Annotated in this window: 54 protein-coding genes, 1 tRNA gene and 3 pseudogenes (1 of these 58 running past the window's edge); 35 read left to right on the top strand and 23 right to left on the bottom strand. The window is 64.2% G+C overall.

Translation table 11 applies throughout. The features are described from left to right. Positions 1-66: 66 nt before the first annotated feature. From ACQUSY_RS06895 to ACQUSY_RS06905, 3 genes are all read right to left on the bottom strand, one after another. Positions 67-1,332, bottom strand: coding sequence for an MFS transporter (locus ACQUSY_RS06895; RefSeq protein ID WP_428903773.1), 1,266 nt, complete (start codon positions 1,330-1,332; stop codon positions 67-69). 230 nt (positions 1,333-1,562) lie between these two features. Then, a complete protein-coding gene (locus ACQUSY_RS06900) occupies positions 1,563-3,011 on the bottom strand; it encodes an SCO6880 family protein (RefSeq protein ID WP_158053073.1) in 1,449 nt (482 codons plus the stop codon). A gap of 13 nt (positions 3,012-3,024) precedes the next feature. Beyond that, the gene (locus ACQUSY_RS06905; RefSeq protein WP_428903774.1) at positions 3,025-3,954 is read right to left on the bottom strand and encodes a TrbL/VirB6 family protein; all 930 of its coding nucleotides are present in this window, start codon (positions 3,952-3,954) and stop codon (positions 3,025-3,027) included. A 358-nt stretch (positions 3,955-4,312) separates the two neighbouring features. Here ACQUSY_RS06905 and ACQUSY_RS06910 point away from each other — a divergent pair, with 358 nt between their 5' ends. The 22 genes and pseudogenes from ACQUSY_RS06910 to ACQUSY_RS07015 all read left to right on the top strand — a co-directional run bounded on the left by ACQUSY_RS06910 (position 4,313) and on the right by ACQUSY_RS07015 (position 21,983). Further along, positions 4,313-4,522 carry a heavy-metal-associated domain-containing protein gene (locus tag ACQUSY_RS06910; RefSeq protein ID WP_158053144.1) on the top strand — a complete coding sequence of 70 codons (210 nt, stop codon included), beginning with the start codon at positions 4,313-4,315 and terminating at the stop codon, positions 4,520-4,522. A gap of 125 nt (positions 4,523-4,647) precedes the next feature. Further along, on the top strand, positions 4,648-5,457 hold the full coding sequence (locus ACQUSY_RS06915; RefSeq protein WP_428903775.1) for a DUF8832 domain-containing protein: 810 nt from the start codon (positions 4,648-4,650) through the stop codon (positions 5,455-5,457). Between the two features lie 50 nt (positions 5,458-5,507). After that, a complete protein-coding gene (locus ACQUSY_RS06920; protein ID WP_158053146.1) occupies positions 5,508-7,778 on the top strand; it encodes a heavy metal translocating P-type ATPase in 2,271 nt (756 codons plus the stop codon). A gap of 52 nt (positions 7,779-7,830) precedes the next feature. Continuing rightward, entirely contained in the window at positions 7,831-8,082 is a 252-nt protein-coding gene (locus tag ACQUSY_RS06925) for a YHS domain-containing protein (RefSeq protein WP_158053147.1), read from the top strand. Positions 8,083-8,150: 68 nt separating this feature from the next. Further along, positions 8,151-8,490 (top strand): annotated as a pseudogene (locus ACQUSY_RS06930) (metal-sensitive transcriptional regulator). 39 nt (positions 8,491-8,529) lie between these two features. Continuing rightward, the gene (locus tag ACQUSY_RS06935; protein ID WP_158053149.1) at positions 8,530-9,681 is read left to right on the top strand and encodes an FAD-dependent oxidoreductase; all 1,152 of its coding nucleotides are present in this window, start codon (positions 8,530-8,532) and stop codon (positions 9,679-9,681) included. Positions 9,682-9,684: 3 nt separating this feature from the next. Next, positions 9,685-10,881, top strand: a complete 1,197-nt coding sequence (locus tag ACQUSY_RS06940; protein WP_158053150.1) for an MFS transporter — start codon at positions 9,685-9,687, stop codon at positions 10,879-10,881. 203 nt (positions 10,882-11,084) lie between these two features. Beyond that, a pseudogene (locus tag ACQUSY_RS06945) lies at positions 11,085-11,522 on the top strand (YdhK family protein); the annotation flags it as partial. 64 nt (positions 11,523-11,586) lie between these two features. Continuing rightward, complete coding sequence (locus ACQUSY_RS06950) at positions 11,587-13,869, top strand: heavy metal translocating P-type ATPase (RefSeq protein WP_225735908.1); 2,283 nt, start codon at positions 11,587-11,589, stop codon at positions 13,867-13,869. 10 nt (positions 13,870-13,879) lie between these two features. Further along, complete coding sequence (locus ACQUSY_RS06955; RefSeq protein ID WP_428903776.1) at positions 13,880-14,191, top strand: metal-sensitive transcriptional regulator; 312 nt, start codon at positions 13,880-13,882, stop codon at positions 14,189-14,191. A 97-nt stretch (positions 14,192-14,288) separates the two neighbouring features. Continuing rightward, a complete protein-coding gene (locus ACQUSY_RS06960) occupies positions 14,289-14,633 on the top strand; it encodes an ArsR/SmtB family transcription factor (RefSeq protein ID WP_225735909.1) in 345 nt (114 codons plus the stop codon). Between the two features lie 16 nt (positions 14,634-14,649). Next, positions 14,650-15,168, top strand: a complete 519-nt coding sequence (locus ACQUSY_RS06965) for a carboxymuconolactone decarboxylase family protein (protein WP_158053152.1) — start codon at positions 14,650-14,652, stop codon at positions 15,166-15,168. 9 nt (positions 15,169-15,177) lie between these two features. Next, a tRNA-Cys gene (locus ACQUSY_RS06970) sits at positions 15,178-15,248 on the top strand. Between the two features lie 628 nt (positions 15,249-15,876). Continuing rightward, entirely contained in the window at positions 15,877-16,260 is a 384-nt protein-coding gene (locus ACQUSY_RS06975; RefSeq protein WP_158053178.1) for an ArsR/SmtB family transcription factor, read from the top strand. Positions 16,261-16,262: 2 nt separating this feature from the next. After that, positions 16,263-17,204 carry a cation diffusion facilitator family transporter gene (locus ACQUSY_RS06980; RefSeq protein WP_158053153.1) on the top strand — a complete coding sequence of 314 codons (942 nt, stop codon included), beginning with the start codon at positions 16,263-16,265 and terminating at the stop codon, positions 17,202-17,204. A gap of 54 nt (positions 17,205-17,258) precedes the next feature. Then, positions 17,259-17,714: a DUF6153 family protein gene (locus ACQUSY_RS06985; RefSeq protein ID WP_158053154.1), complete on the top strand. Its 456-nt coding sequence runs from the start codon at positions 17,259-17,261 to the stop codon at positions 17,712-17,714. A 92-nt stretch (positions 17,715-17,806) separates the two neighbouring features. After that, positions 17,807-18,403, top strand: coding sequence for a DUF305 domain-containing protein (locus ACQUSY_RS06990; RefSeq protein ID WP_158053155.1), 597 nt, complete (start codon positions 17,807-17,809; stop codon positions 18,401-18,403). A 111-nt stretch (positions 18,404-18,514) separates the two neighbouring features. Next, positions 18,515-19,135 (top strand): CueP family metal-binding protein, encoded by a 621-nt coding sequence (locus ACQUSY_RS06995; protein ID WP_158053156.1) that lies wholly within the window; start codon positions 18,515-18,517, stop codon positions 19,133-19,135. 123 nt (positions 19,136-19,258) lie between these two features. Then, positions 19,259-19,582, top strand: a complete 324-nt coding sequence (gene trxA / locus ACQUSY_RS07000; RefSeq protein ID WP_158053157.1) for a thioredoxin — start codon at positions 19,259-19,261, stop codon at positions 19,580-19,582. 119 nt (positions 19,583-19,701) lie between these two features. Beyond that, positions 19,702-20,076 carry a metal-sulfur cluster assembly factor gene (locus tag ACQUSY_RS07005; RefSeq protein ID WP_158053158.1) on the top strand — a complete coding sequence of 125 codons (375 nt, stop codon included), beginning with the start codon at positions 19,702-19,704 and terminating at the stop codon, positions 20,074-20,076. Between the two features lie 79 nt (positions 20,077-20,155). Continuing rightward, positions 20,156-21,244, top strand: a complete 1,089-nt coding sequence (locus ACQUSY_RS07010; protein ID WP_158053159.1) for a 3-dehydroquinate synthase family protein — start codon at positions 20,156-20,158, stop codon at positions 21,242-21,244. A gap of 16 nt (positions 21,245-21,260) precedes the next feature. Further along, positions 21,261-21,983, top strand: a complete 723-nt coding sequence (locus tag ACQUSY_RS07015; RefSeq protein WP_225735910.1) for a DUF8185 domain-containing protein — start codon at positions 21,261-21,263, stop codon at positions 21,981-21,983. Between the two features lie 765 nt (positions 21,984-22,748). Here the strand turns inward: ACQUSY_RS07015 and ACQUSY_RS07020 are convergent. After that, entirely contained in the window at positions 22,749-25,799 is a 3,051-nt protein-coding gene (locus tag ACQUSY_RS07020; protein ID WP_428903777.1) for an RHS repeat domain-containing protein, read from the bottom strand. A 140-nt stretch (positions 25,800-25,939) separates the two neighbouring features. Between ACQUSY_RS07020 and mobF the strand changes: the two genes are divergently transcribed. Further along, a complete protein-coding gene (gene mobF / locus ACQUSY_RS07025; RefSeq protein WP_158053179.1) occupies positions 25,940-29,467 on the top strand; it encodes a MobF family relaxase in 3,528 nt (1,175 codons plus the stop codon). Between the two features lie 294 nt (positions 29,468-29,761). On the opposite strand, the gene ACQUSY_RS07030 is transcribed toward mobF, so the two are convergent. Together ACQUSY_RS07030 and ACQUSY_RS07035 are read right to left on the bottom strand one after the other, a co-directional pair. Then, positions 29,762-29,935, bottom strand: a complete 174-nt coding sequence (locus tag ACQUSY_RS07030; protein ID WP_428903778.1) for a hypothetical protein — start codon at positions 29,933-29,935, stop codon at positions 29,762-29,764. A gap of 468 nt (positions 29,936-30,403) precedes the next feature. Then, positions 30,404-30,640 (bottom strand): hypothetical protein, encoded by a 237-nt coding sequence (locus ACQUSY_RS07035; RefSeq protein WP_428903779.1) that lies wholly within the window; start codon positions 30,638-30,640, stop codon positions 30,404-30,406. A 157-nt stretch (positions 30,641-30,797) separates the two neighbouring features. Here ACQUSY_RS07035 and ACQUSY_RS07040 point away from each other — a divergent pair, with 157 nt between their 5' ends. The 3 genes from ACQUSY_RS07040 to ACQUSY_RS07050 are packed head-to-tail and all read left to right on the top strand — an operon-like array spanning position 30,798 to position 32,617. Then, positions 30,798-31,049, top strand: a complete 252-nt coding sequence (locus ACQUSY_RS07040; RefSeq protein ID WP_428903780.1) for a hypothetical protein — start codon at positions 30,798-30,800, stop codon at positions 31,047-31,049. Further along, entirely contained in the window at positions 31,042-31,482 is a 441-nt protein-coding gene (locus ACQUSY_RS07045) for a BLUF domain-containing protein (protein WP_428903781.1), read from the top strand. The genes ACQUSY_RS07040 and ACQUSY_RS07045 overlap by 8 nt, the downstream gene beginning before the upstream one ends. A gap of 4 nt (positions 31,483-31,486) precedes the next feature. After that, the gene (locus ACQUSY_RS07050; RefSeq protein WP_428903782.1) at positions 31,487-32,617 is read left to right on the top strand and encodes a cytochrome P450; all 1,131 of its coding nucleotides are present in this window, start codon (positions 31,487-31,489) and stop codon (positions 32,615-32,617) included. Here the strand turns inward: ACQUSY_RS07050 and ACQUSY_RS07055 are convergent. From ACQUSY_RS07055 to idi, 7 genes are read right to left on the bottom strand one after another with little or no spacing between them, the layout of a single operon-like run. Then, positions 32,589-34,136, bottom strand: coding sequence for an FAD-dependent oxidoreductase (locus tag ACQUSY_RS07055; RefSeq protein ID WP_428903783.1), 1,548 nt, complete (start codon positions 34,134-34,136; stop codon positions 32,589-32,591). The two genes, ACQUSY_RS07050 and ACQUSY_RS07055, sit on opposite strands and share 29 nt — an antisense overlap. Then, the gene (locus ACQUSY_RS07060) at positions 34,133-34,465 is read right to left on the bottom strand and encodes a lycopene cyclase domain-containing protein (RefSeq protein ID WP_428903784.1); all 333 of its coding nucleotides are present in this window, start codon (positions 34,463-34,465) and stop codon (positions 34,133-34,135) included. The genes ACQUSY_RS07055 and ACQUSY_RS07060 overlap by 4 nt, the downstream gene beginning before the upstream one ends. Continuing rightward, positions 34,462-34,830, bottom strand: a complete 369-nt coding sequence (locus tag ACQUSY_RS07065) for a lycopene cyclase domain-containing protein (protein ID WP_428903785.1) — start codon at positions 34,828-34,830, stop codon at positions 34,462-34,464. Before ACQUSY_RS07065 ends, ACQUSY_RS07060 begins: the two co-directional genes overlap by 4 nt. Further along, positions 34,817-36,415: a phytoene desaturase family protein gene (gene crtI / locus ACQUSY_RS07070; protein WP_428903786.1), complete on the bottom strand. Its 1,599-nt coding sequence runs from the start codon at positions 36,413-36,415 to the stop codon at positions 34,817-34,819. The genes ACQUSY_RS07065 and crtI overlap by 14 nt, the downstream gene beginning before the upstream one ends. After that, positions 36,412-37,383, bottom strand: a complete 972-nt coding sequence (locus ACQUSY_RS07075) for a phytoene/squalene synthase family protein (protein WP_428903787.1) — start codon at positions 37,381-37,383, stop codon at positions 36,412-36,414. Before ACQUSY_RS07075 ends, crtI begins: the two co-directional genes overlap by 4 nt. Beyond that, positions 37,380-38,501 carry a polyprenyl synthetase family protein gene (locus ACQUSY_RS07080; protein WP_428903840.1) on the bottom strand — a complete coding sequence of 374 codons (1,122 nt, stop codon included), beginning with the start codon at positions 38,499-38,501 and terminating at the stop codon, positions 37,380-37,382. The genes ACQUSY_RS07075 and ACQUSY_RS07080 overlap by 4 nt, the downstream gene beginning before the upstream one ends. A 5-nt stretch (positions 38,502-38,506) precedes the next feature. Continuing rightward, on the bottom strand, positions 38,507-39,058 hold the full coding sequence (gene idi / locus ACQUSY_RS07085; protein ID WP_428903788.1) for an isopentenyl-diphosphate Delta-isomerase: 552 nt from the start codon (positions 39,056-39,058) through the stop codon (positions 38,507-38,509). A 106-nt stretch (positions 39,059-39,164) separates the two neighbouring features. On the opposite strand from idi, the gene ACQUSY_RS07090 reads away from it, so the two are divergent. Both ACQUSY_RS07090 and ACQUSY_RS07095 read left to right on the top strand, forming a co-directional pair. Continuing rightward, positions 39,165-39,770, top strand: coding sequence for a MarR family winged helix-turn-helix transcriptional regulator (locus ACQUSY_RS07090; RefSeq protein ID WP_428903789.1), 606 nt, complete (start codon positions 39,165-39,167; stop codon positions 39,768-39,770). Between the two features lies 1 nt (position 39,771). Beyond that, a complete protein-coding gene (locus ACQUSY_RS07095) occupies positions 39,772-41,337 on the top strand; it encodes an SDR family oxidoreductase (protein ID WP_428903790.1) in 1,566 nt (521 codons plus the stop codon). 3 nt (positions 41,338-41,340) lie between these two features. Here the strand turns inward: ACQUSY_RS07095 and ACQUSY_RS07100 are convergent, their stop codons facing one another. Both ACQUSY_RS07100 and ACQUSY_RS07105 read right to left on the bottom strand, forming a co-directional pair. Next, entirely contained in the window at positions 41,341-42,498 is a 1,158-nt protein-coding gene (locus ACQUSY_RS07100) for an AI-2E family transporter (RefSeq protein ID WP_428903791.1), read from the bottom strand. A gap of 48 nt (positions 42,499-42,546) precedes the next feature. Further along, positions 42,547-43,254, bottom strand: a complete 708-nt coding sequence (locus tag ACQUSY_RS07105; RefSeq protein ID WP_428903792.1) for an EI24 domain-containing protein — start codon at positions 43,252-43,254, stop codon at positions 42,547-42,549. Positions 43,255-43,368: 114 nt separating this feature from the next. On the opposite strand from ACQUSY_RS07105, the gene ACQUSY_RS07110 reads away from it, so the two are divergent. Together ACQUSY_RS07110 and ACQUSY_RS07115 are read left to right on the top strand one after the other, a co-directional pair. After that, positions 43,369-43,833, top strand: coding sequence for a DUF3817 domain-containing protein (locus tag ACQUSY_RS07110; RefSeq protein ID WP_428903793.1), 465 nt, complete (start codon positions 43,369-43,371; stop codon positions 43,831-43,833). A 57-nt stretch (positions 43,834-43,890) separates the two neighbouring features. Continuing rightward, the gene (locus ACQUSY_RS07115; protein WP_428903794.1) at positions 43,891-44,625 is read left to right on the top strand and encodes a DUF1684 domain-containing protein; all 735 of its coding nucleotides are present in this window, start codon (positions 43,891-43,893) and stop codon (positions 44,623-44,625) included. 53 nt (positions 44,626-44,678) lie between these two features. Here ACQUSY_RS07115 and ACQUSY_RS07120 read toward each other — a convergent pair whose 3' ends face one another. The 5 genes from ACQUSY_RS07120 to ACQUSY_RS07140 all read right to left on the bottom strand — a co-directional run bounded on the left by ACQUSY_RS07120 (position 44,679) and on the right by ACQUSY_RS07140 (position 49,812). Further along, positions 44,679-45,791, bottom strand: a complete 1,113-nt coding sequence (locus tag ACQUSY_RS07120) for a PLP-dependent cysteine synthase family protein (RefSeq protein ID WP_428903795.1) — start codon at positions 45,789-45,791, stop codon at positions 44,679-44,681. Between the two features lie 41 nt (positions 45,792-45,832). Further along, on the bottom strand, positions 45,833-46,636 hold the full coding sequence (locus ACQUSY_RS07125; protein ID WP_428903796.1) for an ABC transporter permease: 804 nt from the start codon (positions 46,634-46,636) through the stop codon (positions 45,833-45,835). Between the two features lie 2 nt (positions 46,637-46,638). Continuing rightward, a complete protein-coding gene (locus ACQUSY_RS07130) occupies positions 46,639-47,466 on the bottom strand; it encodes an ABC transporter permease (protein ID WP_428903797.1) in 828 nt (275 codons plus the stop codon). Positions 47,467-47,536: 70 nt separating this feature from the next. Further along, a complete protein-coding gene (locus tag ACQUSY_RS07135; protein WP_428903798.1) occupies positions 47,537-48,709 on the bottom strand; it encodes an extracellular solute-binding protein in 1,173 nt (390 codons plus the stop codon). Between the two features lie 41 nt (positions 48,710-48,750). Continuing rightward, complete coding sequence (locus ACQUSY_RS07140; RefSeq protein WP_428903799.1) at positions 48,751-49,812, bottom strand: ABC transporter ATP-binding protein; 1,062 nt, start codon at positions 49,810-49,812, stop codon at positions 48,751-48,753. Between the two features lie 211 nt (positions 49,813-50,023). On the opposite strand from ACQUSY_RS07140, the gene ACQUSY_RS07145 reads away from it, so the two are divergent. Next, a complete protein-coding gene (locus ACQUSY_RS07145) occupies positions 50,024-50,779 on the top strand; it encodes a FadR/GntR family transcriptional regulator (protein WP_428903800.1) in 756 nt (251 codons plus the stop codon). Positions 50,780-50,841: 62 nt separating this feature from the next. Beyond that, positions 50,842-51,552: a cache domain-containing protein gene (locus ACQUSY_RS07150; RefSeq protein WP_428903801.1), complete on the top strand. Its 711-nt coding sequence runs from the start codon at positions 50,842-50,844 to the stop codon at positions 51,550-51,552. 29 nt (positions 51,553-51,581) lie between these two features. Here the strand turns inward: ACQUSY_RS07150 and ACQUSY_RS07155 are convergent, their stop codons facing one another. After that, complete coding sequence (locus ACQUSY_RS07155) at positions 51,582-52,460, bottom strand: NYN domain-containing protein (RefSeq protein WP_428903802.1); 879 nt, start codon at positions 52,458-52,460, stop codon at positions 51,582-51,584. 36 nt (positions 52,461-52,496) lie between these two features. On the opposite strand from ACQUSY_RS07155, the pseudogene ACQUSY_RS07160 reads away from it, so the two are divergent. Next, positions 52,497-53,017: pseudogene (locus ACQUSY_RS07160) on the top strand (transposase); the annotation flags it as partial. 599 nt (positions 53,018-53,616) lie between these two features. Continuing rightward, entirely contained in the window at positions 53,617-54,138 is a 522-nt protein-coding gene (locus ACQUSY_RS07165) for a hypothetical protein (protein WP_428903803.1), read from the top strand. A gap of 18 nt (positions 54,139-54,156) precedes the next feature. Here ACQUSY_RS07165 and ACQUSY_RS07170 read toward each other — a convergent pair whose 3' ends face one another. Continuing rightward, positions 54,157-54,516, bottom strand: coding sequence for a hypothetical protein (locus ACQUSY_RS07170; protein ID WP_147825663.1), 360 nt, complete (start codon positions 54,514-54,516; stop codon positions 54,157-54,159). A gap of 327 nt (positions 54,517-54,843) precedes the next feature. Beyond that, on the bottom strand, positions 54,844-55,845 hold the full coding sequence (locus ACQUSY_RS07175) for a Gfo/Idh/MocA family protein (protein WP_428903804.1): 1,002 nt from the start codon (positions 55,843-55,845) through the stop codon (positions 54,844-54,846). 46 nt (positions 55,846-55,891) lie between these two features. Between ACQUSY_RS07175 and ACQUSY_RS07180 the strand changes: the two genes are divergently transcribed. After that, positions 55,892-56,621 carry the 5' portion of a sulfurtransferase gene (locus tag ACQUSY_RS07180; RefSeq protein ID WP_428903805.1) on the top strand. 113 nt of this gene lie beyond the right edge of the window, so 730 of the gene's 843 nt are visible here — the first part of the coding sequence; it begins with the start codon at positions 55,892-55,894; the stop codon falls past the right edge of the window.

The raw sequence follows: 56,621 nt of genomic DNA on the forward strand, positions 1-56,621 counted from the left end.
CCACGACCGCCGGCATTCATCGCTCGGCTACCTCGCACCCGTCGACTACGCTCGGCAATGCACCCATCAATCGGAAACCGACGACTCGCACAGCGACCGGACCGAATGAAGGGGGCGGCCCAGTGCGAGGAAGGAGCGGCCCGCCGCTTGCGCGGGGCCGACGAAGGCACAGAAGATCAGGCCGCCGATCCAGAACACGATCGTCCCGGCGTCCACGAGGAAGAACACCGCAAGGCCGGCGAGTGACATCGATCCGATAGCGGTGAGGATGATCCTCTTGGGACCGAACCGGTCATCGAATCGTCCAGCGATGATCGTCGATACGCCCGCGATGAGGTTGGCCGCGATGCCGAAGATCACCAGGTCCAGGAACCCGAAGTGGAACACCTGGCCGGCGATCACGGCGCCGAACGCGAAGACGGCGGCGAGGCCGTCGCGGAAGACCGCGCTGGAGAGCAGGAACCAGAAGGTCGTCCGGGTCTCGGGGTTCCGGTAGAGACCGATGACGTCCTTCACGAGCAGGGCATAGGAGGCGAAGAATCCCACCTTGCGCTCGGCCCGGCCGGCGGAGGGCTCGGGAACGTTGAGGAAGATCGGGATGCTGAAGACGATGGCCCATAGGGCGCAGCCGACGGCGATGATCCGGAACGGGAGGCCGTTGTCGGCGGAGAGACCGAACCAGTCCATGGAGTAGAAGACGACGACGATGACCAGGGCGACGATGCCGCCGATGTAGCCGAAGCCCCAGCCGAGGCCCGAGATCCGTCCCACCGTCTTGGGGTTCGCGATGCCGATGAGCATGGCGTTGGAGTTCACGGCGGCGATCTCGCCGAACACCGTGCCGGCAGAGATTAGAGCGACGCCCAGCCAGAACAGGTTCGGTGTCGGCTCGACGAACCACAGGCCGAGCATGCAGAGGATGAGCGCACCGGTGCCGATGCCGAGCCACAGCTTATGCCGTCCCGCCGCGTCGGCGCGTTGGCCGAGCACCGGGGCGATCAGCAGGATCGCGAGCGCGGCGATCGTCGAGCCGAGGCCCAGACCGGTGGCGAGATCCGCCTCCGCCATTTTCAGCACTTTGTCGTCGGCATCGAGCGCGGCGATGTCGGCGGGCAGGAACGCGTCGGTCGTCAGGTACAGCGCGGTGAAGATGAAGGTGAGGATGACAGTGTTGAAGGGCTGCGTCGCCCAGTCCCAGAGAGCCCAGGAGTAGACCTGCTTCTTCGATGCCGGGGTCTCGCCGCGCAGATCCAATCCGATGACGCCGATCGCGCTGGCGTATGCAGTGGCAGTGGGGCGCCGATACGTCTTCGTCCGATCGGGTTCGTTCATGCTCGCAGTCTGACGGCACGTGGCGAACGGACGGTGACGGCACGCCGACCGCTCACGGGGTACTCCTATGACGGGTCTGACAATCCTTGGGTCCAGACAATTGTGGTGCGGGTGGGGACGGTGGTGCGGTAGGCGACCGCGTGCTTGTTGTAGCGGGTGGTGAGGCCTCGCCATTGCTTGGGGGTCTGCTGAACGGATAGGAGGCCCTGAGACACTGAACTGTTCAAAGGCTAGATTCCGCGGCAGAGCGGTAGGGCCGCGGCAGTAAAGGCCCCGGCCTGCTGACCCACGAGGAGGCGGGTCTCGAGGGAAGCCTGAATTGCAGACTGCTGGATCGCGGCGGTCGCGCGTTCGAGTTCCGCTTCAGAGTCAGCGGAGACGGTGAGGAGACCGGTGTACCTCAGCACGCCGTGACCGGCGATCATGTCTGACTCCTGTCGCAGCACATCTTGGTACTCGGCGGTCTGCTGCGCGTCTTCGATCTGCCCGACCTTCGCGCGCTGCGCAGCATCGGAAACATACTCAGTGCGGAGCTTGCGAATGCTCCGCGCGGCTTGGTCTGAGCGGATCGGGTCGCAGATCAAGGAGAAGCTGCGGCGGATACCGCTCGAGAGCATCAACGGAGCGAGAAACCCTGGGTAGACCTGGGACCTGGGCCAATCTGACACCCAGAGCACGGCGTGGTACGCACTGTCGGTGCGGAGCCTGCTCCAGCGCTCATCGACGGCGACCGGACCTGCGGTGGCGAGGTCTTGGCCGAGATCGCCGGAACGATCGAGTGCGGCAGCGACTTGCGGATCGTAGGCCGTGCGGAGCATCACTGCGAGTTGCCCGGGTCCGTACCAGGGGGAGGGGCGTAGGTCCGCAGTGCGCAGGGCGCTGGTGAGGGTCGTCATCTCCTGCCGGAGGACAGCAGCGGCGCCCTTCATTCCGCGCCCGGCGGAGCGGATTGCGCGCGTGGCAGCCTTCATATCGAGCGCGAGGGAGATCGTGGTGACGTGACGCTCCCCAGCTGGGCCTGCACGGTCGATGAGGTCTTGGTAGACGCCCGCGACCCAGGAGCCGTCATTATGACCGTGACTGCTCCACCACTGCGCGAGCCCGGTACCGGAGTCGGGAAGCGTCCGCTCGAGAACCTGCAGTCGCGCGACGTGGTTTGACCGGCATGCCGTAGCGAGCACACGACCCCAGGCGTGCACACGGCGCTCCTGCTCGCCGGGGTCGAGAAGCACGAACGCGGGGTGGCTGACCTCGAGCACTGCGGTGAGGGTCGCCCGGTGCGGATCGTGCACCATGACGGCTCCGCTGTCAGGGTCAAGGTGCATGCGCAGGCTCGCTGCGTCACCAGGGAGAGCCAGCGTTCCGGCGGGCCGGGGTTTGGCGACGCGTTTGCGGTAGACCGTCTGCTTTGCGGCGACGCGTGCCGCCCAGTGCCCGGTGACAGGGAGCCACTCGATCGCGGGCCTGCCCGCGACAGGTACCCAAGTGAGTGCCACAACTGAAGCCCAAGCGGGGCTTGCCCAGGTGACTGCTTCGCCGCCGCCGAAGTAGAGGGCTGACACGAGTATCGTCACCGCGATGCTCGCGGTCACCAGCTGCGGCCCGGTCAGCCCCAGAAGCATGCCCCGCCTGGAGACGCGGGAGAACTTGACGGGGTGGAGCTCGAACTCGTCACTCATCACGATTCCTCTCTCACGGCTTCACGGACGGTGCTGGCGGCGGAGTCTCCGGCGGCGGAGACGTTTTCGGTGGTGGCGGGGGCTTCTGCCCGCCCGGGTCACTGCCGTGTCGTGCCGGTGGAGCGGCCGGCACCGTGGGTGTTGACGGCGGTGGAGGGGCCGAGGATTCTTGTGCGGCCCCGGCATGGTTGGTGGCGGCTCCGCCGATCGCGTTGCCCAACTTGGGGCCGGCCTCGGCTGTGGCCTTGACGACCTGAGCTCCCACGATCACCGCGGCAGCAGGTCCGGCTGCTGCCGCACCGCCCGCCGCAGCACCTCCACCAGCTGCGGCACTTCCGCCTGCAGCCCCGCTACCGCCTGCTGCCGTACCCGATGCCGCCTGACCGCTCGCCGCCCCTGTCCCGGAACCTGCGGCGCTGCCCTGCGCCGTCCCGCTTGGCGGCGGGCTTCCACCTGGTGGGTTCGTACCGCCGGCGCTGTCTTTCAGGACAGAGTCGGGCGAAGCGTTCTTCGGAGTGGTGGGAAGGGGCACCGGGCGGTTGAGAGCCTGTTTCGCTTCCTGCTCGGCGCTCATCGACTGGTACAGGTCGAAGCCGAGGAACGACACGAACTTGTACGTCATGTACGGCGCGAATCCGGCGATCGCCATGAGCACGATCCCCGTGATCGGGTCCGATAGAGCGGCCAGGTCGAAGTCGATGGGGGCGTTGACCTGGGTGATCGCGACGAGGAACACGACGGTGATGACGAGCTTGGAAGCGATCAGAGCAATCACGAACCCGATCCATTTCCCGAAACAGCCGCGCGTCACATCCCATGCCGCACCGGATAGAGCGATGGGGGCGAGGACGATTGCGACCAGCAGAAGGGCTTTGCGAATCAGGAGGGAAAACCACACAATCGCTGCAGCAACGATCACGAGCGCCCCAAAGAAGATCATCACGATCGCGCCCACCCCGGGGGAGGCGATGGTGAGGCCGGTGAGCCCGGCTCGTGGCTGCTTCTGCGAGGGCGTGCGCTCTTGGGGTTAGGGGTGCGACTCGTTCTGTATCTCTGCGTACGGGGCGGGTTCAGCCCATGTGGGGTCGCCGGTGCTGGTACCTGGGGCCTCGTTGGCGTGGCTGGGGCGACGGGTCATGGCATGCGCGCTTCGCGGACTGCCCCCGTGCTGGCTAGCGGGAGGGGGTGATGTTAGGCCCGCAGGGAGGGGTGTACCGGGATTGCGGGAATACCTTGGTGGGGTATAGGGTTACTGTTTGTACACGTACCCGGTAGGGGTACCTTTAAGAGGAGGATATTCCATGACTGCGAACGAGTATCAGGTGACGGGCATGACCTGCGGGCACTGCGAGATGTCGATCCGTGAAGAGGTCAGCGAGATCGCCGGCGTCGAGGAGATCCAGGTCAGCGCGCAGACGGGCAAGCTCGTCGTGACAGCCGAGGGCGAGATTGATGACGCCAAGGTGCTCGCCGCGGTCGAGGAGGCCGGGTACTCGGCGGTGCGCGTCTGATGAACGCGGGTTCAAGGCTCGCGCTCTACGGGGCAGGGTTGGTGGTGGCCTTCGGCGGGGCATTTGCGGTCGCCGGGGCCATCATCCCCGACAGCACCGTTGCCGCGTGGGCAGAAGGAAGTGACATGAACGAGCATGGTGAGAGCCAGCCCGGAAACCAGTCGCAGTCCAACGTGCAGGACCTTAAAGGCCTGTCGCTTGACGCTGATGGTTTTGTGCTTTCGCCAGTGAAAGCTCCCTCCGAAGTGGGCACCCAGGGGGCACTGAGTTTCCAGATCCTCACGGCCGCTGGTGAGCCGGTGACGGAGTACACCGAAGCCCACGAGAAAGATCTTCACCTGATTGTTGTCCGCTCAGATGGTGCTGAGTTCCGGCACGTGCACCCGACGCTGGACGCGATAACCGGTACATGGTCAGTCCCGTGGTCTTGGGATGAGGCGGGTACCTACCGGGTATACGCCGACTTCACTCCGGGTACGGAGGGTGCGGAAGGCATCACCCTGACTCGTTCAGTTGACGTCGCCGGCGATCTTTCGCCTGCAACGCCGGAGGTGCAGCGAGTCGCGGAGGTCGACGGATTCACTGTCACACTCGATGGTGATCTCACCGCCGGTGAATCAGCGGAACTCATGATTTCAGTCGAGCGTGATGGCCAGCCAGTGACAACACTGGAACCGTATCTGGGGGCGTTCGGCCACCTGGTGGCGCTGCGTCAAGGAGATCTCGCCTACCTGCATGTCCACGCCATGGGTGATGAGCCTGAAGCCGGCGAGACCGCAGGACCTGACATCGGGTTTATGGCCGAGGCGCCGACAGCAGGCCGCTACCTCTTGTATCTGGATTTCCAGGTCGAGGGGAAGGTGCACACCGCCGAGTTCGTGGTTGATGCCGGCCACGGCGACGGGTCACCGTCAGAAGACGAAGGCGGCCACTAACCCTAATGGGTTGGCCGTCGCAACGAGGAAGCTGAAAGAGAAGGAAGAGGATGAGCACATCAGCACCGCCCACAGGCGGGCCGGACATCGAACTGGAGATCGGCGGGATGACCTGCGCCTCCTGCGCGAACCGGATCGAGAAGAAGCTGAACAAGCTCGATGGCGTCTCAGCGACGGTCAACTACGCCACTGAGAAAGCAAAGGTCACCGTCCCCGAGGGGTACGATCCAGCCCTGCTGATCGCCGAGGTCGAGAAGACCGGCTACACCGCTGCCATGCCGCAACCCAGGAAGCGCCAGGCTGCTGCGGGGGCCTCTGACGATGAGGACGCGCCCGACCACGAGCTTATCTCGCTGCGCCAGCGACTCATTGGATCGATCGTGCTGACCGTTCCGGTGATTGCGATGGCGATGATCCCTGCTTTGCAATTCAACTACTGGCAGTGGGCCTCGCTGGCCTTGGCCGCTCCGGTCATCATCTGGGCTGCGTGGCCGTTCCACAAAGCCGCCTGGACGAACCTTAAGCACGGCACCGCGACGATGGACACGCTCATCTCGATGGGCACTTCGGTCGCGTTGCTGTGGTCGGTCTACGCTCTATTCTTTGGCACCGCAGGCATGCCTGGCATGACGCACCCCTTTGAATTCACGATTGCTCCTTCCGACGGCGCGGCGAACATCTATCTCGAGGTCGGCGCGGGTGTGACAATGTTCATCCTCGCGGGACGCTACTTCGAGAAGCGCTCGAAGCGTCAGGCCGGAGCTGCGCTCCGCGCCCTGCTCGAGCTTGGCGCGAAGGAAGTTTCCGTGTTGCGCGGTGGTGTCGAAGTGAAGATCCCGACCGAGGAGTTGCAGGTCGGTGACGAGTTCATCGTGCGACCTGGCGAAAAGATCGCTACCGACGGGATCGTGACCTCCGGCACATCTGCCGTGGACGCTTCGATGCTCACGGGCGAGTCCGTGCCCGTGGAAGTCGGCGAGGGTGACACCGTCACGGGTGCCACCGTCAACGCTGGCGGCCGTCTCGTCGTGCGCGCCACGCGAGTAGGCTCCGATACGCAGCTTGCGCAGATGGCGAAGCTTGTCGAAGATGCCCAGACCGGCAAGGCAGAGGTGCAGCGTCTCGCCGACAAGATCTCCGGGGTGTTCGTGCCGATCGTGATCGTGATCGCCTTCGTCACACTCGGGGCCTGGCTTGGGGCTGGCTTCCCAGTCGCCGCCGCGTTCACCGCCGCGGTGGCGGTGCTGGTGATCGCCTGCCCGTGCGCACTGGGTCTGGCCACTCCGACCGCTCTGCTGGTCGGTACCGGTCGCGGAGCGCAAATGGGCATTCTCATCAAGGGCCCGGAAGTGCTCGAGTCGACCCGCAAGGTCGACACCGTGGTGCTGGACAAGACCGGCACCGTGACCAGCGGCAAGATGACCCTCGTTGACGTAGTCACGGAGGCCGGTGTGGATCGTGCCGAACTGCTCCGCTTCGCGGGCGCGCTCGAGGATGCATCAGAGCACCCCATCGCCCAAGCGATAGCTAAGGGAGCCACGCAGGAAGTCGGTCAGCTCCCCACTCCCGAAGACTTCGCTAACGTCGAAGGCAAGGGCGTACAAGGCATCGTCGACGGCACTCCGGTCGTTGTTGGGCGCGAATCGCTTCTTGCCGATTGGGCGCAGCAGCTCTCTCGCGAGGTCGCTTCTGCGAAGGCGCGTGCCGAGGGCGAAGGCAAGACCGTCGTTGCGATCGGCTGGGACGGACAGGCCCGCGGCATCCTCGTCGTGGCCGACACCGTCAAGCCAACGAGCGCCGAGGCGATTCGCGGGCTCAAGGAGATCGGACTCACGCCGATTCTCCTGACCGGCGACAACGAGGCCGTGGCGAGGCAGATCGCCGCCGAGGTTGGCATTGACGAGGTCATCGCCGAAGTGCTCCCCAAGGACAAGGTCGACGTTGTCGCCCGACTGCAACGGGAAGGCAAGATCGTCGCGATGGTCGGCGACGGCGTCAACGACGCACCCGCACTCGCGCAGGCCGATCTCGGACTCGCGATGGGTACCGGCACAGACGTCGCGATTGAGGCTTCTGACATCACGCTCGTCCGCGGCGATCTCCGCGCCGCTGTCGATGCGATCCGCCTGTCGCGAAAGACCCTGTCGACGATCAAGACCAACTTGTTCTGGGCATTTGCCTACAACACTGCGGCGATCCCCGTCGCGGCGTTGGGAATGCTCAACCCTATGCTCGCAGGTGCGGCAATGGCGTTCTCGAGCGTCTTTGTCGTCGGCAACAGCCTACGCCTGCGCGGGTTCCGCAGCGTCACCAAAAAGTGACGCGAACTCACCCACCTCACCAAACCAACAATCAAGAAGGAAATGACGAATAATGAGCAGCTGCTGTTCCACCAACAACACCAACCCCGCCGTTGACGGCACCGACCGCGAGAACCTGCTCGGCGGGTCAAGCGAGGACACCGCCACCTGCCCCGTGATGGTCGGCACCCCCGTCGTCAAGGCTGTTGCCGAGGCGGCCGGGCTGTATCGCGACTTCGAGGGCCAGCGCTACTGGTTCTGCTGCGCCGGCTGCGGCCCCGCGTTCGACTCGGACCCTGCAAAGTACGCCGCCAACGTGGCGTAATACACCAGTGGTCGGGTGCCTCAGCTGTCGAGCTGAGGCACCCGACCGTCAAACCGGAGTACAACAGTATGACCATCACAACCCCCGCCGTTGATCTCTGTCCGACGGGCGAGCACGGTGAGAACGCCGTGCACGGCTACATCACCGACAAACCGAAGTACCGCAACCGCCTCCGCCGTCTCGAAGGCCAGGTGCGCGGCATCGACCGCATGGTCGAAGATGCGCTACTGCATCGACATCCTCACCCAGATCTCCGCCATCCAGAGCGCGCTCGAGAGCGTCGCCCTGGGCTTGCTGAAAGACCATATACGTCACTGCGTCCTCGACGCAGCCGTGATCGGCGGCCCCGCCGCCGACGCGAAGATCACCGAAGCAACCGAGGCTATCGCGCGCCTCGTGCGCTCCTAGAGCTCACCGCACCACCTCACTAGTCCCGGAGTTCCAGACATGAACAGTACCCAGCACATTCTCATCCTCGGCACGGGAGCTGCGGGAGCTGCGGCCGCCCGCAGTCTCGCCGGCCGAGAAGATCTTCGGGTCACGCTCGTCGGGGAAACCGGGGTCACCCCATACACGAGGATGCTCATCAAGGGCATCGCATTCGGCGTGACACCGCCAGACATGATTAAGATTCCTCTACCCGAAGTTGACCTTGTTTCGGACACCGTTGTCGAGGTCGATACCGGCTCTCAGGAAGTGCAGCTCGCCTCGGGTCGACGACTGAACTATGATGCGGTCATTGTCGCTACCGGCAGTATCGCGCGACCGCTTCCAGCCAATATCACCGGTGGCTCCGCATTTTTCGAGACAGGCCGCGTAAGCGCGCTTCATTCGATAGAGGACGCACTACACATCCGTGACCTGCTCGCTGGACTCGGCCGTCCCGCCCGCGTCGCAATCTACGGTGGGGGAATCATCGCCGCTGAAAGTGCGTCGTCGTTGCGAGAAGCTGGGCATTCAGTCATGCTCATCAACCGCAGCGCCATCCCTGGGGTGGGCGCGTTTGGTGCTCCCGTCGCTGAGCGTCTCGCCGTCGAGCATAGCTCGCGCGTGCTCACCCGATTCGGACGCACAATCCAGCACATTGACGTTAGCGACGGAGGCGTCGCGATCACGCTCGATAACGACAGCTCTGTCACGGCGGACCTCCTCTTGCTTGCACTTGGAACTGCCGCTGCGGCTCCGGCGCCGTGGACCGATGGCATCGAAGTGGATGATCGTCTCCGCGCCAAGACCGCGCATGTATACGCAGCTGGCGGGGTTGCGACGCACCATGACGACGCACTCGGCACCTGGCGTATCGACCACTGGGACGACGCAAGCGCTCAAGGTGCGCACGCCGCCCAGGTCGCCCTGCACGAGCTCGGCCTTGCCGACGACCCCGGCGCGTACCTGCCGCGCAGCCCTTACATGGCGATGGTCTATGGCCAGATGATCACCGGGGTCGGCTACCTCGGCGACGCCGACACCCACGTCGAGGACGGCGAGGAGTTCGTCGTGCGCCACGAGCAGGCCGGCACGGTCATCGGCGTCACCGGCATCGACGCTGTCGGCACCGTCTACCAGTGGGGCCAGCGGTTGCACGGCGTCCGAGCCTAACCGATGCCCGCAAGCTGCACCCGCCGGAGAATCCCTAGGCGGGGATTCGCGCTCGCGCTGGCGGCCACCATTCTCACGATGGCCGCAGCTAGCGCGCCGTCGCTGTTCTACCCCGAGATCGCCGACCGCCTGGCTCTCACACCTGTCGCTATGACGCTGGTCTTCGCGGTTTACGCCTTCACGTTGCTGGCCGCCCTGCTCTACCTCGGACCGCTCTCCGACCGACTCGGCCGACGGCCGGTCGTGACCGTCGGATCGCTGCTGCTCGCGGTAAGTTTGCTCATGTTCTGGACGGCCGGCAGCTTGGCAGTGTTTCTCGCCGCAAGAGCCCTGCAGGGCGTCGCGGCCGGTCTGCTCATCCCGGCGTTGTCGGCGATGATGATCGACTTCGAATCCGCGGCGCAGTCACATGTGGCGGCGCTGTGGAACACGATCGGCCCGATGATCGGCCTCGGCGGCGGCGCTCTGGGAGCAGCGATCCTTGTAGATCTCACCACGGACCCGGAGGTCGCGGTGTTCGGTAGCCTGACAGCCGCATTCGTGCTCCTGGCCGCGACGGTCTGGACGACACCGGAACTTGTTGACCGAAGCCCGATCGCACGCGGGGAGCTGCGCCCGCATTTCCGGGTGCCGCCCCAGTTGCGCGGTATGTTCGCAGCCGGTGTGCCCGCCATTGTCGTAGGATGGGCCACCAACGGCCTCTTCCTTGCCCTGGGAACCGGGCTCGTCCGCGAGGAGTTCGGAGGCTCCACCCACACCCATGCCGGGATCGTGATCTTCGTCCTGGCGATCTCCGGTGTCACCGCGTCCCTCCTGCTCTATCGGCGCACGGCGCGCACCATCAGCCTCTACGGGACGAGCGCCCTGGCGATCGGCACCGCGGCGAGCATCGGTGCGCTCGCGCTGCACTCCTATCCCGCGTATGTGGCTTCCGTTGCCCTCGTCGGCTCAGGCTTTGGCACCGCCTTCCTCGGCGTTCTGCGTACTCTCATGCCTCACACCGGTAGCGCGGAACGGGCCGCGGTGATGGCCGTGATCTACACCGTCTCCTACCTCGCATTCGGCGTGCCGACGATCATCGCTGGCCTGCTCGTCCCGCAGCTCACCCTCGCCGGCACCATGATCACGCTGGGTGCCGTCATCGTCGCCGTCAGTGCTGCAGCCACCCTGCTCCGATCCCGCCTGCCCGAACGAGGCTGACGCACCCTCGCCCCCGTTACAGGTGGGCGCGAGCAAGGATGACGAGCCGAAACCTGCAGGATTCTCCCCATTGCCAGGTACCCCATAGGGGTATATGGTTGGTAGTGAACCAGACATTTCATCTCGCGCACATCTCGTGCGCTGGCGCACCACCGTTGCGAGGAAATCACGGAGAGAAAGGCGGCAAAGACATGGATCACTCGATGATGGACCACCCGATGGATGGTGGGCCCGCGCCCGAGGGCATCGAGGAGGCGGTCGACCCGACGTACCCTGTCGGCACCGAGGTTATCCTGACTGCCGACCACATGGCAGGCATGGACGGGGCGCGCGCGACGATCTCCGGGGCCTTCGACACCGTGACCTACTCAGTGAACTACACACCGACGAGCGGTGTAGAGCCTGTGCTCGACCATCGCTGGGTCGTGCAGGAGGAGCTCGAGAACGTCGGAGACGAGCGCCTGGCCGACGGCACCGAGGTCATTCTGCTCGCCGATCACATGAGCGGCATGGCGGGCGCGCAGGCCACGATTGCCTACTCGACGGATGAGACCGTCTATATGGTCGACTACGAGGTTGACGGCATGAAGATGACGAACCACAAGTGGGTCGTCGAGAGCGAGATCCGACCCGCTTCCTGAACGGTCACTGTGTGGCGACGTCTTCGTCGCTACACGACCGGAGTCGGATGATGAGGAGCATACAATGACAGATCCGAACACACACGACCATTCGCGCCACGAGCACTCGGGCAGCGGCGGATCCGCCCCCGCGCACGGCGCCCACCACGCTGCTGCGGCACAGTCCGGCAAGGCGACTGAGCTGCATCGCGCCAGCACGGAGCACAACGAGCACGCCGCGCACAGCGAGCATGAGGGGCACGGCCGGACGGCAGAGCGCGGTGGGCACGAAGGCCACGCCGGGCATGAGGCGCACGCCGGACACGGCGGGCACGAGAGCGGCGACGGGCATGAGGCGCACGGTGGTCATGGCGGGCACGCGGGGCATGGCGACCACGTCGGCCAGTTTCGGCGGCTGTTCTGGATCAACCTCGTCATCGCTCTCCCCGTTGTCCTTTTCTCGCCGATGTTCGGCATGGTGCTCGGCTACGAGGTGCCTGGCTGGGCGGGCTGGATCGCCCCTGTGCTCGGTACGGTCATGTACGGCTGGGGAGGCTGGCCGTTCCTGACCGGCGCATGGAGCGAGATCAAGAGCCGCAAGCCCGGCATGATGCTTCTGATCGCTCTCGCAATCACCGTGGCCTTCTTTGCGTCCTGGGCCGCGACACTGGGGCTTGTGCACCATGAGCTTGAGTTCTGGTGGGAGCTCGCGCTGCTGATCGTCATTATGCTGCTCGGGCATTGGATCGAGATGCGCTCCCTCGCCCAGACCACCTCCGCGCTGGATTCCCTCGCCGCCCTCCTGCCCGATGAGGCCGAGCGGGTCGAGGGCGATGACATCGTGAAGGTAGCCCCAGCGGATCTCGCCGTCGGCGACGTTGTTGTCGTGCGGCCCGGCGGCAGCGTGCCTGCCGATGGTCGCATTGTTGACGGCCGCGCCGCGATGGACGAGTCCATGATCACCGGCGAATCAAAGCCCGTCACGCGCGGCGAGGGTGAGACCGTCACCGCCGGTACCGTCGCGACCGACTCCGGCCTGCGCATCGAGATCACCGCCACCGGCGATGACACCGCCCTGGCCGGCATCAATAGGCTCGTCGCCGAGGCGCAGAACTCGTCCTCACGCGCCCAGCGCATCGCCGATCGCGCCGCGGCCCTGCTGTTCTGGTTTGCCCTCGCCGCCGCGGTCGTTACCGCGGTCGTGTGGACGCTCGTCGGGGATCCCGACGCCGCCGTAGTGCGCAGCATCACTGTGCTGGTGATCGCCTGCCCGCACGCGCTGGGGCTTGCGATACCGCTGGTGGTCTCCATCGCGACTGAGCGCGCCGCACGTGGTGGCGTGCTCATCAAGGACCGTTTGGCACTCGAGTCCATGCGTCAGGTAAACGCAGTGCTCTTCGACAAGACCGGCACCCTCACCAAGGGGGAACCCACCGTCACGGGTGTCGAGCCCGCTGGCGGCCTCGACACGGACCGGGTGCTGGCCTTGGCTGCGTCCGCCGAGGCCGATAGCGAGCACCCGCTCGCGAAGGCGATCGTCGCCTCCGCGAAGGAGCGCGGTCTCGCCCTCGAGCCCGCGAGCGGCTTCTCCTCTTCCCCGGCGGTCGGCGTTACCGCCACGGTCGATGGCCATGAGATTCGTGTCGGCGGCCCCCGCCTGCTCGAAGAGACCGGACAACCCGAGACCGGTGCGGCCGATGCCTGGCGCGAGGAGGGGGCGATCATCCTGCACGTCCTGCAAAACGGCAAGATGATCGGCGGCCTGAAACTCGCCGATGAGGTCCGACCCGAGTCTCGCGACGCCGTCGACGCACTGCACAAGCTTGGCGTCGAAGTCGTCATGATCACCGGCGATGCCGAGGCCGTCGCGCAGGAGGTCGGCAAGGAACTCGGCATCGACCGCGTCTTCGCCGGCGTGCGCCCCGAGGACAAAGCGGCGAAGGTCTCCCAGCTGCAGCAAGAGGGCAAGAAGGTCGCGATGGTTGGCGATGGCGTCAACGACGCCCCCGCGCTCGCGCAGGCCGACGTCGGCATCGCGATCGGCGCCGGCACCGACGTCGCCATCGCCTCGGCCGGGGTCATCCTCGCGAGTTCCGACCCGCGCAGCGTGCTCTCGGTTATCGAGCTCTCGCGCGCCGCATACCGCAAGATGAAGCAGAATCTCTGGTGGGCCGCCGGTTACAATCTCATCTCGGTGCCGCTGGCTGCCGGTATCCTGGCTCCGGTGGGATTCGTGCTTCCGATGTCGGTCGGTGCCATCCTGATGTCGCTGTCTACCGTCGTGGTCGCGCTCAACGCGCAGCTCCTGCGCCGCATCGACCTCACCCCCGAAGCCAGCACCCGTTCCGTTCTGGAACGCGAGAAGTAAGGACATGCCCATGTCAACCGAGAGTGAGAGCGCGGCCGCCACCCACGGCTACATCGACGACAAGACCCAGTACCTGCAGCGCATGAAGCGCATCGAGGGGCAGGCGCGCGGCATCGCGAAGATGATCGACGAAGAGAAGTACTGTATCGACATCCTGACCCAGATCAGCGCCCTCACCCGCGCCGTGCAGGGCGTCGCCACGGGACTTCTCGACGACCATCTCAAGCACTGCGTGCTCGACGCCGCGAAGCTCGGTGATGACGCGGCCCTGGCGAAGATCCAGGAAGCCACCGACGCCATCAACCGGCTCGTCCGCTCCTAGGTGCCTCGAGCGGGGATCGGGGCCGTCCCCTGATCCCCGCGGCTCACATGCATGGCTTGACTTGATACCCGGTAGGGGTACAGGGTAACCTAGATGCATGAGGGACGCACAGCACGAGAAAGCAACGTATGAGACTCCGCATTTGGACTCAGCCGTTTCCGTTTTCGCGCTCCTGGCTGACGCTGTGCGCGTGAAAATCGTGCTCGCCCTCCGCGACGTCGAGATGACCGTCAACCACCTCGCCGATATCGCCGACCTCGACGCCGAGTCAGTGCTCCTCGAGCTCACGGCGCTCGAGGACGTCGGCATCATCACCCACGAACCTGATGGCCGCCGCGACTTCTACCGGCTCACCAACGAGCGCGCTGGCGCCCTTGCTGCTAACGCAATCTTCCACGCGCAAGACCGCGACGCAGCGCTGCAGTCCATAGTCCCCGCCTAGACGAAGGAGGCTCTATATGCCCCGATTCTCTCGACTGACCCCCTCGTCGGCTGTGGGAGCTTCGCGCGAGCTGCTCGGCGAGCTCGTCGAACGGCACGGCACCGTCGGCGACATGGTCTCCACAATGGCTCACTCGCCCGCGGTGCTCGGCGGGTACCTGCAGCTGAGCAAAGCGATGCGACGCGCCAAGCTCGACCGCAAGATCAGTGAGCTCATCTCGATTGCCGTGCAGTCGCAGCAGGGATGCGGCATGTGCCTGGGATCCCACATCGAGGCGGCGCGCTCCCTCGGCCTCAGCGAGGACGCCATCACTGCCGCGCAACAGGGCACCTCGATCATCCCAGCCATCGCTGCGATGATCCGACTCGGCCTACAGGTGTACCGCGAACCCACCTCGATCACCGACGTAGAGATTGACGAGCTGCGCGCCTTCGGGTACAGCGACCGCGAGATCGCCGACGTTGTTGGCGTCGTCTCTCTCAACATCCTCACCGGCGCCTTCAATCTGGTCGCCGGACTCACTCCCGGCGATTGAATCGCCCCTGGTGCCTTGGCCGAGTGGTTAGGCAGCGGCCTGCAAAGCCGCCCACACGGGTTCGAATCCCGTAGGCACCTCCGTGACGGAATCCTCGACTTCTGCCGGTAGCGCTCCTCCTCCTGTGCCAGAAGTGCCGGGCGGGCTCCCGAATTCAGAAACGTCCTCCCTCGTCAGGAATGTGTGGCTGTATCGTCGTGCTGCAACTACAGTTCCGAGAGGTGGGCGAGTCGCATGCCCTCGGCGGGGATGTAGTAGCCGAAGATAGGGTCGATGACATCACCAGCGTGTGTGGAACTCCTCTCTGCCAGATCCGGCCTCGTCTAGTACTTGCATGTAGAGCGGACCTGGGGCGGCACGGATCGGGTATCCTCGTGGTTCCTGTCGGCACTGGTCAGGCGGAGGGGGTAACCCGGCTCGCCACGCGTTTCGTCGACGTCGCTAGCGACCCAAGCCAAATACTTGAAAACCGCGGCATCGCCCGGTTCTGCTTTGGCGCCAACGACTGCCGGCGAACCAGGTGTGAGCGCCGAGCGGTAGAGGCGCCGTGGCTGGGGCTGGAGGCCTCCCTCCCTTGCCTGTGCGCTCGGCGGGACTCTCAACCACCGCGGTGGCACCCGTCATCTGCAGCTGCTCGCCGTTGCGGTGATCGAGTACATATTTCTACTCGACATAATCGCACCCTAGCGATATGATCGATATGTGACGATGGTAATAGAGCAACGCGCCATTCTGGATGAGCGGGCAACAGCCTCGTACGCGCACCTTTTCCAGGCCCTCGCAGATCCGACCCGCCTGTCGATTGTGCAGCACCTTGCCGCCGGTGAGCACCGCGTGCGTGACCTCGTCGAGCACCTGGGGCTCGCGCAATCGACTGTGAGCAAGCATGTCGGGTTCCTGCTTGAGTGCGGCCTCGCGGCCATGAGGCCGGAGGGGCGGTCGACCTGGTATTCGCTGTCCGACCCTGCGCGCCTTCGGGGGCTTATCGCCGCCGCAGAAGAGGTGCTCGACGGCGCCGGCACGCAGGCCGTGCTCTGCACACATCTACGACGTCCCCACGACCACCGCGACACGGAAACGGAGAACAACTAGACATGGGTGCAGGACATAACCACGGGCCCGATCCCAGCGAGACCGGACATCCGGGAGACTTCCGTAAGAAGCTCTGGATTGCATTCTCGATCACCGCGACCATTGTGGTCGCCCAGGCGGTCGGCTCGATCGTTACCGGTAGCCTCGCGCTGCTCACCGACACGGCCCACGCCATCACTGACGCCTCCGGCCTGCTCGTCGCGCTCATCGCGGCCACCCTGATGCTCAAGCCGGCGAACTCCAAGCGCACCTGGGGGTTTCGACGCATTGAGGTGATTGCAGCCCTCGGACAGTCGGCGCTCCTGCTCATTGTCGGCACCTACGCCGCGATCGAGGGTATCCGGCGCCTCTTCGAGCCGCCGGAGGTGCCCGCGACCGAGCTGCTGTTTTTCGGTATCGTCGGCCTCGTCGCGAACATCATCGCCATCACGATCCTCGCCTCGAGCCGGGGCGCGAACTTCAATATGCGCGCCGCGTTCCTCGAGGTACTCAACGACGCACTCGGCTCTCTCGGCGTTATCATCGCTGCGATCGTCATCGCCACCACCGGCTTTATGCAGGCCGATGCCATCGCCGGTCTCCTCATCGCCGCCTTGATCGTGCCCCGCGCCTTCAAGCTCATGCGCGAAACCGCCGGAGTGCTCATGGAGTTCACCCCCCAGGGGCTCGACCTTGATGAGGTGCGCAAGCACATCCTGGCACTCGACCATGTCAAAGACGTGCACGACCTGCACGCCTCAACGGTCGCCACCGGCCTGCCGACGCTCACCGCGCACGTTGTCGTCGATGACGAGTGCTTCACCGACGGGCACGCCGCCGAGACGCTGCGGGCGGTCAAAGACTGTGTTGCTGAGCACTTCGAGGTCTCCGTTCCCCACTCGACCTTCCAGATCGAGACCGAAGACATCGCCGAACACGAACCCACCATCGCGAAGCACGACTAGCGGAGGGGAACAGTCTTCGGGAGGGAGCACATTTCCAGCTTTCATAGTACCCCCATGGGGTACTATGAAAGCGTGGTCGTTCGAGGCAAACTCCGCCCCGCGCACCGCCTGATCGGTGCCGCGTGGAGATGGATCCTGCCCGCGGCCGCGGCACTGTTCATGATCCTCGGACTCCTCGGGATGCACTCGATCGCTCCACACGCGGGGGACTCGACTGAGCCGCAAGCAAAGCACTCGAAGGTCGTAGATACTGGGCATGCCGGGGGAACGGCCCAGGCCGCGTCAGGCACAGACGCGTGCGCCAGCTGCGGCGACCACGCCCCCGACGGCGGTATGGCGCTGATGTGCGGCATGATCCTCCTCGCCATCATCGGGCTCACCCTCATCCGGCCGATCCGACGCATCCTTGCTCGGCTGCCGCGCCTGCTCCTGCGTATCCGGCCCCCGCAACTCCATGCCGGCGGCCATCTCCGCCCCTCCCTCGTGTTCTTGTCGATCAGCCGCACCTGAGTGGTGCCCCGCCGCCCCGGGTCCCTCCGGGCTGGCACGCGCATGCCCGCACGCAGTGCGGGAGACCACCCATTGACTTGAAAGGCACAGATATGCAGAAGAAGACCACCATTCTCACACTCGCCTCGGCATCGCTCGCCGCGTCGCTCCTGCTCGCCGGCTGCAGCAGCACCCCGGCCGAAACCCCCGCCACCGACTCAACATCGGCACCGAGCAGCGACGTCTCCACGGAAGCGAACACGGCGGACGAGATGTTCGCGATGATGATGATCGAGCACCATCAGCAGGCCGTCGAGATGAGCGACATCATCCTCGCAAAGGACGACGTCGCCTCCGAAGTCGCCGATCTCGCCCAGCGCATCAAAGACGCCCAGGGGCCGGAGATCGACCGTATGAACTCCTGGCTCGAAACCTGGGGCGCCTCCGACATGAGCGGCATGGATCACGGTGCCAGCATGGACGGGATGCTCTCCGAAGAGGATCTACAGGCGCTCGAGGCCGCCGACGGACCGACCGCCTCCAAGCTGTTCCTCCAGCAGATGATCGAGCACCACGAGGGGGCCGTGAAGATGGCAGAAACCCAGCTCTCCGAAGGGAAGAACCCCGACGCGCTCGAACTCGCCCAGCAGATCATCGACGCGCAGACCGTGGAGATCCAGGAGATGCGCGACCTGCTCGACACCCTCTAGTCGATATGGTGCCGGGGCGACAGTGCAGCTGTCACCCCGGCACCACGCCCTGATCCGTCCGGCGTCGGAGCCGACACAGCGTATCCGACGCTTCTCCACCCAGGAGCCCTTATGCCTACACCGCACACGCCTCGTATACTGCGTGGACTGCAGCTTTCCGCGATCTCCGTGCTCACGCTCGGGGCCGCGGCCCTCACCGGTTGCGCCAGCGCTGTACCCATTACGAGCGTCGCAGGTCCCAGTACCAGCGACGATTTCCTGATCGAGCACGGCCTCGGTGGGCTCGACGTGCGAGAGCTCGTCGACGAACTCGACCGCACCCCGCTCGCCGAGCGCTCCGAAGAGTTCGCCTCCTCGATCACCGCCGAAGCGCTGATCCTCAGCGATCAGCATGAGCACACAGCCGAGCTCCCACTGCCCGACGACCTCGTCTACGTCTCCATCGCGCCCTACGCCACGCAGACCCACGACTGCTACAACCACAGCCCCACCGGGTGCATCGGTGAGCTGCAGAACGCGGAGATCACCGTCCGCGTAACCGACGCGGCCACCGGGGACACGCTCGTCGACGAGGCAGTGCAAACCTACGACAACGGCTTCGTGGGATTCTGGCTGCCCCGCGACCTCGAGGGTACCCTCACCATCACGCACGACGGCATGAGCGCCAGCGAAGCGATCTCCACCGCCGGCGGCAAGGCAAAGACTTGCATCACCACGATGCATCTCACCTAGCCCAGACGCGCCCGTGGCGCGTCTTCACAAGATCATGGGAATACCCCATAGGGGTAGGGCGTTGGGGGGAATGCACCCGATCACCCTGACGTTCGTGCGATCGCCGCGCGGAAAGGAACCAGTATGAGTCAGCCCATCACCATCAACGAGCAGACCTTCGCTGAGGTCGTGCTCCAGAGCGACATCCCCGTGCTCGTCGACTTCTGGGCAGCCTGGTGCGGGCCGTGCCGCGCCCTCGCGCCGATCCTTGACCAGATCGCGGCCGAGCAGGACGGCAAGCTCCGCATCGCGAAGCTCAACGTCGACGAGAACCCAACCATCGCCGCCCAGTACAAGATCAGCTCGATCCCGGCGCTCAAGGTGTTCCAGAATGGCGAGGTCGTCCGCGAGATCGTCGGCGCTATGCCGAAGCCCGCACTCGAGGACAAGCTCGCCGGCATCATCTGAACGAACGGCCTTACGAATAGTCGCCCTGACGACGCCGATCAGCGGGGGTGCGAGGCATCTCACGGAGGCTGCTCAGCATCCCCGCTGTCGTTTCACCGCGCGAGCACGACAGGAGGCGCATGACCCCGCCCCGGACCACCGCGGAGCCTGCCGGCGACGAGCGAATGCGACAGCTCCAAGCTGCGCGCGACGCACTCAGCTACGTCTTCGACCCGGAACTCGAGGTCGACCTCGTGAACCTCGGCCTGGTGTACGGCATCGAGCACGACGCCGACGGGACGATCGTGCTCACGCTCACGCTCACCACCCCCGAATGCCCGCTCACCCATCGAATCGAGCAGGATATCGACTTCCACCTGAAGCACGTCGTCCCCGCCTACCGCATCAGCTGGGTCTGGATTCCGCGCTGGCACGAGGGCCTCATCACAGAGGAGGGCCGGGACATGCTGCTCACGGCCGGCTACCGCGTTTCCGTGCGCAAGTTCGGGCTCTGAAGCAGCACTCCACTAAACTGGATCTATACCCCTACCCCGTAGTGGTTAGACCTTGAAAGAACAGGAGGGGCCGGCTGGCATGACTGAGGAACTGGCGAATGACACCACGACGGTGATCGAGGTCGACGGCGAAGCCACCTACCCGATCCTCGTCGGCCGCGGGCTCCTCGACTGCGTACCGGCGCTGCTCGGGCCGCAGCCCGCGAAAATCCTCATCGTCCACTCGGCCGCCGTCGGCCGCGTCGCCGAAGACCTGCGCGATGCGCTGCAACCCCACTACGGGCAGGTGCTCCTCGCCGAGGTACCCGACGACGAACCGACCAAGCGCATCGAGGTCGCCTCCTTCTGCTGGCAGATCCTCGGTCAGGCCGAGTTCACCCGCACCGACGCCGTCATCAGCATCGGGGGAGGCGTGGTCGTCGACCTCGCCGGGTTCGTCGCTTCCGCCTGGCAACGCGGCCTACGACTCGTGCAGATCCCCACCACCGTGCTCGCAATGGTCGAGGTTGCCATCGGCGGCGAGAACGGCGTGAATACCGCCGAGGGCAAGAACGCCGTCGGCACGCTCTACCCGCCCGCGGCGGTCGTCTGCGACGTCGATCTGGCCGTCACGCTTACGCGCGCGGAGATCCTCACCGCCTTTGCCGAAATCGCCAAGTGCGGCTTCATCGCCGAGCCCGAGATCCTTGAGCTGCTCGAGTCCGACCTCGAACGCACTACCGACCCCTCGACCCCGGAGTTCCGACGTGCCATCGAGCTTGCCATCCGGGTCAAGGCCCGCGCGCTCTCGCACGGCGGCGGGGGAGCGGAACTGCTGCACTACGGCTATGCCCTCGGGCGCGCGATCGAGCACGCCGAACGCTACCAGTGGCGCCACGGTGCCGCCCTCGCCGTCGGCATGATGTACGCCGCCGAGCTCGGCCGCATGACCGGGGCCCTGTCCGACGCGGCCGTCGAACGGCACCGGAAGATCCTCTCCTCGCTCTCGCTCCCGTTGACCTACCCCGCCGGGCGGTGGTCCGGTCTGCTCGCCATGATGCAGCGAGGCGCGCAGGCCGGGCCGGGGATGCTGCGCTTCGTCGTGCTCGATGACATCGCCAAGCCGCGCGTGCTCACCGGCGTCGATGATTCGATGCTGCAGTTCGCGTACCAGGAGGTCTCGAGTTAGATGCGGCGGCACGACAATGGCTGAGCACTTGATCCTGGCCGATCCGCAGTCGGCCCGCGACGCGCTCACCTTCGCCGGACGTGCGAAGCAAGTGGGCGACGAGGCCGTGCGGCTGCAAGCCTCCCGCGGCACTTTGGCGATGTACGCCGCCGCGCTCACCCCACGAGGGCTCTTCGATGGCACCCCGCTAATCCTGGTGCTCCGCGTGCTCCGCGCCGACCCCGAACTCGAATGCGACCTCACGGTCGACTCGCTCACAGAGACCATCGACCCCCGCGCTCTGCGCCTTCCCGACCTCGCGGTGGCTCGCAGTTGGGCGGCCGTCGACGTCCCGCGCTGCGGATGGACACGCACCGAGGAGATTCCCGCCACGGTCATCCGCGAGCTCGCGCAGGCCGGCAACTCCGACGTCGCCAAAGCCCTCCCGCTCAACCCTGGACAGGACGTCGTCAGCAAGGTGCGCAGCCGAGTCTGGGGAGAGCAGGCCGAAGAACTCGCCCAACTCCCCAAGGGAGTCGCATTCGCGGCCGCGACCTTCGGATTTCTCGGTCAGTCGAGTGAGCGGGCCTCCGTCTGGCGCGCCGGCAGGTGGACTCGGGTGAGCCTCAGCCGGGGCCATGTCCTCTACCGAGGACCTGTCGCGGTGGGCCTCACCGAGGTTCGCAGAACCGGCTCCCACCGCCGCAGAGCTCATGGAGTGCTGTCGCCCATGATGCCGCACCGCGTCAGCATCCACTGAAACAAGTTCCGCCACACCACTCGGCGGGTATGCCTGGAGTGCAGGCTACTAGACTCCCGCACCTTGCGCACGAAGGTCGCGCCCGTTTCGCTCGTGGGTTGCCACGTCGCTAGTTCCGTCCTTGCTTGCCCCGTGGATCGCGTTGAGTCGTGTGACTGCGCTTCCCGCAGAGGTATGGATTCACCGTCTGAGCCGTGATCAGGATGCCAAGTAGCTCATCAGGACGATCGACCATGAAACCGGATGCGGCGTGCTAGAACATCTCAGCCTTGTCATGCGCACGGCCTCATCGATACCCCATCGTCTCCCCGAGGAGTGTCTCGACCAAAGGATGCCTGCGCACCATCGCCACCGCATGCTCCCGGCCCTGCGTAGTCAGAATCGCGACACCATAGGGAGCAGGCTCACAAAGGGCCTGCTCGGTGAGCCTCCGAACCATGTCTGACGCCGTGGCTTGCTTTAAACCCATCAGCTTCGGCTTCACCGCGGCCTCAGACGGCATGCCAGAACCCAGACGGCCTTCAGAGAGTCCTGAGTGCTCGCAGACAACCCAGACACCGACATAGCGCCGGATTGACTCGCCGAAGAGCTAGCTCGGTCAGATGTACCTCACGCTCCGAGAGGTGACACGTATCCAAGAGAACATGCGTTCTTCGTGGTGGGGTCGGGATGCCACTTGCCGCACAGGAAGGTCCGCTGTGACGGCCCCACTCCTTTCGCAGGATGCTGGGCCGCCTCAGCAGACGAGTGGCTATCTTTCTGAAGTTACTCGTTGAGCAGGTCCTCGAGGGTCACCAACTCGGGCTCTTCACCCCCTTCCGCGTTCTCAGCAGCTTCGCGGCGCTGGGCGAGACGGCGCCCGAACAGCAGCACCGCGCCGGAAGCGATGAGACTCAGCGCTGCAGCGGCACCGACTCCGATCAGCCACCCGTCGGCCCCGGTCTGCGCGAGTTCCCGTTGCGGGGTCTCCTCCACGGGGGTCTCGGGAGTCACCGGTACTTCACTGACGACGGTCGTCTCACCCGGAGTACCGCAGAGCCCACGGTGGATGCTCTCCCCGTTGGTGTCGAGCAACGTCTCGATCCAGAAGTAGGTGCCGACCTTGTCGAACACGACCTCGGCGGAGGCGTACTCGCTTGGCCCGGTCACCGCGATCGGAGACTCCCAGGTGTCGAACACGCGATTGTCCACCTCGCACACCGCCTCGTCGCCGTACTGCCGGTACGCCTCGAACACGAGGGTGGTGCCCTCGGGCACCGGGCCGGTGACGATCGCGACATCGTGCGCGGGCTCACCAAGCACCACGTTCGCGACTGCCTTCGTCGTCACCGTGAGCTTCTCGCCCTCGGTCACGACGGTGGTCTCACCGGGCGCCCCGCAGGCGCCTTCGGAGAGCACTTCACCGTCGGCGTCGTAGAGCGTTTCGACCCAGTACACGTTCCCCGCCGACTCCACAGATGTCGTGCCGGAGGAATAGACGGCGGGCTGCGTGACCGGAATCTCGTCGCTGACGTAGAACGGTTCCGCCTCGCACAGCGGTGCCTCATCAGCGGGCACGGGCCCGTAGGCACGGAACACGAGGTACGCGCCCCCGGGGATTGTGCCCTGCACGAGGGCGGTGTCCTCGAACGGCTCCCCGACGAGTGCCGACGGCGTCGCCTGCGTGATCACCGATACCGGAGCCTCGTACTCGGGCTCTTCCGGGACGAAGAACCGTTCCCGGATATCTGCTGGCGACGACTGGTACGGCTGCACCCGGTCGTCACCGTCGAAGGAGCTCACGATCACGTAGTATCCCGGCTCGGTCGGTGTGATCCGGTCCACGTCGGTGTACCCGATCTGGTACACCCCGTTTCTCGCCGGGGTGTCCACGCGCGTCAGCACCGGCGCATCCGTGAGATCGAGGTCGTCGGTGAGGACGGTATCAGTGGCGAACGGCCCGTACGCGGTGTGCGTGATGGTTTTGGTATCCGCTCCCCAGTAGCCGTCGCCCTTGAAGTCGGGGTGGTTGTCGGGGAACCCGGAGACGATGATCGTGTCGAACGCGCGCCCACCCTCGTGGACGTTGTACTCGCGCAACTGGCTGGTCGTCTCGATCGGATGCCGGACGCTGGTCGACTCCACTGGGATGCCGTACTCGTCGATCCAGTCACCGGCCAGGTAGTCCCGCAGCTCTTCCGGCTGCGCAGCGAGACGCACCTGCCATACCCATGTCACGAATCCCGCATTCGGGACGATCACCTCCGGGGACGTGTACACACCGGGCCCGTCCGCAGTGACGGTCACCTCGCCGACCGGCACCGCGGACGGGTCGACGGTGGGGGACTGGGCGGGTGGGAGCGTGCCGGGCACCTGGTAGAGGGTGCCTTCGAAGATCACCGGGATGTGCGCTCCACCGATCTTCAACCAGGCGCCGTTGCTCGAGGACACGGTGATCGTGTCGGTCACCGTGTCGCCGGGAATGACGAGCCGCTGATCGGCCTCGGACACCGCGATCGGCTGGAACGGCACGATACTGGTCTCCGGCACCAACCCGAAGCGGTCACGCACAGAGTCGGTGAGGTACTTCGCGTACTGCCCCTGTGCGTTCTTGTCGATCTCCCACACCCAGGTGTAGAACCCCGACTCGGGAGCCGTGATCGTCGCCGGTACGTCATACACGCCCGCGCCGGTGAGCGTCAGCTCCACCTGCCCGGCCATCGGCGCACCCGCGGGGGCTGCGTCTGCTTCGGCGGGCTGCTCGTCGAACGGCCCGTAGAGGGTGCCGACCGCGTTCACCGGTACCGGGGTGCCGTTGAGGTGGATCCAGGTGCCTTTGGACAGGCCGACGGTGACCTGGTCGGCGAACGTGTCGCCCTCCGCAACGTACCGGGAGGACACCTGAGTGGTGATCGTGGGCTGGAAGTCCAGCTCGATCACCGGGGTCCGGGCGTGTGCGTCAAGCCCCATCGGGGATGCCCCGCCGAGCAGCCGCTGCTGTCCGGGGGTGTCGTAGAGGTGCACCCGTGCGCCGAGCCCCGCAGCCGGCACGGTTGCGGATGCTTCGATTCGGTAGGAGGGAGCCCCGTCGGCGGGGGTGCCGGTGATCGGGAAGCTGCCAGCACCGAGAGCCCTGGTGGATTGCCCGTTGGCGAACACCGCATTCGAGAGCGTCACCGTCCCAGACAGCGACGAAGGCGACGCCGACACGGTGAGGGTTCCCTGGTACTGGTCGGCCATGTCGATCGACACCGACACCTGCGGGTTGACCGCATGATTCGCGTTCGCCTGCGCCCGCATCTGGGCGAGGTTCGCAAGCACCTGCGGACGGTTCGCCGCGGGAGCACGGGCGACGTAGTAGTCGTCACCGGACATGCCGTGGCTGTTGTAGGGAACGGGGTCTGCGACCGACCACACATACAACTGCACCGCAGCGGTGACGTGCGGATCGCCGGACTGCCCCCACATCGCCATGACGTAGTTCAGCTTCGCCAGCTCCGTCGCGCTCAAGTTGAAACCGCTGTGCGAGTTCAGTTCCTCGACCGTCACAGGTCCTGTGGTATTCCCCCATGGCGCTGCCGCACCGAGGTCCATGCAGTACACCTGGGTGCCGTCGTTCGCGATGAACGCCCCGATCGACCCGTTCGACCCGTACGGGTCGCCGAAGCCGGGCCCAGGTGTCGCCGCCTGCGCTGGGGATACGGACCCGAGTGCGAGGCCGGTGATCATGAGCAGCCCAGTGAGCAGCATCGCCACCCACCGGGCCAGCGCCCTTCCCGGCGGATACCCCGCCCCTGGTCCGTGTGCGGCATCCGTGTGGAGCACTTCGACGCTCATCCGTTTCCTCCTGCGTGCTGTACGAGACAGGCAGCCCGTCTCCTTGGGGTGATGGCAGAGCACCATCAGGAGCAGGTGCCCCGCCCCTCCCACCCGTCGCCGGTGGAAGCAGCGCGCACCTATGAGGTGTGACGGTGTCGATGCGCGTGATGTCAGCGGGGGAGGGCTACCGCTACCTCCTCAAGAGCGTCGTCACCGGCGACGGCAACCGTGACCTCACTGACGCATTGACCCGCTACTACCAGGAGAAGGGCAGCCCGCCCGGGTTCTGGGCCGGGTCAGCACTCACCGGCCTCGAAGGATCCACGATCACCGCTGACGCAGAAGTCACCGAAGAACAGCTGCGGTTCCTGATCGGAGAAGGCAGGCACCCGGTGACCGGGGAACCGCTCGGATCCCCCTACCGCTCATTCCTGACCCGGCAGGAGCGCATCGATCGCCGCACCCAGGCACTCCCCGACACCCTCGAAGAAGCGGAACGCGAACAGCAGCTCGAACTCATCGAGACGGAAGAACGGCAACGCCCGACACGACATCCAGTCGCCGGCTACGACTACACGTTCTCCGTACCGAAATCGGTGAGTGTGTGGTGGGCGGTCGCCGACGGAGGCACCCAGGCGCTCATCGCCCGCGCCCACCACCAGGCGATGGCACAGGTTCTGGATCTCCTCGAACGGGATGTCGTGATGACCAGGGTCGGGCACAACGGTCTCGCGCAGGTCGAAGTCACCGGCGTGCTCGCGACAGCGTTCGATCACTACGATTCCCGCTCGAACGAGCCACAGTTGCACACGCATCTCGTCATCGCGAACCGTGTCCAGGGCGTCCATGACGGCAAGTGGCGTGCGATCGATGGCAGACCGATGCACGCCGCGGTGGTCGCCCTCAGTGAGCACTACAACAATGCCCTCGCCGATCAGCTCACCCGTGACTTCGGCATCGGGTGGGAAGCCAGAGACCGCGGCCCCAGGCGTGCATCGGCGTGGGAGATCACCGGGATCCCCGACACCCTCATCGAGGAGTTCTCCTCCCGTTCCCAAGCGATCAATGCCCGCACGGACGAACTCATTGCCGACTACGAGCAGCAGCACGGACGCCGCCCGTCACGCAAGACCATCATCCGGCTCCGCGCCCAAGCCACCCTCGCCACCCGCCCCTACAAGCAGGTCTACGCCCTCGCGGAGCTCACCGAACGGTGGCGGGTCCGCGCCACCAGCGTGCTCGGGCAGGACGCCAGCAACTGGGTGCAACAAGCCATCAGCAGTACCACCCCGCAGCCGCTCCTGCGAGCAGACGACATCCCACTGGAGACCATAGATGACATCGCGCAGCGCGTGGTCACCACCGTCGGGGAGTCCAGATCGACCTGGAAGCGATGGAACCTTCACTCCGAAGCCTCGAGACTTCTCAAAGGGATCCGCTTCGCATCGATCACCGATCGGGAAGCGGTCACTGGCCTGATCTCTGACCGGGCGGAAGCCGCATCCGTGCAGCTCTCCCCGCCAGAGCTGGCCGTATCGCCCACACACTTTCAACGCTCTGACGGAAGCAGCACCTTCCGCATTAAACACGGCACCCTGTACACTTCCCAGCAGATGCTCGACGCCGAAGACCTCCTTCTACGTCTGGCGCACACCCACATCGCACCCCTCGTGCCGCATGACCTGCTCGAGGGCGTCACCCGCAGAACTGACCGCAAGGGCCGCAGGCTCGGCGCCGACCAAGCAGCAGCGATCACTGTCATCGCCACTTCCGCGCGCACCGTCGATGTGCTCATCGGCCCGGCAGGCACCGGGAAGACCACGACGCTCGCCTCCCTGCGCCGCGCGTGGGAGCTCGCACACGGCAAGAACAGTGTGGTTGGGCTCGCCAGCTCCGCCGACGCCGCGCAGGTGCTCGCTGCCGACCTCGGCATCCGTACCGAGAACACCGTCAAGTGGCTCCACGAACACGACGCAGGCAGATGGCGGCTGCGCCGCGGGCAGCTCATGATCGTCGACGAGGCCTCCCTCTCCGGCACGATCGCACTGTCACGTCTCGCCGCGCACGCCGAACAGGCCGGTGCGAAACTCGTCCTCGTCGGCGACTGGGCACAACTCGGCGCCGTCGAAGCCGGGGGAGCGCTCGGCATGCTCGCCCGCGACCTCGACCACACCCCCGAACTCCACGACGTACGACGATTCCGAAACCCGTGGGAGAAACACGCCTCCCTCCGCCTCCGCCTCGGCGAACCATCCGTCATAGACGACTACGACGCCCATGATCGCCTCACCGCAGGGAGCTACGAGCACATCACCGAACGTGCCTACCTCGCCTGGCAGAGCGACATGCGAAGCGGCAAACAGAGCATCCTCGTTGCCGAAACCCTCGAAACCGTCACCACCCTGAACATCCGGGCGCGCACCGACCGCATCTTCACCGGCCACACCAGCGCAGGAGCCAGCATCACTCTCTCCTCTGGCACTAAAGCCAGCGAAGGCGACCTTGTTATCACCCGGAAGAACGACCGCCGACTCAGCACAGGAGGACCTCGCTGGGTCAGAAATGGCGACCGCTGGCGCATCACCAACATCCACGCCGACGGATCCGTCACCGTCCGCCGTGCGGGAACCCGATTCGGCGGCGCCATACGTCTCCCTGCCGACTACGCGACCCACAACCTCGACCTCGGCTATGCAATCACCGTGCACCGTGCACAAGGTGCCACCGTCGACACCGCACACGCGATCGTCCACTCACCCCAGATGACCCGCGAGAGCCTCTACGTCGCGATGACCCGCGGCCGCGAAGCCAACCATGCGTACGTCGCTATCGACCAGTTCCCTCTCGAAGAACACCAGAAGCATCCCGAGCCCGACGTTACCGCCCGAGGCGTTCTCGCCGGCGTCCTTGCCCACGAGAGTGCGGAGAAGTCCGCTCACGAACTTCTCCGCGCCGAACACGAACACTGGACCTCTATTGCGCAGCTCGCCGGAGAATACGACACCATCGTCGCCCACGCACAGCACGACCACTGGCTCGATATCCTCGAAGCGTCCCCCCTCACCACGGACCAGGTCGACGCGATCACTGAATCCGATGCCTACGGGGCGCTTGCCGCGGAGCTGCGCCGTGCGGAGGCGGAGAACTATGACATCGCACGCTTGGTACCCGCGCTCATCGCGTCTCGTCATTTAGCCGGTGCCGACGATCTCGCCGCGGTGATTCTCCAGCGCCTTAGGGCTGCAACCGCCAATGCGACTGGTAGCACCCAAGCGCGCCAGCCCGCGAAGATGATCGCAGGACTCATCTACGAGTTCACTAGCGACACGGACCCGCTCACCCAGCAGGCGCTCGAGGAGCGCCGCGTTCTCATCGAGCAACGCGCCCAGGCCCTCGCCGAGCAAGCGGTGCGTGACCGGCCACGCTGGATCGAATCCCTCGGTACCCCACCCGTGCGGCCTGCGGCACATGACCAGTGGATGCGCAATCTGCGTACCATCACCGCCTATCGAGACCGACATGGCACCACCGACCCGTATCGGCCTCTCGGCGACCCTCCGCGGAACCGCAATCAAAGCATGGACGCCGTCCGCGCGCAGCAAGCTGTCGCGAACGCTGCCCGATTCGCCGCGGCACTAGGAGTCCGTACTGCACCTGCTCAACAGCAGAGTGGTCCGCGGCTCTGAGACGGTTTCCCTTGAAAGAAGAGGAGGGAAAAGTAGAATGGGAGTGGTAGCAATCACAACTTCTGGTTGGCCATGACAAACAGCCAACGTTCCCGACTCCGGGCGCGGACATCACTCTCCTAGCCGCTACCGACCTTCCATCCCGGTCAGTGAGAGGTTGCGTGCCCAATGATTCGAGCCGCATGGAACGTCGGCATTGCTGTCCACGCGTTCCTATATTTCGCACCTACGAATCTCCTCCTGCGACGTCTTCGGGTAGTCGGCAGTCTGCAACGAGTTGCTCTCGGGCTATCCCTAGCAGTCGCCTATCTCTTTGCGTTCGGTTTCTGCTTCACGATTCTCGATCGCGGCGGAGCGTTGTTGTTTGCGTTCCTCGGGTTCCTGATGTTCTGGAACGCCTGCAAGTTCGCCTGGATGGTCTTGCTCACCCCCGCGCACCTCGCGCGGCGCCTGCACGGCAACCGTCATGCAAAGACCACAGACAGCCACGTTTCACCAATGTAGACAAGCGTAGACTTGGGTACGCGAGTCACTCATCTCAACTGAAAATGGAGCTCCACGCAAGAGTGGCACGCAGATGGCACGAGCGGTACGCGATAGTAGAGAACTCGCGGGATTCCGCCCCTCAGCGCCAGTATCGACGAGAACTGGGACTTCTAAACTCTCGAATGACAAAAGACCCGGAACCATGGTTCCGGGTCTTTTGCTATGCCGGGCCTTCGTCTGGGGTGCGGTAGCGCCACAAAAGCGTCACGGCGACAGCCACGGCGGCGACGCCCGTGAGCCACGCCGGCCACCACGACGCGTCGACTCGGGCCGGCTGGGGGGAGGGCCCAGAAAGGGGTCGTGGCGACGACATCGCGAACCGTCAGCCATCAACAAGAACGGCGCCCGCTGGAGCAAACTGCCCAGCGAGCGCCGTTCTGAAGAAGGAGATTACGCGCCGTCGAAGAAGCGCATGAAGTGCATCATCACCCAGCAACCGAGCGCAGAAAGCAACAAACCGCCACCAAAGGCGAGGGCTTCGGCGCCCGGCATGCTGAAAGCACGGCCCATCACGAACATTCCGCCGATGAACAGGCCGAAGGAAAGCAGGAAGGCGACAATCGTCAGGCCGTCACCGCCGACCGCGAGCTGCTCACGGGCCTGACGTGGTGTATCGGACTTAGCCATAGTGCACTCCTCTTTCGGCAGTTCATTCGTGCACACATCAATCTATCAGTCGGCCCCGGCTTTGTCGCGGTGGCGAGAACGGCGTGACGCCGTTGTGAAAGGGTGCAAAGTCCGCGATACTTGCCAGAGAAACCCGCCACCGATACACGAGGTTTGTGTGACTGATTCCCCGCCCATCCCCGACACCGGGGACGACCTCACGTGGGCGTGTGTGGAAGATGGGTTTTACGTCGCCAGTGATCGCAACGGGTTTGTGGGTTACATCGATCGGGTGGAAGACGACTCGTTCCAAGTTTGCAACGCGTCATCGCAACAGCTGGGATTTTTTCGCGAACTGACTTCGGCGATGGACTGCTTGGTTGTGGCGTATCGAACCCGCCGCGACGAAGGGTCGGTTGCCGATGTCTGACACCTCTCTCTACGCGCTCGTCTATTCGAGCGATGCCATCGGTTCCATCACCGAAGGTGCGCTCCAGGAGATTCTTGAGCAGGCTCGCCGCCGCAACGAGCGTCTCGACGTCACCGGCATTCTGCTCTACCGTGAGGGCCGGTTCGTGCAGTACCTGGAGGGCTCGCACGATAACGTACTCGCGGTGTACGACGACATCGCCGTCGATGCTCGCCACACCAACGCCCGAGTGCTGTTGCAACAGCCCGTGCTCGCTCGTCGATTCTCGTCGTGGACCATGGGGTATGAAGCTCTCCGAGACGCGCCGAGCGCCTTGCCCGAGGGGTGCCGCAACACCTTCGCTGAAATCGAACGAGCTGATGACCCCGCTCGGGTACTGCGAGCGCTCAGCGAACTGACGCTGTGGTTCCACGTGCGCGCGATGCGGTCGTAGTCACATGGTTGCGGAGCCCGCTTCGCACGCTGTCGTGACGCTGACCACGATGGCTCAGAGCCAGGCGCTGCTGCGTGCGAAAGATGCGACGACGCAAGCTGGTTTCACCGCCGAGCGGATTCCAGCCAGGGTCTTTCGTCGCCGCCCCATCCTGATGGACGACGGCGCCGGCAACCGGGAGCATCGCCGTCAGCTCGTGCGGTTCTTTAGCCCCCGTGCGCTCGAACAGCACCGCGGTTTCATCGAGAAGGCGGCCGCAGAGATGGTCGACGAGGCGCGACAAACCGGCAGTGCCCAACTCGATGACCTTGCCCTGATGTTCTCCGTGCGCGTGGCCTCCGAAATCGTCGGGCTGGGGCCGGGTGACACGGCAGCGCTTGCTCGGCGGCTTGAAGCCTTTTTTAACCAGCCACCCGTCGATCACACGCGTGCCGATTATGGGCGCACCAACAAAGACTGGGCCCGTGCTGCCCGCGATGCCCTGGTTCCGCTTGCGCAGTTCTACTGGCGAGACGTGCGCCCCGCGATCCGCGCCCGCCGCGCAAACCCTGCCGACGACATCATCACGCATCTACTGAACCGCGGCTACCGACCCCGCGAGATCTTGATGGAGTGCCTCACGTATGGCACCGCCGGCATGGTGACCACCCGCGAGTTCATCAGTATGGCGATGCTGCGCCTCCACGAGAACCCGAAACTCTTGGCACGCTATCGCGTTGCCGACGCGACCGAACGCACGGCCATCCTCAGTGAGATCATCCGACTTGAGCCGCCCGTCGCCCACCTCTATCGCCGTGTGCAGTCTGAAGCCCCCGGATGCCCGTACGCCCCGCAAACGCTCGTCGACATTGACGTGCGCGAGAGCAATACCGACCCGCGAGTCTTTGACCCGGGGCCTGGTGAGCTGTGCCCCGAGCGGAACCTCGCAGCCGCCGAGCGCACCGGCTTGAGTTTTGGAGATGGTGCTCATCGGTGCCCCGGCTCGCACCTCGCGCTCATGGAGACCGATGTGCTCATCAGTACGCTGTTGCGCGCGGGAGCGACGATCGCTGCCCCTCCGCGCCGTCAGTTCGACACCCTCGTGCAGGGATACCAGTGGCGAGACTTTATGCTCGGCTTCGAAACCGAGCCATAAGCGCGCGGGAGACGCCGGGCCACCGGTGACGACTCGACGTCGGCACGCTCCACAGCGGATGGCCCGCAACGCCCCAATCGCGCAACAGTTCGTTGGCAGCCATCCAGCCTGTTGTTGCCGCGCGCTCCATGAGCGCAATCGGGAGGTCGGTACGCACCCAGTCTCCCGCGAGCGCGATGCCGGTTGCGGGGGTGCGGACCTCGGGGCGCTGTTCCCAGGAGCCCGTGCCGAGGAGCGCGCAGTCCTGTTCGATCAGTAGTTCGTGAGCGATCACCGTGAGCGGCGCGGTCTCGGGGTACACGCGCGCCAGTTCAGCGCGTAGCGTCGAAATAAGCTGGCGACCGCCATCTTTCACCTCATCGATTGCGTAGGCGTGGAGCTCTACGACGCTTCCGCGATTGGTCGCCGCCCACTCCCGGGCGCCGCGTTCGAATCGCTCCATCACGCTGATGTTGTCGAGGGGGCCGTAGGCCGTGGTTCCCAGAAATGCGGGGCGATCTTCTCGCACCGGCCCGTTGAGCCACAATCGCAACACGGCGAACGGGGGAGCGAGTTGCACGTTGGCGACGCGTTTTCGCCACGTCGGTGTGCCGACGTCTGGCGACGCCGCCACAATGTCTCGCGTTGCGGCAGGGCCGGCGGCAAGGACCACACCATCGGCGTGTGTACGCTCGCCGTCATCACGCGCAACTTCCCAGCCCGTGTCACTGCGCACCACTTCGGTCACCCGAGCGGTGGTGCGTCGAACGCCGCGAATCTCAAGTGCATCACCGAGCGGTCGCCAGAGTGCGGTGTCGAAGTCGTCGCGTGCGACGTCAAACAAGAGACCTTCGGCTGAACCAAGGAAATACGAGTGGAACATTGCGACTAGTTCACCCGCAGAAAAGTCATGCGGGTGGGCGAAGAAGCTCCGCGCAAACACCTCCAGCGCGAGATGCCGAGCTCGAAGGGGAAACTTCAATTGGTCTAAGAACTCGGCAGCACTGACGTTTTCGAGATCACGGTACGTCTGCGGAAACGACACATCGAGGAGCGCGAGCGCCGTGTCAAGGTCGACCCGTGCGAGATCACGCACGGTGAATGTGGGGCTGCGTGCCACGAAGGTGGCAAAGTTCCAGGGCGGTGTGCGTGGAATCTTAGTGAACGAATCACGGTCGCCGTGAGCGCTGACGACGGGGTAGTCGGAGACCGGCTGCAGCATGTCGTCGAGGTCGCCAGCACGGCCGAGCAGGGTGCGCAGGTTGTAGTACTGCCGGAAGAAGGCATGAAACCCTCGACTCATCGTCACGGAGCCTGCTGCCGACGAGGTTTGCCAGGCCCGCACCCGACCCCCGAGTTCAGCGTGTGGTTCGATCAGCTCAACATCGACGCCCCGTTCCGCGAGCCCGCACGCGGCCGCGAGCCCCGCAATGCCGCCGCCGACAACGACCACGGTGCGCGGCCGCGCCACCCGCTGCGCACCCTCGGGTGCCGGGAGTAAGACGGCGCGACGATCGCGCCCCGGAAACGTTGGCCTCACCGACTGTGCCCCTCACGTGGTTCCGCTCCCAGCGCCTTCCAGACGATGATCGTGAGCGTCAGCATCGCGAAACCAAACCCGAAGTCTTCGATGGGAATATCCCAGGGAAACCGCACGCCGAGAGACGTGTCTGGGTTGTAAATCACGATCGGATCGGAGAGTTTCGTGAGCCAGCCGTCGACGAGTACTTGAAAGGAAAACATGATCGCCATGGCTACCCAATACTGTGCGGTGCGGAAGATGCCGGTGCGCAACCAGAGCACCTCGATCAACACCACCGCGATCATGGTCACGAGGGTCGCCACAGGGTATGCCGCGAGCGGGTTCATCGGTCTCCTTCTTGCGCGACGCGCTCACGCCGTGACCACGAACGCACCAGCGTGAAGACGCGGCCCACCGCTTCGTACGTGAGAATGCCGCAAATCGGAATCGCGATAAAGAAGATGATCTCCTCGAGCGGGAGACCGAAGCCGACCATGATGCCGCTCGTGAACTGTTCACTGTACGTCCACATGCCAGCGGCAATGGCGATCGCATCCCACACGGAGAACGCCAACAGGGTGACCAGTACTGCTTGTACGAGACGGAGCGGGCGCCGATAGACGCGCGCCCCCAAAACGAACTCCAGCGGTAACGTCAGCAGCAAGCAGCCCGCCATGAGGGCGATGTACTGCAGAGAATCAGGTATTGCCATGTAGTTGGCCCTCCGGTTTCGCCGGGCTACGTGTCGTTGGTCCGGCGGAGTGGTCGCCGCGAATGCGTTTCAACACGAGTTCCGCACTGATGAGGCACATGGGCACGCCAACGCCCGGTGCGGTCGTCGCTCCGGCGTAATACAGCCCGTCAACACGCTTCGAGGCATTCTGGGGGCGGAACATCGCGCTTTGCCGCAGAACGTGCGACGGCCCCAATAGGCCCCCGTGCCACGAATTGTAGTCACGCGCGAAGTCGGTGGGGCCGATCGTGTGCCGCGTCACGATGCGCTCACGCAGGTCGTCGATACCCGCCCAACGCGAAATCTGATCGATAGCGCGATCGGCCGCCGCCTCGATCGCCGGAGCACCGGAACCATCGGGGCCGCCGGTGCCGAGAGCAATGTCTGCAGGCATCGGGATCAGTACGAAGAGGTTTTCGTGGTCTGACGGCGCCACGTCTGGGTCGGTCGCGCTCGGTTTGCACACGTAGAGTGACGCTGGCTGCGGAACCGCGCCTCCGAAGATGGCGTCGAAGTTCGCGTCCCAGTCATGAGTGAAAAGGAGGGAGTGATGCTCGAGCTGTGGCAACGCCCCGGACACGCCAAGCAGAACCAGGATGCCGCCCGGGCCGCTCTCACGGCGCCGCCACCACGACTCCGGATAGCTCCGCGCTTCGGGCGGTAACAGCGCGGTTTCGGTATGGTGCAGATCAGCGCCCGACACCACGATGTCAGCGTGCTCGGTGTGGTGGGCGCTCGCGGCATCACGCCAACGCACGCCGACCGCGCGACGTCGGTTGGCACGTGGTTCCGTGAGGATCTCCGTGACCTCGGCACCGGTCACGATTGTCACTCCCGCATCGCGCGCGAGGCGCTCGATCGTTTGCACGAGCGCCCAGAAACCGCCCATCGGGTACTGCACGCCGTCATCGAGGTCGAGCGCGCTCATGAGGTGGTACATCGCGGGGGCGCGCCTCGGGTCAGTGCCGAGAAATACTGCCGGGTAGCCAAGGATCTGACGCAACGCAGGGTGACGGAACCTGCGTGCCACAAACCGCTGGAGCGATGTGAACAACAGGGTGCTGAGTTGGGGGAGCGCCGTCACAACGTCGCGGTGCAGGAGCGAACGCGTGCTGGTAAACGGGTTGTACAGAAAGAATCGCTCGGCCAGATCTGATGCGTGCCGTGCGGAGCGGAGGTAGCGGCGAAGCGCGGGCCCACTCGTGGGCTCGAGGGTCTCGAAGACCTCTTGGACGGCGTCGGAACCGTAGGGAATAGTGATGTTGACCGAGGCATCGCCGTGGTCGGGTTCGGTGATCAGACGATAGCCCGGGTTCAGCGTGCGCAGGTCAAGTTGCTGCGCGGTAGACGTACCGAGCATCTCGAAAAAGTGGTCGAACACGCGCGGCATGAGATACCACGACGGGCCCGTGTCGAAACGAAACCCGTCGCGTTCGAGAGTGCCGGCCCGGCCGCCGACGCGGGGCGCGCGCTCGAGGACGGTGACGTCGTGGCCTTCGTGCGCGAGCAGGGCCGCGGTTGCGAGCCCGGCGATGCCAGCGCCGATGACGATGGTGCGGGTCATGCGCTACCTCGAGAGCCAATGGCCCGGGCGATAAGGGCCAACTTGACCGGCAACGGTACGCGCACGCGCTGACCCATGAGTTGCGTCACGGTGCGTTGATCGATGCGATCGGTGAGCTTCGAGAACAGCCGGCGAGCGGTGTCGACCGCGATGCGCGCGTCACGGGGGAGCAGTGGAAGTACGTCGCGCGCGGCATCGAGCTGGCCTCGGATCGTTGCCACCCAATCGGCCTTACAGTCGTCTGTAATGACGTCGTCAGTGCTGAGGTAACTACGATCGAGCCGCTCGGTGTCGTCGGCGAGATCGCGGAGAAAGTTCACGTTTTGAAACGCCGCCCCGAGGCTTCGCGCGCCGTGCTCGAGTTGCTGGCGCTGCTGGTCATTCACCGTTTCTTCGCGCAGGAACACCCGAAGACACATGAGCCCGACAACCTCGGCAGAACCATAGACATAGCTGGCGTGCGCATCGTCGTCGAAGCGGTGACCGGTTGCGGAGACCACCCCGGTGCCGCTCGCAACGAGAGTCTCCGGTGCCGACGTGCGCGCTGGTTCCGTCGCTCGCCCGGTAATCGACACCGGCTCCAGGTCGGTGCGCATCGACGCGAAAAACGGACCGGTGAGACCCGCGTCGATGCCGGAGGTGCGAGCCGTGCACGCAAAAGCGTGCACGATCGGGTTGCTGCTGTACCCGGTGCGCATCGCGTTGTTGGTTTCGGTTTCCAGCGCGTTGAGCCGAGCAAGCTGCTCAATTGAAGGCAGGTGTGCTTCGGCGGCGACGCCGTCAACCAGCTCATCGGCCACCCGCACCAGGGCGTAGATGTTTCGCACGTGGCGGCGATGCCGTGGCCCCAACAGGCGAGTGGCTGCTCCGAAAGAGGTTGAGTACGCGCGAATCACCTGGTCGGCGGCACGCTCCGATGCTGCGGAGTAGCGCTCCAGCGGGGCCAGAGCATCGAAGTCACGACTCATGATCGACGCCCCGCCATGCGGCTCATCAAATCGCCGAGAAACTGACACACGTCGGTGGCCATAACGCCATCATTATGGGCGATGAGCTGCTCGGCGAGCTCGAGCTGATCGTGAACCATCGCCTCAATCACGTCGCGCGCCCCGCAACTTTCCAGCAGCCGTTGCAGGGCGAGCCCCGACTCTTCCGAAAAGTCGGCAGCACCGAGAAGCTGTTCGATGAGCGGCCACTCGTTGGTCAGTCGGGCGCATGCAATCAGTGCCGTCTCTTTGCCCTCTCGAAAATCAGAGAACTGGTCTTTGCCATGCGTCTCGCTCTGCCCAAAGGCCGACAACAGGTCATCCTGGAGCTGAAAAGCGATTCCTAAGTGGCGTCCGATCGCACCCAAGCGTTGCTCCGCCAGCTCGCCGGCGCCGGCGATGATAGCGCCGATGCGCAACGGAAGCTCGAACGAATACGTTGCCGTCTTCATCCGGGTCATATCGAGCACGAGTGGCAGGGTGGGAGTGACCTGCGCGTCTGCGAGGCTGACATCAATGTATTCGCCGGCAACCGTTTCGGTGACGCCGGCATCGAGGAGATCAAGCAGCCGTAACCGCTCGGCTTCAGCGACCCGAGCACGCGCAAAAATTTGGTGTGCGATCGTCAGCACGAGGTCGCCCATCAGGAGCGCACTACTGCGTGCCCAGTGCAGTCGACGGACCTCAGTAAGGTCGTCGGAACCAGGGGTGTCGGCTGAAGGGTGCGTGGGCGTCGTGCTGAGATCGGTGAGCCTGCCCACGAGGTTTGGTACGCCGCGACGAGTCACATCGTCGTCTATGAGGTCGTCGTGGAGCAGAAAAGCAAAGTGCAACAGCTCAACGGCGACGGCGAGGTCGACGGCAACCTCACGGGTTTCTGGGTCGGGAGCGGCGGTGGCACGGAAGCCATCGAAAATGCCTACGACCAGCCGGGGCCTCAATAGCTTGCCGCCCTGCGCGCTCTGTGATGTCAGTTGCCACAGTTCCGCGAAATCGGGTCCGTGCGCGGCGGCCAAGGCTGACTTCGCCTGCAAGAGGGCACCCAGCCGCTCGGCGATTTCGGTTCGTGCGCCTTCGAGGGGTCGCTGACGCTCGCGCATGGTCGTCACGACGCACGCACCGTTGCGAAGGCATTGATGCTGGTGAGTAGCGGAAGTTGTTCACGCAACCACGGGCTGAAAGCAAACGGTGCCGCCGCGATCGCGATTGCGAGGTGGGCCGGAGAAACCCACGCCCATTCGCTCACTTCGATCGCTTCCGGGGCGAGCGGGCTCGCCAGCTCAGCAGTAAAGACGGGACAAATCTCGTTCTCGACGATGCCGGAGGCATCGACCGCGCGATAGCGAAAGTCGGGAAGCTGCAGGGTGAGATTCGTGATCGTGGCGCCGAGCTCGAAACGAGCTCGGCGTTCAACAGCGTCGGCCATCGATTCACCCGGTGCGGGGTGTCCACAGACGCTGTTGGTCCAGACCCCGGGCCACGTTTGTTTCGTGAGCGCGCGTCTCGTCACCAGGAGCTCGCCCCGTTCGTTGGAGATGTAGCACGAGAACGCCAAGTGGAGGGGAGTGTCTACGCTATGGGCGTCGCGCTTGGGGAGCGAGCCCCGTGGGACGCCGTCATTGTCCAGCAAGACGACCAGTTCTGGCGATTCAGCCATTGCCGCCTCCTGTGATTTTCCAGCCACCAATTTAATAGCTTTAGCGATATAGTAAACCATCGGATACTAATTTGGCAGGGGCTTGCAGAAGCGCAAGGATTGACGGATGGACGTACGCGGGGAAACACACGCCGGACAGGTCGAAGCTGACCTCGACGCGTTCGTGTACGCGTCTGCGCAGAATGCGACGATCGATGCCCCCGATGTCTCCGAGGCTGATCGTGACGACATTACGGCCGTCATGAATGCCCTGGCGCGCCTGCGTGACGCCGAGCGTGAACTCGCTGAGGCGTCGCGAGAATCGATGGCGCTGAGCGTGCAAGACATGAAGGCGCTGCGCTTTCTCGTGACGGTGAGTCGTGACGGTGAAGTCGTGACGCCCGGTATGCTCGCTCAGCACCTACAGGCATCGCCCGCATCAACAACCAAGCTTCTCAATCGGTTGGAGCGTGCCGGTCACATTACGCGTGCGTTACACCCCGTCGACCGGCGGGCGCTGCGCATTGATGTCACGCCCAGTACCGAGGCACTCGTCCAACGTGTTGTCGGCCGCCAGCAAGCGCGTCGCTTTTACGCCGCCGCTCGACTGACAACGGTGCAGCGTGACATCGTGACGGAATTTCTCAACGACATGACCGCCGCGATCAGTGTTGATCGTGCGGATTGGGTGGGTAACGCCACCGTGCGAAAGCAGGATGAACCGGAGGAGTGACATGTCGGCCACCGCGGCCCGCGACCAGCAACCAACGAACGACCTCACCTTCCCGAGGGGCACGGAGCCCGATTTGCGTGCGGTCAGTGCGTCAGGCGCTGTTGCTCCCCTCGTGCTGGTCCTCGGGTCGACAGGCTATGTCGGCGGCCGTCTCGTGCCTCGGTTGCTGGCCGCGGGGTACCGGGTGCGGGTCATGACGAGGGCGCGTTCTCGTGTCGAGGCGTTGCCGTGGTCTGAACGCGTCGACATAGCAGCGGGAGACGCGAGCGACGCGCGTGCCGTCGACGCCGCCATAGCAGGCGTCGACGTCGTCTACTATCTGGTGCACTCGATGACTGCGGGGCGTGGCTTTGCGGAAACGGATCGTGCGATTGCCGAAACCGTTGCTGGTGCTGCCGATCGCGCAGGGGTGGCACGCATGATTTATCTCGGAGGCTTGCACCCCGATGGGGTGAAGCTTTCGGCACATCTGGCCTCACGGCGCGAAGTTGGTGAGATCCTCCTCAACTCCCGCACGCCGACACTGGTGTTGCAAGCCGGCGTGATTATTGGTTCTGGCTCCGCGTCTTTCGAAATGGTGCGCCACCTCACCGAAGTGCTGCCGTACATGCCCGCGCCGCGGTGGGTGCGTAACTTCATCCAGCCGATCGCTATTCGTGACGTTCTCTATTACCTGCTCGCGGCTGCTCAGGTGCCCGGTTCTCTCAACCACGCGTTCGATATCGGCGGCCCGGACGTATTGCGTTACGGCCAGATGATGAACGGCTACGCGGTCCAGGCGGGTCTGCCGCAACGAGGCATCGCGGCGCTGCCCGTACTGACTCCGAAGCTTGCGTCGCACTGGGTTGGCCTCGTCACGCCCGTGCCCCGAGCCATCGCGCGCCCGCTCGTCGAATCGCTCCAGCACGACTGCGTCATGAAGAACCACGATATTGACGATGTCATCGTGCGGCCCGCGGGCGGTCTCACGCCGTACCGCCGAGCGGTGCAACTCGCGCTCGGACGCATTGCTCTCGATGAGATTGAGACGAGCTGGGTTGATTCTCGTGTGCCGCTCGCACCGAGTGATCCGATGCCGAGTGACCCGGAGTGGGCGGGGCGCACGGTGTTCACCGATGAGCGCAGCAGAAAAAGTCGTGCGACGCCGGCGGCGGTCTGGACGGTGGTGACACAGATTGGCGGAACCACGGGCTGGTATTCCGCATCGGTGCTGTGGTCGTTGCGCGGGTTATGGGACCGCATTACCGGTGGTGTGGGCATGACGCGCGGTCGACGCTCACGCCGCCAGCTCACCCTGGGCGACGCAGTAGACGTGTGGCGCGTTGAGCACCTAGAACCCGAAAGGCTCCTGCGGCTTCGCGCCGAGATGCAGGTGCCCGGCGAAGCGTGGCTCGAGTTTGCCATCGAGCCGCAACCCGATGGTTCCACCTACCGTCAACGTGCGGTCTTCTTTCCTCGCGGCCTGTCCGGGCGCCTGTATTGGCTTGCCATGCTGCCATTCCACGGCTTCATTTTCAGCGGCATGGTCAAGCGCATCGTTGCGACCGCCGAGGCCGCCGACTCCTGATCGCTATGCCGATGCCACCGGGCGCCGATCGCGCTTGCGTGCCCACGATGCCGGCGTGTTTGGGCCATCCCACACCTGGATGATGCCCCACGCCACCGCGGCAATCGGTACCGACAACACCGCGCCCAGCACACCGCCGAGCAGGGTGCCGACGGCCAGAGCGAGCAGAATCACGAGGGAGTGCAGCTTCAGCGAACGCCCCATCAGCACGGGCTGCAGGAAGTTGCCTTCCAGCTGGTTGACCCCGATGACAATACCGATGACGACAAGCGCGATAATCGGGCCGTTGGCAACGAGGGCGACGAGGGCTGCGAGAATGCCGGCCACGGTCGCACCCACGAGCGGGATGAATGCCAGCAGAAACACGAGCACCGCGAGGGGGAGCGCGAGCGGAACCTGGAAAATGAACAGGAAAATGCCGATACCGATGGCGTCGACCGCTGCCACCGCAGCTGTTCCGCGTACGTAGGATCCGAGCGTTTCGACGGTCTTGGTTCCGACGCGGCGAGCGCGCTGCTCATTGGTGCCGCGGAACGGGCGCAGCATGAACTCCCAAATGCCACGGCCATCACGCAAGAAGTAGAAGAGCACCACGATCATCAACACGAGTCCGGTGAGGAAGCTGGCGACGGCGCCGACGCCAGCGATGGCCCCGGAACCAAACTGCGCGCTGGTGAGGAAGTCGCCCACTTTACCGAGCCATTCGTCAATCTGTTCGCTCGTGATGACGAAGGGGAGATCAAGGTGGGTGGCCCAGTCCACCACAACGTTCCACCCTTCGGTGGCTTTCTCCGCGAGCATCGGCCATTGGGTGCGAACCTGCCACACGATGAGACCGATAACACCACCGAGCACCACAACGATGCCGAGCAATGCCACGACCGTTGCCCATGTCGAGGAGAGTCCGCGAGCACGCAGCCATCCCATCACGGGGGCGAAAGCTGACGCGATGATGATCGACAGAATGACCGGAATAACCACGACGTTGAGCGTGCGCATCGCGAAAATGACCCCGGCGGTCAGCACGATCACAATGATGATCTGGAGCGCGCGAGTAGCGAGCTTGCCGAAGCCATCGGACCACACGGTTGGCTTCGAGGAGTCGACGAGTGCGACGGGTAGGGGCAGCGGCGGTTGGTGGTGGCGTCGGAAGAGTCCCATGCCAACGAAGTTACGGGGTTCTGTCTGAAAAGTCCCGCATTGGTGCGCCTAGTTGCCGTGTGGTGCGATCTTCGTTGCGAGCGCCGTTGCACCGGCCACAGCGACCGGCATCGCGAGCATACCGACGAAGGGAATCAGGATCGTGAGGTTGGCCGCGATACCGAACCCGGCGATCCGCGAGCGGTTTTCCTTCATGACCGTCTCATCGGTGAGGGATGGTTTTATGAGCTCTTCACCGAACTCTCGGCCTGACATGACGGCGGCGACCGTCCAGCTCAAAACAACACCGACGATCGGAATGAGCGACAGCAAAAACACCACGATCGCGAGCGGCAGGCCGGTGACCAGGTCGAACAGCGTATTGCCCACTTGGCTGGAGACCTTCACGCGTTGCGGTTCCAGCGATGAGCTGGCGTGTGCGGCCACAGCGCGGCGCAACCGCACATAGGAGTGCTCGGCGACGATGACAGTGAGTGAGCGGTAGACCCGAGTCGCCAAGTACAACACGGCCGCAAGCATGCCGAGAGCTGCTCCCACCCGGAAGATCGTCGCCCAGGCCGGGTTCCACTCATCGGCGAACGGTGTGATCGCGATGATGATCGTCGGTAAAAACACCGCAAACGTGATGACCGCGGCGGCCAACAGCAGCCACACCAGCACGGCAGAGATGAGTGCATTTCGCATTTGTTTGGGGGTGCGACGGAACCATGCGAATGATCCCAAAAAGTCGCGAACACCCCGAATAAAGTCGCGCATCTGATCATCCTAAAAGGTGTTGTGAAGGACCCCTTCCCGACAGGGCGTCGGCAAGCTTTCAGCCACGACAACTAGGCTGGCGGAGGCGAAAACCGCCCCAATTCGAGGAGACCCGTGTTCCGCGCACCTAAGACGCTGTTTCGCACTCTGGCTATCGCCGAGGTCATCACCTGGACCATCCTGATTTCTGCGCTCATCGCGCGTGCGCTCGGTGCTCCCGGCATTGTCGTCACGATTGGCGGCGCCATTCACGGTTTCATCTTCCTGTCGTACGGCGCGACCGCCATTCTCGTTGCCATGAACCAGCGCTGGAAGGTGGGCCCGACGATCCTCGCGATTGCTGCCGCCGTCATTCCGTACGCGACGGTTCCGGTCGACGTTGCACTGCACCGCCGCGGGATGCTCGAGGGCGCCTGGCGTTTGGAGAAGACGGACGACCCGCGCGACAGCCGCTGGTATGACGTCTGGATGCGCTTCTTCTTGAACCGCCCATGGGCTCTGGCGCTCCTCATCGTGGTCGCGATTGTCGCGCTGTACACGGTGTTGCTGATGGTGGGCCCTCCCGGCGGTAAGAACTAATAACGTCACGTGACTGCGCGTTTGCCGCAGTCACCAGATTCGTGGTGACATAGAGGCGTGAGCACCGCTGAGAGCCAGTTCGAACAGTTTCGCGCCGACCGTATCGCCGAGGTCACCGCACCGCGCGGCGCGCTGGCGCTCGTGCTGACGCAGTGGGATCAGCCTGGTGAGCCGATTCCGGATGAAGCAACCGCTCTCGCTGGCTTTCCGGCGACCGCTGAGCTCACGCGCCTCAGCCGACCGCACATCGACAGCGGCGACATGCAGCACGGCTATCGCGTGTGGCAGCAGGATTCACCGGCCGCCCAGGCCTTCGAAGGCATCGGCTCGTACGACTACGACCCGAACTGGGTGATCACCGGACGCTTCGAATTCGTCGATGCCGACCGCGTGGTTCCGTTCGAGCACATCCGCGACGGTGGCGCCCTGCGCCGTCACGCTGTCTCCGGCGACCTCGTCTTCACGCACGAGGGCACCGAGTACCGCGTCGAGGCGCTTGACACGACGTTGCCGAGCGGCCCTGGGCTTCAGCTGGTGTTTGCCGACAAGACAAACGGCGCGGAGTCGTATGGTGCCGGGCGCTTCCTTTACGTGCAGCTGCCTGACCTGGGTCGCGCGCTGAAGACCGGCGACGTTTTGCCGGTCACGCTCGACTTCAACACCGCCGAGATTCCGCCGTGCGGCTTCTCCAACCAAATGAACTGCCCGCTGCCGCCGCTGCGCAACCGTCTCCCGTTCCCGGTGCGTGCCGGTGAGACGAAGGTGCAGTATGCCGAGGGCTTCTCGCTGTAGCGACGCCAAAGCCGTGGCGTAGTTGATGACGGAACCATTGGTTCCGTCATCAACTACGCGTCGAGAAACTCGTCAATCATGGCGAGGTACGGCGCCGTGTCGATGCCCTGCTCGCGGAGCCAATCGTCGTTGTAGTAGCGGTCGACGTATCGCTCGCCACCGTCGCAGAGGAGCGTCAGCACGCTGCCCGTCTCTCCGCGCGAGCGCATTTCGGCAATAATGCGCAGCGCCGCCCACAGGCCCGTGCCGGTCGAGCCGCCAGCCATGCGGCCCATGCGCTGCTGGAGCGCGTGAATCGTGGCAATGCTCGCCGCATCGGGCACTTTCATCATGCGGTCGATCACGGTCGGCAAGAAGCTGGGCTCAACGCTCGGACGACCAATGCCTTCGATGCGGCCCGGTGTCTCGCACCGCTCCTGCACGTTGCCCTCAAGCCATCCGGCGAAGAACGCGGAGTTCTCCGGGTCGGCAACGGCGATGCGCGTCGCACGCTGCGTGTATCGCACGTAGCGCCCAATCGTGGCCGACGTTCCGCCTGTTCCGGCGGTCGTGACAATCCAGGTCGGCTCGGGGTGCGGCTCTTCGGTCATCTGGCGGAAGATCGACTCGGCAACGTTGTTGTTGCCACGCCAGTCTGTCGCGCGCTCCGCATAGGTGAACTGGTCGATGAAGTGGCCGCCCGTTTCTTCGGCGAGACGAACCGACTCACTCGACACGGTGCGCGCGTCATCAACGTAGTGCACGGTTCCGCCGGTGAACTCAATGAGGCGCGTTTTCTCGGTGCTCGTCGAACGGGGCACGACCGCGATAAACGGAACCCCGATGAGACGAGCAAAATAGGCCTCAGAAACAGCGGTTGATCCACTGGAGGCTTCGATCACCGGAACGCCCGGACGAATCCACCCGTTCGCCAGCCCGTAGAGAAACAGCGAACGCGCAAGGCGGTGTTTCAGAGAGCCGGTGACGTGGGTGGATTCGTCTTTGAGGTAGAGCTGGATGTTCCACTCGGCGGGGAGCGGAAACTGCAGCAGGTGGGTGTCGGCGGTGCGCTGTGCGTCAGCGTTGACCGCGCGAATCGCGTTCTGTACCCAGGCGTCGTAGCTGGCGTCGCTGCGATCGACATCAATTGTGGTGGTGTCGGTCAGAATGCTGGGTGGCGTGCGCATCGAACTCCCTCAGGTCTCGCTGCTCCGAGCTTAGTCGCCGCCTAGTCGATCTCCTTCGACAGTCGCTGAGATGCCCACACCGGAATGAACGACGCAACGATCACGATCGTGGCCACCACGTTCACCATGCTCGCTTCGTTCGGGCGTGCCATCTGGTTAAAGATCCACAGTGGCAGGGTTTCAACGCCCGGGGGAGCAGTGAAGATCGTCACGACAACCTCGTCGAAGCTCAGCGCGAAGGCGAGAATACCGCCGGCGATGAAGGCGCTACGAAACTGCGGGAAGGTGATGAGACGGAACGTCTGCAGCGGCGTCGCGCCCAGGTCGCGCGACGCCTCTTCCACGTTGGGGCTGAGGCGACGCAAGCGTGCGAACACGTTGTTGAAGACCATCACGATACAGAACGTGGCGTGCGCAATGATCATGCCGAAGTAGCCGACGTGAATGCCGATGGGTTCGAGAACCTGGTTGTACGTGTTGTTCAGCGCGACACCGGTGACGATGCCGGGTAGCGCGATCGGCAGCACGACGAGAAGGTTGACGGTTTGCTTGCCGAAGAAGTCGTAGCGCTGCAGAGCGTACGCGACGAGGGTGCCGAGTACGAGGGCGATGGCGGTGGCCCCGAGGCCAACAATCACGGAGTTCAGCAGTGCGTCTCGCACGGGCTCGTTGACGAACGTCTTGGCCCACCAATCGGTGGAGAACTCTTGAATCGGCCAGCTCGAGATACGGGCTGCGTTGAACGAATTGCTGATCACGAGGAACAGCGGAATGTACATGAACGCCAGCACGATGACGACGATGATGCCGAGGATGACCTTGGCTCCGGTTGAGAGGCGAAGCATGATTACATCCTTTCCAGAGCGCCCGTGCGCTGCACGCTGAGCAGGTAGATGACGACGAAGGTAATCGGAACCATGGAGAAAGCGGCAGCAAGGGGCGGGTTGAGGTTGATGTTCAGGGCGATGAGGCTACCGATCATCTGGGTCGAGCCACCGACGAACTTGGCGGCGATGTAATCACCGAGGCTGAGCGAGAACGTGAAGATAGAGCCGGCGATGAGGGCGGGCTTGATGAGCGGAACCACGATCCCCAAGATCGTGCGTCCGGCGCCGGCACCGAGATCGGCTGATGCATCGAACAGGTTGGCGGGCAACTGACGAATGGCGGTGTAGACGGGCACAGCCATGTACGGCAGCCACAGGTATGTGAGAGTCAGGATCGTGGTGAACTCGCTGAATCCGGGGCCGTGGGCACCGATCGGGGCGAGCAGCCAGTTGACGAAGCCGTTTTCGGTGAACGCGATGCGCATCGCGAGAATCTTGACGAGGTAGCCAGCCCACAGCGGCATCGTGATCGCGACGGCAAGCACCGCCCGCAGCCACGGCTTGGCAATCTTCGCCATGAAGATGCCGAGCGGAATAGAGATGAGCACGCACAACACGGTCACGCCGAGCGCGATCCCGAGCGTCTTGAGTGCGGTGGAGAAGTAGGCGCTGTTCGTGAACAGCTGCTCGAAGTTGCGCAGCGTGAAGCCGGGCTTGACCTTCGAAGTGAACGTATCGGTCGTCCAGAACGCCGTGATGAGCATCATCGCGAGCGAGAAGATGTAGATACCGACGAGCCAAGCCATCGGCAACGCCAGCAGTGCGGCGAGCTGTCCGCGACGTTTCATGCGTCGATCCGTTCTGTGAAGAGTGGGGGGGTAGTGGGCGGGAGTAGAACTCCCGCCCACGGGATGGGTATTAGCCCTTGACCTTGGCCCACGCGTCGGTCCACTGCTGGAAGTTGGTGCAGGTCACGTCGGTACGACCGTCAATGCACTGCTCAATCGGGGTGGTCCAGAACCAGACCTTCTTGAAGTACTCCTCGTCCGTGGCGTTGTAGTAGTCACAGTGCGCCTTGGCTTCGTCGTTCAGCTCGCAGAACGCGGCGTTGGCCGGAGCCATACCAAAGTTCATCGCGATCGCACCGTTCACCTCAGGAGACGAGGTGTAGTTCATCCACTCGTACGCGCAGTTCGGGTTTGCCGACTCGGTTGCGAGCATCCAGGCGTCCGACCAACCGGTCGACCCTTCCTTCGGCAGCACCGATTTGAACTTGTCGTCTTCTGCGAGCTTGCGCAGAACCTCCCACGAGGTTCCGAGGTCTGTCGTGCCACCGACGAACGACGTGATCTGTGCGGCCGGGTCTGCCCAGTACTCAGAAACGATCTTGTTCTGTTCCTGCAGCAGCGCGATAGCGGCATCAAGCTGCGTCTGGTCGAGCGCGTAGGGGTTCTTGATGCCGAGGTCAGGCTGCGTTGCCATGAGGTAGATCGCGGCGTCGGCAATGTAGATCGGGGCGTCGTACCCGATGATCTTGCCGGCGTAGGGGCTGTCGGCCTCCCACGCGACGCTCCAGCTGTCGGGCTCTTCGGTGACGACATCGGAGTTGTACTGGAGGATGTTGGCACCGCGGCCGATCGGCACACCGTAGCTCTTCCCGTTCAGGGTGTCGTAGATCTGACCCTTCATGCCCGCCACGATGTCATCACCGAAGTTGGGGATGAGGTCGAGGTTGAGCGGCTGCACGTCGCCACCGACGATGAGGCGGAGGCTCGCGTCGCCTGAAGCCGAAACCAGGTCATAGTCGCCGCTCTGCATGAGCTGGACCATTTCGTCGCTCGTTCCTGCGACCTTGCGGTTAACGACACATCCGGTCTGCTCGGTGAATTCATCTGACCAGGCGGGCTCGACGAAGCCCGACCACGCGACGATGTTGACTTCGCCCTCGTAGTCTCCCTTTTCCTGGATCATCGGGACATCGGGAACCTCAATCGAGAGGCCGTCGGATCCGCCGTCGCTGGAGGAACATCCGGCGAGGACGAGCGTTGCGGCTGCCGCGACAGCGGCGCCGGCGATAATGCGTGAACGCATGGTGTCTCCTTGTTGGGTATGGATTGCTGGGGGAATTGGTTCTAGGGGAGCGCGACCGCGTGGTCGCTGGACCACGCGACGCGCACGGTGTCGCCGCGACCGAATGGTGCAAGGTCGGCGGGGTGGTGGGCGTTTTGCGCCTCCGCGATGACGCGGTGGCCGCCGTCGGCTTCGACGATGTAGCGGGTCGTCGGGCCGGTGTAGACGGTTTCAGAGATCACGCCAGACAGTGAGACTTCACCGGTGGCTGGCGCCGACCCCGTGGGGACGACGCGCACGCGCTCGGGGCGGATGCTGATGGAACCGACGGCCGCGCCGCCCGCAACGCTCGCGGGAAGAATGTTGGAGAGTCCCAAGAAGCGCGCCACAAACTCGGTCTGTGGAAACTCGTAAACGTCGCGCGCGGTACCGATCTGCTCGATCTTGCCGTTGTTGAAGACGGCGACGCGGTCACTCAGGGTGAGGGCTTCTTCTTGATCGTGCGTGACAAAGATGAATGTGATGCCGACTTCGCGCTGAATCTGCTTGAGCTCGATCTGCATTTCTTCACGCAACTGCTTGTCGAGGGCGCCGAGCGGCTCGTCGAGCAGGAGAACTTCGGGCTTCAGGATGAGGGCGCGCGCCAGTGCGATGCGCTGACGCTGGCCACCGGAGAGCTGGTGGGGGAGACGGTTAGCGACCGCGCTCAGCCGCACCTGCTCGAGTGCCGTCGCAACCGCGCTGTCACGCTCGGCGCGGGAGACGCCGCGGACCTTGAGGCCATAGGCGACGTTCTGGGCGATCGTGAGGTGCGGAAACAGTGCGTAGTCCTGGAAGACCGTGTTGACCTGGCGGCGGTGCGGCGGCAGGTTCGTGACGTCCGTGTCGCCGAGCATGATGGTTCCGCTCGTCGCCTCTTCGAAGCCAGCGATCATGCGCAACACCGTGGTCTTGCCCGAACCCGAGGGGCCGAGCATCGAGAGGAACTCGCCCTTCTGCACGTGCAGTTCGAGGTCTTTCACGGCGGTGAAGTCGCCGAAGGTCTTGGTGACGTTAGTCAGCGAGACCGCAGCGCGCAAGTCGTCGGTGACGGCAATTGTCGTGGGCTGGGCATCGGTGCGCATCTGGCTCCTCAGTCATCTTTGATCACAAGGTGTGAGTAAACATATAAAAGCAGAGGATAGATTGCAAGTGCTTTGCGAAATTGTTTCCCGGGCGTAACATGCACCGCAGAGCGTGAGCGATTCACCACGCTTTGGGGATGGCATCGGTGGCGATGCAACACCCCTCCATGCGTGCCGTGTATACGCAGAAAGGAATGAAAGAATCGAGCCGATGCCAGCCTCGACCGCCACCGCCAAGAAATCCGCAGCCCCGCACCGCATGCAGGGTGCGCTGTTCTTGCCGATCGGTGACGAGGGCCGCGCTGAACTCGTGGAGCGCCGTCTTTCCGAGGCGATCACGGGAGGTCACTTGCGCGCCGGGGAGCGGCTGCCGGCCGAGCAAGACCTCGCGCGAACGCTGGGCGTTGCCCCCGTCACCGTGCGTGAAGCGCTGGGCGTTTTGCGTGAGCGTGGGCTCATCGTCACGCGCCGCGGCCGCAACGGCGGAAGCTTCGTGGCCGAGGGGGCCGACCCACTCATCTTCGCGCGTCAGGCCGTGCAATCGTCGTCGCGCCTCGCGCTTCGAGACCTCGGTGCGCACTACGCAGCAATCACGGTCGGCGCCGTGCGGTTAGCAGCTCGACGCGCTGACCCTGCCGAGGCGACGGCGCTCGTTACGCGCATCGATCGCGCCGAAGAATCAGACCTCGGCGCGTGGCGCCGCACGCTCGATGATGTACAGGTCGAACTGGTGGCCCTCAGCCAGTCGGCACGGCTCACGCGTGAGCAAATGAAACTGCAGTCCGAACTGAGCCCCTACCTGCGGCTCATTGACGGCGACCCGCAGTCTCGCCTCGTCCTGCGAAGCCACCTCCGCGACGCTGCTGTCGCGGTAAGCGAAGGCGACGCAACGGCCGCTGGCACGGCCATCGAAGAGTTCGTAACCCGCGCCGTTCACGACCTCGTCGTTATGCAATCGGAAATCTAGAAATCGTGCCGAACCCGTCGCGATGAGTACGATGCAGTAATCCCTTCAACCCGGAGACCTCTATGACGATGCCGTCACCCGCTACGGCTGATCGCGCCGCTTCGATCATCGCCGACTACTTCCGCCCGCCGATTCTCGTGCTGGAAGCCCTCGCCGAGCCCGTGGCCGACGCGATTGCCGACGAGCTTTCTCGTGGTTCCATGTCGGCCAATAAGCTCGATTCCCTCGTCGCGCCGTTCGCCGATCAGCTCTTCGACACGATCAATGCACCTGTGTATGGTGCGGGCTTTATCGCGGCGCTCGACCTGCTGAGCGATTCGCGCAGCCACTTGGCCTGGTGGCAGGGCGCAGAACGCCGCAAGCTCATTCTTGCCGCACAGACGGTGAACAAGGAGCGCATCGATTACTCGGAGCTGGAGTGGTTTCGGGTGCCGTTGTTCTCCGGCATTTCACATGTCGCGGGCCCCTACGTCGACTACCTCTGCAGCGATGAATACACGATCACCATTTCTACCCCGGTACGCGTTGATGGTGCGTTTGTTGGCGTACTCGCGTTCGACCTCCTGATTGATTCGGTCGAGCGTCACCTCACGCCCCTGCTGCGTGATTTGGGCGCGCACGTCACGCTCGTGAACGGCGTATCTCGTGTCGTCGTATCGACAGATGCCGAGTGGGCGACGGGCGATGTCGTGCGGGGCGGAACCATTGAGGGGCACACGCGGGTATCGTGTGATGGCATTGCCCTCGACGTGCTCGTCGGAAACTCCCGCTGAGCAGGCGAATACTCGGCCGTTGAGCGGTACTACTCGGTGCTCTGCTCGCGGAAGCGCACGAGGCGTTCGTGGCCGGTTTCCTCCATTTCAGCGATCGCCTCGTTCGCTTTGAGGAAGTCGGAAAACGAGCGGAATCCGAGCGCCTTTTCACTGAACGACGGATCCATACGGCGCATGTGCTGCTTTACCGCCGAGGAGTGTAGCCAATCGGCGTCTTCCTTCTCTTGACCCATGCGCAGTGCGCGCTCGAGAAGTGTCTTGGCTGTCGCCTGCGGGTCGTCCACCTTGCGGTTGACGGCGCGCGAGCCGCGGGGTCGGGTGGGTTTCTTTTCTTCTTCGGCGACCGGAACCACGACACCTTCGAGAGACTCGTAGGTGGCGAATTCGTCGCACGCGGCGGCGAGGGACTTGGCGGTGGAACCGGCAACGCCGACACCCAGAACGTAGCGTCCGAGACGCTTGCAGCGCTGCGCGAGGGGCACGTAATCGGAGTCGCCGGCGACAATCACGACGTGAGTGAGGTCGGGTAGGCGAAACATGTCTTCCACCGCGTCGACGGCGAGACGAATGTCGGCACCGTTTTTGGCGTACGCGGCAGCCGGAAACAACTGCACCAGGTCAACGGCACGGGCAACGAGTTGGGAGCGATACTCCGCATTGACCGGGTTTGACCAGTCGGCATAGGCGCGCGTCAGCACGAGCGTGCCGTAGCTCGCGGCATAGTCGATGATGGCACCGACGTCGATGGCCGCGGCCGCGAGCCGATCGGCGATGGCAGCGTCGGTCGGGTCGGCGGTGATCTGTTGACGATCTTTGCTGTAAGAGTTGCGACCGTGCACGCGGTCGTACCAACTCATCACAATGTTGTCGAAGTCGAGATAGACGGCAACGCGAGCTGATTCAGTCATGCGCACAGTCTGTCACTTCTGGGTGATGAGGCCTAGGAGCTCGCCAATCGCGGCGTTCGTGACGTGCTGATCGTCTGCTGCGACGGGCTGACCGGATTCCCTGAGGCGATCGCAGCGACCTGGCCGACAGCGACCGTGCAGACCTGTGTCGTGCACCTCATCCGCGCGGCGATGCGGTTGGTGAATTACAAGGACCGCAAGGCCGTCGCGGCGGCGTTGAAGCCGATCTACCAGGCCGCAAACGAGGACGCTGTGCTGGAGGCCCTCGCGTTCCCGCCCGCCTTGCGACGTGTGATCTAACGGCCAACGCGATCGAATCGCTGAACTACTAGCTGCGGAAGATCACCAAGAACCGACGGCATTTCCCCGACGATGCCGCTGTGGTGAAGCTGCTTTGGCTGGCGGTCTGCGACATCGAGGATAAACGCGCCGGCGAACGAAAAGGAACGCGGACCCTCGCCGTAAAACGCAAAGCGTCCCGAAGGCGCATCGAGGGCAACGTCACCACGAACCGGAAACAGGCACTCGAGCAGCTGGCGCTGGCCTACCCCGAATGAATCACTCCCTACTCTGACGACCAAACTCCGAACCTCTTACACAGAAAACTTGACGAGCCCCGTCGTCGCGCTCGCTCGCAGCCGTGAGGGCGGCGTCACCATCAAACAGATCGCCACCGATTTCGGTATCAACGAAGCCACCCTGCAGAACTGACTCCGCCGGGCCGATGTCGAAGAAGACAGCCGTCCCGCGTTCGCAACCCAGGCCCCGGCCTCCGGGTGAAGTCCCACTTCCAGCGCGGGGGTATTGACCCCACCAACCCCAATCAACACTCGCAGCAAGGGGGGCCGCTGTTTCCATAACCCAAACGACCGCGCTCGCCGCGGTTCGCCCGCGTCGTCGGCGGCGTCTTCTGGCTCGTTGGAAGTGTCTGCTAGCTTTGCTGGACACATGTAGAACTGCATAGGGGGACTATAACCATGGTTTTTAGGCATCGCCGGCATCGCGTTCTCTCGGCGGCCGTCACCGCAACCTTTCTGGCCAATCTCGTATCATTCGTCCCGGCTCCCGCCGATTTCCTGGCGCACTTGATTCAGAAGAGCCCCTGATCGCTGCATACGTCGTCGGTGCAGATGGCACTCCGATTCCTCTAGACGAAGTGCCGTTCAAGTCGGAGGACGCGCCATCTGAGGGCCCATCGATTTCGCCCTACCTGCTTGATTTTGGGCAATGGGTCAGCTGCATCCAGATAGGTAACGAGAACGACGTGTTCATGAATTACCAATTTGCGAAAGACGGGCAAATTCAAGATGTGAGGCTCAAATGTGGGAATGATTACTACGGGTACCGACACATTAAGAAAAAGCACGAGACCGACTGGAACAAACTAATGACAGCGGGCGAGGCGCTCGGTTGGGTGCCTGAGTCTCAAGGGATTGAAAGCTGGGACGATCTCATGGCGCAGTCCGCGGGGATGGTCCTCTTCGGCTGGCAAAACACCGGGTACAACCCCGGGAATAGCAAACGTTGCGCAATCGCGAAAGTCCAGTGGTACCGCATGGACACTTTCCAAGTAGTCCTCTCGAAGCGGATCATTGTGGTCTTCGCGACCGACAGTGACAGGCTCATTACCGCGTACCCGCCAAAAGATCAGAACACACAGACCTGCTATCCGAGCTAACCGGGAATAGCAACTTAATTAGGGGCGCACAACGACCGCGGACGACCATAGCTCGGCGACGACTTTCTCATAGAGCTCGTCGCCGAGCATCTCCCAGATGACGTACCCCGGGTCTTCCGCAAAGGAGTCAGGTTGCTCGCGCCCATAGTCGAACCATCGGTTCAATCGTTCTCTCAGACCGTCGGAAATCGGAACCGCTCCACCACCTTCGTCCTCCAACGGAGGTAAATAGCGCGTGGAAAACGAAGCCATATACACAAGACCCAACCGCCCCTGCGCAATCCGCCGCGCTCTATCGAGGGTCTCATCGGGAGTCGAATAGGCAGGAACGACATACTCAACCTGCGACTCAGGATCTAAGACGCGCTCTTCCTTCATCCATCTTGTATACCTGACGTCGACACTACGCCAAAAATCTCCAGCAAGATGAAGAGATGACTACGCGGACGAACCATGCCGGACGTCGCCTGGCTCGCCATCGCGCCGCGCGCAGCGGCTACTCCAGGTTAGGCGCAAACGCTCGCCTCGATCGGCTTCGACAAGGCGACGCGCTCGTGGCGGGAGTCAGTGTCAGATGCCTCCGTCATAACAAAGCATGTCAGAACCACAACAAGGAAAGGCGGCCACCATGACCACACCCGTACCCGGGATCACCGTCACCACCTACCACGGAACAAGCGACCTCGCCCCTGAATCGCCCCGGGTTTAGTGGAGAACGAGTTCGCCCGAATCCGAGGGATACACCACGCCAATCTGCCGACGGATTTCGTCGAGCGTCTGCATGATGCCGACGCTCTCTGCGATCGGGAGGAGGCCGCCCGTGAGGTCTCCGGCAGCCACGAGCTGCTCGGCGGCCAGCGCCTGAAATTGCATACCGCGACCCTCAATGTGCGACTTGTAGGTTTCCAACACGGTGCCGTCGGTCGCCACAACGCGAAATGACGTGGCCCCGTACCAGACGGGGTCGATGTACATCGAGGCCTCGGTGCCCATGATCGTCGCCGCGGTCGCCCCGCGTGCGATCGCGGAACTGAAGGTGCTCGCCACCCGACCACCCGAGTACGTAAACGTCGCTTGCACCTGGGTGTCGGTTCCGGTCGCTCCCAGTGTTCCGGTCGCGGTGACTGTCTCAGGCTTGCCGAAGATGTCCCACGCGAAGGAGATGGGGTAGATGCCGAGGTCGAGGAGCGCGCCGCCACCGAGCTCGGGGTTGTTGATGCGGTGGTTGGGGTCACTACTGAGCTTTTGGGTGTGATCAGCGGTGAGGGCCACGACGTCGCCGAGGGTTCCGGCGGCGATGATCTCGCGGATGCGGGCCATGTGCGGCAGATAACGAGTCCACATCGCCTCAAGCGCGAGGCGGCCATGACGTGCCGCGGCATCGGCAATGAGCTGGGCCTCGTGCGCATTCGCGGTGATGGCCTTTTCAATGAGCACGTGCTTGCCGTGCTCGAGCATGAGAAGCGCCGGGGCGACGTGTTGCGGATGCGTGGTCGCGATATAGACGATATCGACGTCGGGGTCTTGCGCGAGTGCGAGATAACTGCCGTGTGCGCGTGGAATCTCGTAGGTGTCGGCGAAGGTTTGCGCACGCTCGATCGAGCGGGAGGCGACGGCCTCGATAGTCAGGCCCGCGGTGCGGAGATCTTTTACGAAGGCGTTGGCGATGCCACCGGGGCCGAGAATGCCCCACCGAAGTGCTGTCATTCCGGAAGCGTAGCGCGCTCATGCCTCGAGCGGGCAAGATGAAGTCATGGCCGTCACAATTTCTGCTTTTGACCTTGCCGCCGAGCTCGCCGGGGAGCACCCCATTCACGTTCTCGATGTGCGGTACCGCCTCGATAAGCCGGATGGCCGCGATGACTTCGCTGCCGGGCACATTCCCGGTGCCGTATATGTTGACCTCGACAAAGAGCTGGCCGAGCACGGCGCCCCAGAACTCGGGCGTCACCCGGTGCCGAGCATGGCGCGTTTGCAGAAGGCTGCCCGTCGCTGGGGCGTGCACAAAGACAGTGAGATTGTCATTGTTGATGACTTCGCGATGATGGGTGCTTCACGCGCGTGGTGGCTGCTCGACGGTTCCGGCTTCACGAATGTGCGCGTGCTTGACGGCGGCATGAAGGCGTGGCGCGCGGCGAACGGCGAGCTGGAGACCGGGGAGGGTGTTGCGCCGGAACCGAGCGACGTGGAAATCACGTCACTGCACGTGGGGCTGAGCGTTGCTGAGGCCGCGGTGTGGCCCGACGAAGGCACGCTCGTCGACGTGCGCGTGCCGGAGCGTTACCGCGGAGAGACGGAACCATTGGACCCGATTGCGGGGCACGTGCCGGGCGCGGTCAACCTGCCGGGCGTGCGCTACCTTGCGGAGGATGGAACCTTGCGGTCGCCGGAAGAGATTCAGGCTGCATTCGCAGAGGTGTCGGCGGGCAAGCCGGTCGCACTGTACTGCGGATCGGGCATCACTGCCGCGCAGGCAGCGCTCG

Source organism: Microbacterium daqui, assembly GCF_050408675.1.
In the GTDB taxonomy this organism is placed as follows: Bacteria; Actinomycetota; Actinomycetes; order Actinomycetales; family Microbacteriaceae; genus Microbacterium.

Coding starts and splice junctions, on each gene's coding strand:
- ACQUSY_RS06895 (WP_428903773.1), bottom strand. CDS start 1,332: ATGAACGAACCCGATCGGACGAAGACGTATCGGCGCCCCACTGCCACT.
- ACQUSY_RS06900 (WP_158053073.1), bottom strand. CDS start 3,011: ATGAGTGACGAGTTCGAGCTCCACCCCGTCAAGTTCTCCCGCGTCTCC.
- ACQUSY_RS06910 (WP_158053144.1), top strand. CDS start 4,313: ATGACTGCGAACGAGTATCAGGTGACGGGCATGACCTGCGGGCACTGC.
- ACQUSY_RS06915 (WP_428903775.1), top strand. CDS start 4,648: ATGAACGAGCATGGTGAGAGCCAGCCCGGAAACCAGTCGCAGTCCAAC.
- ACQUSY_RS06920 (WP_158053146.1), top strand. CDS start 5,508: ATGAGCACATCAGCACCGCCCACAGGCGGGCCGGACATCGAACTGGAG.
- ACQUSY_RS06925 (WP_158053147.1), top strand. CDS start 7,831: ATGAGCAGCTGCTGTTCCACCAACAACACCAACCCCGCCGTTGACGGC.
- ACQUSY_RS06935 (WP_158053149.1), top strand. CDS start 8,530: ATGAACAGTACCCAGCACATTCTCATCCTCGGCACGGGAGCTGCGGGA.
- ACQUSY_RS06940 (WP_158053150.1), top strand. CDS start 9,685: ATGCCCGCAAGCTGCACCCGCCGGAGAATCCCTAGGCGGGGATTCGCG.
- ACQUSY_RS06950 (WP_225735908.1), top strand. CDS start 11,587: ATGACAGATCCGAACACACACGACCATTCGCGCCACGAGCACTCGGGC.
- ACQUSY_RS06955 (WP_428903776.1), top strand. CDS start 13,880: ATGTCAACCGAGAGTGAGAGCGCGGCCGCCACCCACGGCTACATCGAC.
- ACQUSY_RS06960 (WP_225735909.1), top strand. CDS start 14,289: ATGAGGGACGCACAGCACGAGAAAGCAACGTATGAGACTCCGCATTTG.
- ACQUSY_RS06965 (WP_158053152.1), top strand. CDS start 14,650: ATGCCCCGATTCTCTCGACTGACCCCCTCGTCGGCTGTGGGAGCTTCG.
- ACQUSY_RS06975 (WP_158053178.1), top strand. CDS start 15,877: ATGGTAATAGAGCAACGCGCCATTCTGGATGAGCGGGCAACAGCCTCG.
- ACQUSY_RS06980 (WP_158053153.1), top strand. CDS start 16,263: ATGGGTGCAGGACATAACCACGGGCCCGATCCCAGCGAGACCGGACAT.
- ACQUSY_RS06985 (WP_158053154.1), top strand. CDS start 17,259: ATGGGGTACTATGAAAGCGTGGTCGTTCGAGGCAAACTCCGCCCCGCG.
- ACQUSY_RS06990 (WP_158053155.1), top strand. CDS start 17,807: ATGCAGAAGAAGACCACCATTCTCACACTCGCCTCGGCATCGCTCGCC.
- ACQUSY_RS06995 (WP_158053156.1), top strand. CDS start 18,515: ATGCCTACACCGCACACGCCTCGTATACTGCGTGGACTGCAGCTTTCC.
- trxA (WP_158053157.1), top strand. CDS start 19,259: ATGAGTCAGCCCATCACCATCAACGAGCAGACCTTCGCTGAGGTCGTG.
- ACQUSY_RS07005 (WP_158053158.1), top strand. CDS start 19,702: ATGACCCCGCCCCGGACCACCGCGGAGCCTGCCGGCGACGAGCGAATG.
- ACQUSY_RS07010 (WP_158053159.1), top strand. CDS start 20,156: ATGACTGAGGAACTGGCGAATGACACCACGACGGTGATCGAGGTCGAC.
- ACQUSY_RS07015 (WP_225735910.1), top strand. CDS start 21,261: ATGGCTGAGCACTTGATCCTGGCCGATCCGCAGTCGGCCCGCGACGCG.
- ACQUSY_RS07020 (WP_428903777.1), bottom strand. CDS start 25,799: ATGAGCGTCGAAGTGCTCCACACGGATGCCGCACACGGACCAGGGGCG.
- mobF (WP_158053179.1), top strand. CDS start 25,940: ATGCGCGTGATGTCAGCGGGGGAGGGCTACCGCTACCTCCTCAAGAGC.
- ACQUSY_RS07030 (WP_428903778.1), bottom strand. CDS start 29,935: ATGACGGTTGCCGTGCAGGCGCCGCGCGAGGTGCGCGGGGGTGAGCAA.
- ACQUSY_RS07035 (WP_428903779.1), bottom strand. CDS start 30,640: ATGGCTAAGTCCGATACACCACGTCAGGCCCGTGAGCAGCTCGCGGTC.
- ACQUSY_RS07045 (WP_428903781.1), top strand. CDS start 31,042: ATGTCTGACACCTCTCTCTACGCGCTCGTCTATTCGAGCGATGCCATC.
- ACQUSY_RS07050 (WP_428903782.1), top strand. CDS start 31,487: ATGGTTGCGGAGCCCGCTTCGCACGCTGTCGTGACGCTGACCACGATG.
- ACQUSY_RS07060 (WP_428903784.1), bottom strand. CDS start 34,465: ATGAACCCGCTCGCGGCATACCCTGTGGCGACCCTCGTGACCATGATC.
- ACQUSY_RS07065 (WP_428903785.1), bottom strand. CDS start 34,830: ATGGCAATACCTGATTCTCTGCAGTACATCGCCCTCATGGCGGGCTGC.
- crtI (WP_428903786.1), bottom strand. CDS start 36,415: ATGACCCGCACCATCGTCATCGGCGCTGGCATCGCCGGGCTCGCAACC.
- ACQUSY_RS07075 (WP_428903787.1), bottom strand. CDS start 37,383: ATGAGTCGTGACTTCGATGCTCTGGCCCCGCTGGAGCGCTACTCCGCA.
- ACQUSY_RS07080 (WP_428903840.1), bottom strand. CDS start 38,501: ATGCGCGAGCGTCAGCGACCCCTCGAAGGCGCACGAACCGAAATCGCC.
- idi (WP_428903788.1), bottom strand. CDS start 39,058: ATGGCTGAATCGCCAGAACTGGTCGTCTTGCTGGACAATGACGGCGTC.
- ACQUSY_RS07090 (WP_428903789.1), top strand. CDS start 39,165: ATGGACGTACGCGGGGAAACACACGCCGGACAGGTCGAAGCTGACCTC.
- ACQUSY_RS07095 (WP_428903790.1), top strand. CDS start 39,772: ATGTCGGCCACCGCGGCCCGCGACCAGCAACCAACGAACGACCTCACC.
- ACQUSY_RS07100 (WP_428903791.1), bottom strand. CDS start 42,498: ATGGGACTCTTCCGACGCCACCACCAACCGCCGCTGCCCCTACCCGTC.
- ACQUSY_RS07105 (WP_428903792.1), bottom strand. CDS start 43,254: ATGCGCGACTTTATTCGGGGTGTTCGCGACTTTTTGGGATCATTCGCA.
- ACQUSY_RS07120 (WP_428903795.1), bottom strand. CDS start 45,791: ATGCGCACGCCACCCAGCATTCTGACCGACACCACCACAATTGATGTC.
- ACQUSY_RS07125 (WP_428903796.1), bottom strand. CDS start 46,636: ATGCTTCGCCTCTCAACCGGAGCCAAGGTCATCCTCGGCATCATCGTC.
- ACQUSY_RS07130 (WP_428903797.1), bottom strand. CDS start 47,466: ATGAAACGTCGCGGACAGCTCGCCGCACTGCTGGCGTTGCCGATGGCT.
- ACQUSY_RS07135 (WP_428903798.1), bottom strand. CDS start 48,709: ATGCGTTCACGCATTATCGCCGGCGCCGCTGTCGCGGCAGCCGCAACG.
- ACQUSY_RS07140 (WP_428903799.1), bottom strand. CDS start 49,812: ATGCGCACCGATGCCCAGCCCACGACAATTGCCGTCACCGACGACTTG.
- ACQUSY_RS07145 (WP_428903800.1), top strand. CDS start 50,024: ATGCCAGCCTCGACCGCCACCGCCAAGAAATCCGCAGCCCCGCACCGC.
- ACQUSY_RS07150 (WP_428903801.1), top strand. CDS start 50,842: ATGACGATGCCGTCACCCGCTACGGCTGATCGCGCCGCTTCGATCATC.
- ACQUSY_RS07155 (WP_428903802.1), bottom strand. CDS start 52,460: ATGACTGAATCAGCTCGCGTTGCCGTCTATCTCGACTTCGACAACATT.
- ACQUSY_RS07170 (WP_147825663.1), bottom strand. CDS start 54,516: ATGAAGGAAGAGCGCGTCTTAGATCCTGAGTCGCAGGTTGAGTATGTC.
- ACQUSY_RS07175 (WP_428903804.1), bottom strand. CDS start 55,845: ATGACAGCACTTCGGTGGGGCATTCTCGGCCCCGGTGGCATCGCCAAC.